This window comes from Thermostichus vulcanus str. 'Rupite', assembly GCF_022848905.1.
GTDB lineage: Bacteria > Cyanobacteriota > Cyanobacteriia > Thermostichales > Thermostichaceae > Thermostichus > Thermostichus vulcanus_A.
The window spans coordinates 56,851-114,521 of sequence record NZ_JAFIRA010000002.1; the positions used below are offsets into that span (position 1 = coordinate 56,851).

Genomic DNA, 57,671 nt, shown 5'->3' on the forward strand with positions numbered 1-57,671 from the left:
GCCCCATCTCGATCCGGATCCCGGTTAGCATCGGGCCGGTATGGGTAAATGTTCCATCACTGATCCGCAGCACTTGTGCGGTTATGGGCAAGGGATCCCCGTGTAAGCGATCCACTTTTCCACCCAATGTTGTTTTGAGGGTAGCGCCAACGCCAGCCGCAATCGCCTGCTGAACCACTTCTGGGTCTGCCATAACTGCCACAGCAACCTTTTGAGCCCCCAATCGCAGCAGTGCCTCCAACAGCACGGTGCCATCACAAGGAGTACCGGCCCCAGGATTATCACCGCTATCCGCCAAAACAACCGGCCCTTGTGCAGCCTGAATCGCCATTTGTACCGCCGCATCCACAGGAACAGGCTGAGGAACAAACTGATCGCGTTGCTGCCAAACGTACTGGGCCAGCTCTTGGGCTTTATGGCGTGCCAAGGTGGGATCCCGGTCGCTGGTGACCATCACGGTAAAACAGGTGGCGGCGATGTCGGCGTAGGGAAATCCAGGTAAATAGCTAACATTCAAAATACTGGGTTCCTGTTCAATCTGGTGGGCCAGGTGCTTCAGCCCCAACATCGGCTCTGCATGGGTGTATTGCCGCTGCATTCCTGCCAACAGCGGTAGGTGAATGGCCGCAACGGTGGGGTGAATTTCCCCGCGAACTTGGCGAGCCATCAGACAACCGGCTTCGTAGGCTCGTTCGTAGGTATCGGTATGGGGATACTCGTCGTAAGCGACACAAAGAGTAGCCAGTTTAACCATCTCTGGGGTGATGTTACCGTGGAGATCCAGCTCGACGAAGATCGGCAGATCGGCTCCTACGACAGCCCGTATTGCTCGCAGAATATAGCTTTCACCATCGGGATCCAGTTCCGAAACCATGGCTCCATGCAGTGCCAGCAGGATCCCGTCTAGGGGGTTAAAGTGCTGTTGATGTGCCAACCGAGTGGTGAGGCGAGCAACCAAAGTGGAGAGGGCTTCTGCTGTCACCAAGCCGCCGGGGGTAGCCACAGCCATCAGAGTCGGCACAACCTGAAATTCAAAGTCACGGGCCGCATCCAGAAAGCCCCCGATGCTGGTTTTGGTACCTTGATACTGGGTGAAGAGCTGCTCATCCTCGGCATAGTGGCAGCACAAAAAATCCGATAGGGTTGTTGGGACAATGGAAAAGGTATTGGTTTCGTGAGAAATACCGCCGATGGCAATGCGCATGGGATCCACCTAAGCAAGGCTAGGCCCAGTTTAGGGATCCCTGGGGGTTCTTACGAAGAGCAGCGTAAAGCCCCCGGTTTCTAACTGGGGGATATAAGCGCACAGGCTGAATTTATTCAGCCGTGATGGGGGTCGTTGATGTATTCCAACACCTTCTGAGTACTAATCTTCCCGGTAGTGTCGAACCCATACGAATGCGTCCACAGGCTGGGTAACCTAAGCAATTCTGGAAACTCTTGTCTAAGAACACGGGATGACCGCCCCTTAAATGCCTTCACCACCTGGGAAATGGAGTGATGGGGGTCGTATTCCACCAAGAGATGGACATGGTCAGACGCGATCTCAAGCACCTTGATAAACCATTTTTTCTCGGCAGCGACTTCCTGGAACACCGCCGCGCAACGGGACTTGAGGTCTTCGCGTTTGTAGAACACCTTTTTCCGCCTGCACGGGATCCAAATCAAGTGAACCGTTGCCAATCCAACCGAATGCCGATAATGCTTGTATTCCGTCATGTAGACAATGGCGAAGTATCTACAGGGATAGTACAATAGTCTGCATGAGACGGGTCACCACGACACTCAAGCTCAAGTTTCTTGACCTCAATGCGGTCAAAGCAGAGATGTTTAACCAGACGGTTTGTGCGACAACCGAACTGGCAAACGAACTGCTCCGCATCAGTCCGAAGGAACGAAAAGCATTAACAACCGCCAAAGTGGTAACCCCACTCAAGTCGGCACTTTCCAACCAGGTGATTCGTGTCCTGAAGGGGAAAGCCGGCCAGCGGGTCAAACACTTCAAAGTGTTCTGGCCAGAGGTCAACAACCAAAACTGGAAGCTGCACAAAGTAGGCAGCACCTACTCGGTGAGTTTTCCCACGATTCAGGGTGACAAGCGGGTTCCCCTTGAGGTTGGCAGTTCCTACTATGCCGAGCGTCTTGAGCGCATCCTGGCCGAGCAGGATTGTGAACGGGGAACCTTGAAACTCATGAAGCTACGGGGCTGTTGGTACGCGGTTGTATCTATCACTTGGGAAGTTCCCGAAGTGAAGAGTACGGAGCGGCTGGGTGTTGACCGGGGGCAGAACCGTTTGGCAGTGGCGGCCACCCGTTGGGGTCGGGCGGTGTTTTTTGGGGGTGGAGAGGTAGCCTATCGTCGTCGTCGTTTCCAGAAGCGTCGTGCCCAGTTGCAGCAGGCGGGTAAATACCGAGCACTCAAGCGACTGGAGCGCAAAGAAGCCCGGTGGATGAGGGCGGTCAACCACACCGTTAGCCGCCGCATTGTACGGTTTGCCAAGGCGGTGAATGCGGATGTGTGGATGGAAGACCTCTCAGGTATCCGCCAATCCAGACAGAGCCAGAAGGCGCGTTCGGATGCCGGGAAATCGCGCCATACCTGGTCGTACTACGACCTGGAGTGGAAGGTTGCCTACAAGCTGGAGATGGCAGGTAGAACTCTACACAAGCGCCCTGCTGCCTACACATCCAAAACCGACCACAGGACAGGATTGATCTGCTCCGCAGGGCCGGAGGCCATTGGGAAAAGGAGTGGGCATCTGTTCACCGGGCAGGACGGGTATTGCTGTGATGCCGACTGGAATGCCGCAATCTTGCTACGCAAGACGCGGAGCGTCATGAACATTGCCCAGTGGGACGGGTTTTCGTGTCCTTTGAGTCTAAAAGAAGCCCTGCCCGTAATAGGTAGGGTCGGCTCAGGGGATGGGGTAGTTGGCAATCCCCTGAACTCCATGAATCCCTCACAGCTTCAAGCTGTGGGGAGCTAGAAGGGAGAATCCCCCGGTTTCTAACCGGGGGAGTGTCAATTCCCGACTTAAAGCTTTCAATCCCGCTAAGATGGGGGCTAAATCAATATTCAGTACCAATCGATCCAATCTGGCTCATCTGGGGTGGGGGGGTAACGCTGAGGATGGTTGCAGGTCTAGCACTGACTCAGGAACAGCGAGAACTCCTGAAACAGAGACGGCAGCGGCTGGGGGAGTTGCTGCCGTTTCCAGTCTTGCTTTGGGCAGGGGGACGTAGCCCGCGTAATTTTCCCCACAATGGTTATCCCTATCGAGCCAGCAGTCATTTTCTCTACTTTGCCGGGATCCCGATTGAACAGGCGGTGATTCGCCTGCAGGCGGGTCGATTGGAACTGTTTGTTGACGATCCTCCCCCTGGGGCAGCCCTGTGGCATGGCCCTAGCCCGACACGAGAGGAATTGGCAGCCCAAATCGGAGCTGAGGCGGCTTATCCTTTGTCGGAACTGGGATCCTTCTCTGGTGAAGCTCTTACCCTGGGTGTCCAGGATGCAGCCACCCGAATCCAGCAAGCCCACATTTTAAACCGAGGGATCCCAGCCGCACCGGATCTTCATCCTCAGGATGAACCCCTAGCGGAGGCAGTGGTGCAGTTGCGCCTTTGTCAGGATGCCTTTGCCCTAGAACAGATGCGGACAGCAGCAGCGGTAACGGTGGAGGCTCACCGAGCGGGGATGGCGGCTAGCCGGCAGGCTAAGCGCGAGTCGGAAGTGCGAGCCGCAATGGAGCAGGCAATTTGCGCTCAGCAAATGACCGTTGCCTACACCAGCATCGTGACCGTCCACGGCGAGGTCTTACACAACGAAGCCTACCATCACCGGCTGCAACCGGGCGATCTGCTGTTGGCGGATGTGGGGGCAGAAAGCCCGCTGGGTTGGGCGGCGGATGTCACACGCACCTGGCCGGTTTCAGGACAATTTTCCCCCACTCAGCGGGAGCTCTACGAGGTGGTGCGACAAGCTCACGATGCTTGTATTGCCCAAGCGGCTCCAGGAGTGGAGTATCGAGAGTTGCATCTGTTGGCAGCTCAGGTGATTGCATCTGGATTGGTGGAGTTGGGCATTCTGCGTGGGGATCCCCACACGTTGGTGGAACGGGATGCCCATGCTCTGTTTTTCCCCCACGGGATCGGGCATTTGCTGGGGCTGGATGTGCACGATATGGAGGATCTTGGGGATCGAGCCGGCTATGCAGCAGGGCGGCAACGGAGCCAGCGCTTTGGGCTGGGCTATCTGCGGCTGGATCGACCTTTGCAGGCGGGCATGGTGGTGACGATTGAGCCAGGGTTTTACCAGGTGCCAGCCCTTTTGCAGGATCCGGTGCGGCGACAGCGCTATGACGATTGTGTGAATTGGGAACGGTTAGCCCAGTTTGCCGATGTGCGAGGCATTCGCATCGAGGATGATGTGCTCATTACCCCAACTGGCTGTGAGGTGCTGACGGCGGCTTTACCCTCTCATCCGGAGGAGATCGAAACTTGGGTCATGGGTTGAAGGGAGATGGGATCCGGATTGGGCAGGGTACCTCAGCGGATTTTGGTCTGCCCGGACAGTTTCAAGGGATCCCTGACGGCAACAGAAGCGGCCCAGAGCATCGCCAGAGGGATCCGCCGGGTTTTGCCCACCGCTGAGGTGGAGCCGATCCCGCTGGCAGATGGGGGAGAGGGCACCCTAGAGGTGCTATTGACGGTGTTGGGGGGCGAGAAAAAAGGGTTGTGGGTGACTGGTCCACTGGGGGATCCGGTATGGGCGGAGTATGGGGTGCTGGCCTCCGGTCAGTTGGCCCTGTTGGAACTGGCGCAGGTGGCGGGCCTGACGTTGGTTCCTCCAGAACAGCGGGATCCCACCCGTACCACCACCTATGGGTTGGGGGAGCTGTTGCGGGCTGTCTGCCAGGAACCGATCCCAGAGATTTGGCTGGGGCTTGGGGGATCCGCCACCGTGGATGGAGGATCCGGCATGGCACAGGCCCTGGGGTACCAATTGCTGGATGCAGCCGGGGATGCGATTGGCTGGGGTGGGGGAGAACTGGCCCGTCTGGACCGCATTCAGCCACCCGCCCACCGAATTTGGCAAGGAAAACGCATCCGGGGTTTGTGTGATGTTCAGAATCCCCTCACCGGGCCGTTGGGGGCCGCCGCCGTCTTTGGGCCCCAGAAAGGGGCAACCCCCCTGCAGGTGCAACAGTTGGATCAAGCCCTGGGGCACTGGGCCACTCGGGTGGAACGGGATCTGGGCCGAACCGTGGATCGGATCCCTGGCGCCGGAGCGGCGGGGGGAGTGGGGGCGGGGCTGGTTGCCTTTCTCGGAGCCACCCTAGAATCTGGGATCCACCTGCTGTGGCAGCAAGCCTCCCTACAGGAGCGTATTCAGCACTGCGACCTGATCGTGACCGGAGAAGGCCGCCTGGACGAACAAAGCTCCATGGGGAAAGTGGTTGGGGGCGTGCTGGCACAGGCAATTTTGGCCCAAAAACCTCTCTTGATTCTCTGTGGACAGGCAACCTCAGCCGCACGAGCCGAGTTGGCAACTTATCCCATCCCCATTCACATTGGCGTCATCTGTGGGGACCCTCTGAACCTGGCGGAGCAGGAGCGGATCCCGGATGAGGCAGAAGCACAGCGGCAGGCCAGCCTATATCTAGAGCAGTTGACAGCCCAGAAGTTCCAGGAACTTCTACAACCGGGACTGGAGAGCACCAAAGTATAATGGTTTGAATAACCCGTTTTTTAGGACATCATGGCCAGTATCGAGTTCTCCCCCGGAATCCAAGAGGTACCCACCAATGTGCGGGTGCTAAAGTCCAAAACAAGTAGCCGGGGATCTGCTATTTTTCGCTTTGAGGATGTGAACTCTGATACTCAAAATATCCTCGGCATGAGGATGATCGATGAGGAAGGGGAATTGACTACCCGCGACATCAAGGCCAAGTTCTTGAACGGAGAATTTAAGGCCCTAGAAGTGACCTACGACATGGAGAACGAAGCGGAGTGGGAGCGCTTCCTGCGCTTTATGGAGCGCTTTTCTGCAAGCAACCAAATGGGCATGGCCTAGTCCTGGGAGCGGGTAACAGCCCTTTCACTCGACAGTTCAAAGGGAGGTAGCTTACCCACCGCTTCCCGGATCCTGGCCGGGATCCGCTCATGGGCCAGGGGATAGTGATGGGTGAGCCGAGCAAGGAGCCGTTCCCATTGGGGGGCATTCAGGGTTCGAATCAAGGAGATGTGGGGTTCAGCCCCCAGTTCATGCCCCTGCTCCATCAGCTTCAGAGCAACATTGGCTGCTGCCATTTCCAGAACCGATTCGGCCAGTCCATAATCCAGCTCGGCTGAGACAATCAGGGCATAGTCTTGAGGGTTGGGGCTGAGCAGAATGTACTCCAGCAACGGCTCCAGTTCAGAAACTATTACTTCCGAATCCGGATCCCAGTCCGGGAAAAGAGCGAGGTTCATCTGCCGCAGATGGATCCCTGGGGTAGAGGGTTCTGAGTGTTCTGGAGAGAGTATCGGCAGATTTTCTTCCAGTGCTAGCCAAGTTCCTGTGTAATCGATGGTGTGAAGCCGAAAGAAAGCCCCTATCTCCTGTTCAAAGTCGTGAATGGCCTTCTTGCAGCCCTCCCAATGGCCATAGTCGTCCACTTGAATGAACCCCTTCGGATTCACTTGCCCATAGAGATTCCGGAAAATATCCATTGTGGAGCTATACCAATCTCCATCCGCATGGAGAAGAGCAATCTCGCCCATTTCCTCCCGGTAAGCGGGTAAGGTATTCTCAAACAACCCTGCCACAGGAATAACCCATTCCCAAACCCCCAAAGCCTCACACACTTGTTCTAGGTTTTCAGCAATGGGAGCGGGCAAAGTTCCCACCCCAAAGCCCGTATCATTTGCCGGGATCCCTTGGTGGCGATCCACTTCTGTTGGATCGGGCATGCCGGAAAACGTATCAAAAGAATAGACCTTGCGAGGACGGCGACTGAAGTTCTGGATCACCCAGGCCAATAGGGCAGAACTGCCGCCCTTATACACTCCACACTCAACAAAGTTACCTGGAATATCTGCTTGGCAAATCTTTTTGGCCAGTGAGTAAAGGGTTGATAGTCGCTCCAGGCTCAGCAAGGTATAAGGGCGGATCACGGGCAACAGAGATTGAAACTGCAGCCCACAGACTCGATAACCTCTAAGATGCTCAGGCAAAGTCCATTGCACAGCAGGATCCGGAATGTGTTCAACCGGCTGAACCTGACCTCGCCAAGCCACCCCCATGATTTGCATGGTTTGGTAGATCATCGTATTCCAGCCGCGATCCCTGAAGTAATGTAAGCCTTCAGCCACATCAGGAGAGGTGAGATCATGAAAGAGAATCAGCGCATCTTCGGCGGCATATTTCTCAGCGATCTGGGCATCTCGTAATGGGCCAGGATGATCATGATCCCCATCAATAAAGATCAGAGACCAACGGCGATTCTGCGTTTGGGCAATTTCCTCCACCTTTTCTGGGCTAGTGCCAGGGTAAAGGGTAACGTTGGAGCGGATCCCGGCCAGGGTAAGGGATTGATCCACACTTTCATACGCTTGGGGCTGATTTAGAATCGGATCCACAACATCCAGAATTACCCCTGCCGAGGCCAGATGAGCTGCAGACCACCCCATCCAGCAGCCAATTTCCAGGGCGGGCTGGCCTTTGAATTGCAGGGCGGTATTGTAGAGAATGTGGGCCTCATCCCGACTGACAAAGCCAACCGTCGGGTTACATTGATCCACATACCAAAGATGGGGAATTTCTCTGCGTAGGTAGGGCCAAGGGCATTGATCTACATTCCCTACCCGCATATTGGGGAAGCTGTGATCAAGGGAAATCTTATAGAATCCAGGAGACACATAATCATATTTTGATTGGATCCTATTAGATTTAGTTTGAGGAAATCGCAAGCTCAGCTCGATTTCTTCATCCTCTATAGTTCTCAAGACATGTTTTCCTTCCTTTTTGCTGCTGCTGGTTAAATGGAGAATAGAGATCGGAGTATGAGGCAAGTAAGGCTCAACCAATAAATTGCGCTTTGGATCCCATTTTGGTAGGCCATAGTGACAAGTCCAGTTGCAATAGGCCGGGAGAAGTTCTGTTTGCTCGAACAGTCCGTCTAAGTAAATCGCTACATTCAGAGCAAGTTGATCTGTGAGAATAGAAGGTCTTTTTCTCAGTGCTTGAGTGAGGCGTAAATCCCATGACTGCCAATGTTTAGTATCACGATGCAATGCAAATACACCTGCATTAAGAAGTGGATACGTGTATAAATTGTCAATATTCAATTCTGGAAAGTAGTATTTATAGGCTTGATCAAGATCAGCTAAGTAATCCTTTGGGCCATATAGCAACCTGTTTCCTCGATCCACTTCTGGAACAATGGCTAATCCTCGTTTTCTGCTACCCTGAATAAGTAGATCAATCGCAAACCAATCTTGCACCCAGGCATCGGCATCAATCCAGATATAGATCTCATAGCCCGGAAAATATTTGGGCAAAGAAGGCCGCGCCAGTAAGCCTCGCAAGTAGGAAGGTGCAGACTCAATTCCGGGAAAGTCATAATCCCAACCAGGCTCAAAGATATGATTCACTTGGCCGGATATCCACTCCAATTGCTCGGGGGTGCAGCCCAGATCGAAGAAGCCAAGATCAACCGATCTGCCTTGGGGTTTATCTCGAATGGAAAGGATTGTGCCTTGAAATAGGTCAAAAAACTTAGAGTCGGCGGCGGTGATAATAATCGCTGAGTTCATGAATGTTAGACCTCAAGGCTACTCATACCCATTCGAGCAGAGAGAAGCAGAATCGAACCAGTGTTTTTTCCATTTTGGATATCTCGATACACTTTAGAACTTATTGATTTCTTTAGGGCTCCTCCTCAGGGGGAAGTTGACGACGAATCAAGAAGCGAATTTCATCTAGCAGCACATTAAAGCGAGCATCTGTCTCAGCCTGTCTCTGGTGAAGGTCGGTAATTTCACTGGCTCTTTGCTCCTGTTGAATCTGAATTTGTGCATGATTGGCTTTTAGCTGGGCAACCTCAGCCCGGATCTCCAGGGCAACTTCTGAGAGCTGGCCACACAACTGCTGCAGAGCCAACTGGCCGGTGAGCAACCTATCCATTCCCCGCATACTTGCCGTGTTGATGGCTTCTATTCTTTCTGAGAGGCGTTCTATGCCTTGGGTGCTGGCTTCGGCAACTCGGGTTACAGCTTCTGCAAGCTGGGCAAAGCGCTGGTTCAATTCTTCATCTGTCATCGGGTGGCTTTCCTAAAGAGCTATTCATAGCTTTCAACTACGAGATCAAGGTTCGGCTTAAAGGCATCTCTTTGTTCCACCCCCTCAGGGTAGCAGATCTCTAACTTGTATAACCCCATCTGGGAGATAGATCCGCTAGAGATGTTGTTCGAGAACTGGGTTCGGCGGCAATACCTCTAGGATCCGCAAGTTGAGTCAAGATGCTAATCATTACTTGGTTGCAATCACGTTGAGGCTAATCAGTTCATTAAAAACAACCATCTCACTACAATCATTAAATAAGTTAAATCGATCCACTTTGCGGATGATTCTAAACCCTGCTTGACTCAGCAACATGAATAGGTGCTCCCAGGACAGCCCAACTTTGTGGTAGTCATACTCATCCACTTGTCCGCCAAACATCATGCGCATAATGGCAAAGCGCTGGGCAGGAGTCGCCTCTTCTTTCAAGTAGAGGCGGCAGAGGGTCGGCAAATCTGGAACGCTAATCATCAATTGTCCCCCGAAGCGTAAGGCTCGATACCACTCTTTGAGAACAACGGGTAGCTCTTGTGTATAGTTGAAGTGTTCGAGGGTATGGGAGGTATAGATGGCCTCCAGACTGTTATCGGGAAATTGGCTGAGATCAACTGCATTACCAACATAATCTACATTTGGCCCGGGCTGGATGTTGAAGATCTTCCAGTTAGGATGAGGCTCCTTACCGCCAATATGGAGTCGGATGCGTTCGGTGGGCTTAGGTTCAGGTTCGTAGTTTGGTAAATCAGGAATTTGATCAATAAGTTGGTGCCTGTAGGCAAGATCAAAATACGTTTTCTCCATCGCTCTGGCTAGCCGCTTCGGATCCCAGATCACCGACTTGTCATAGGAATCTCGAATGGTCTGCTTGGCTTTTGCCAATCGCTCCGGATCATTAGCCAGTTGGATCCCGCGTTGGATAAATTCTTCAATAGACCACGTGATGCAATCGTCAAGGCCAATATTTTTAAGTAAGCTATAACTCATACGACCAAAATAATGTTTACCGACCAAGGTTAACACAGGTAAACCCATATATAAAGATTCCATTGTGTGAGTAGCACCTGTGTAAGGAAATGTATCTAGCATTAAGTCAAACAATCCTAGTTGGCCACGATGTGAACTTACATAGTCTGTTCTTGCAAGAAAACGGATTCGATCCTCTATTCCTAAACTCTTGGCCTTACTCCGATACATTTCAACCAGTGATGGGGCTTCTCCTTTACCCTTTACAACCAATATAGAATTAGGAGCATTGAGTAGTATTTGGAGATGAGCCTCTACACATTGATCATTGCGTTTGTAAGCATGTGCAGCTGTGAATAGGATAACTTGCTGAGGCTTGGCATTCAGCTTTTTCAGAAAAACTTGATGATCTTGAGGCTCGACAGAAAGGTGACGGATGGCAGCATATGTGGGTAATTGAATCAACTCTTCACGATAGTCTTCCTTGGCTGAGTCGGGAAGGAGATATGGATCAACTAGAAAGTAGTCTAGAGTTGGCAAGCCAGAGGAGTCTCCGCCCAACCAACTACATTGAATAGGTGCACAGCGATACGCAATCACATAGTTGCTCATTCGATCTGTCAATGAATCCAGATGAATGAGAATATCAAGATTGTCATGTCTAATTATCTCTATAATTTCCTTTAAATGAGAATTCTTAGGAATGTGACGAAAATGAGCCTTATGGGAAAGAAAATCTTGATAGATTGGATCTGAAACAAGAAGCTCCTCAGTAGAGAGGCCCATAAGATAGTAGTAGTAGACTTCTACATTATTTTCAACATCATGAGAGGCAAGTGTCTGGTGAGACATGATGCCTACCGAGTGGCTCATGAAGCATATGCCTAGGTAGCCCACTCGAAGTTTTCGACGGTTCAGGCTCCGACGCTCAGCAGGTGCCTTTTCAGAACCATCTTCTGGATCTAAATTTTTTCTGTGTAAGTCGAGGATGTGATATAGTATATCTGCGGAAAGATTGGTTAGCTTGCGTATGATTTTCCTGTCATCACTAACATAATTGATAAAGAAGCTGACAGAAAACAAAAAAGCCATTGCAAGAGATTGAATGTTATTTCCTGGCAATTCTTTATTTGCTAGCTTATCCCTTAATTTTTCTAGTTCTTCTATCGGCCACAAGTTGAGAAACTCTTTGATTAGTTGCTCTACCTTATCCGTGAGTGATGCTTTAGCAAAAAAGGTCATCGCATTTTCTAATAAGTAGATATGGTGGGAAGATTTTCTCTCTTCCTTTTCTGCGATATAAAGTAGTTTTTTTGCAACTGCTGAATAGCCCAAGCTTGTTGATTCTTCTAGCAGTTTCGAAACCAGCTGTATGCCAAAACCACTCGTCCAGTCTTCTGAGGAGTATAAGCCTTTGTATGACTCGAACCTTTCTGGCAGATAAATCTCAGAGAGTAAGGACAGTGCAGCAATGATTGATCGATACTGGGGCTGCGGAGTTTTTTGAGCAAAAGTCTCTAAGAGATCAAAGAAAATGTCGAAATATCCTTGATCCAGCAGATTACGTGCAACCTCAAAGAAGGCGATATCTCCAGATGGATCCGTAATCTCTGATCCAGAACTTATACTCTCAGACAGTGCTGATGAATAGAACGAGACTGCTAGCTCATCTTCTCTCTTGATTGCGTTGAAGAGTAGGATTAAGGTGTTGTATTTTTCTAAGGGATCTAACTCAAAGATTAGCTCTCTTACTTTTAATGATTGCTCATATGTATTCCTTGACTCGCTATCAGGTTGTTTGCTAGCCGTTAGTGCTAGTTCTCGGGCTGTGTTTTTCATCATTAAGATGAGTCTCTCTTTATCAATGAGGGCGGACTCTTCATCATGATCTTTATGTGGGGTCAACAGAGCAGTGTAAAGAGAATAAGCCCTTCTAGGCTCCAGATAAAGGAGTTGGTAGAGTGCTGCTTCTGTGGCTTCTTGGTATGTTTTGGGAATATCCTTCCAAAGGGTAGTCTTTTCTGGATAAATTATTTTGGTCAATACTTGTCCCCACTCTAAAGGAGAAAGGACATTTGTACAGCCTTTGGCCCAGTTTCGGAATTCAACTTCAGAGCTGGCAAATATTGTTCGTCCTTGCGCAGCAATTTCTTCTAGGTTGTGAGGTTCAGAGGGCAACATTGGCTTTTGAGAGTAGGAAGGTTGTTGGGGTCTATCATGCCACACTCACAAAGGTGGACATTGGGATCAAGCCAATGTATAAGTCAGTTAACTCAGCAGCCCTTTGCACCCATGGTAGGCTAGTGCTTGCGACAGACTTTCCTTGCTCTAAGGGGCCGCTATGCCTACAGCACCCTGTTGCTCCACAACGCTGCTGGAGTCGATAGGGAGGCAGGGCATTCAGGTAGGGCGGTACTAGGGGCTGTGGCTCTACCCTTTTTGCTTTTGCATCTTGGTTCAGGAGGGGGGTATGGGTACTTGGACTGGGAAGTTGCCGCTACGCTGACAACCCTAAGGCTATGGAGGTAGCCCACAGAGGATGTCCTTGGAATCCTTGTCTGGAAGGGCTTTTAGGGATCTGCTCGTAGGATGTTATGAATCTGACTTGGAGTGGGTAGGTTAGTACAGGCAAGTTAAGGCCAGCTCAAATACTTCTTCTTTACAAAGAGGCGTTGGATCATGAGTGCAAAACTCCGTCATTCTCTATTTCGTGCGAAAGTCTCTCAATCGCTGCTTTCTCAGGCTAAGGGTTTTACCTTGATTGAGCTGCTGGTGGTGATTGTGATTGTGGGCGTGCTATCTGCAGTGGCGATTCCTCAGTTTCTCAACCAAATTCGTCGTTCTCGCGTGGCTGAGGCCCAAGCCGCTCTGACTGATGTCTCCCGAGGCTCTGAAGCTTATCGGTTGGATTGGACCAACTATCCCTCTGAGTACGCAGCAATTGGTCGGGGCTGTAGCTCTGATTGGTGTGGCCCTGCCAAAGACAAGTACCAGAATGATCCCTGGTCTGCGCCTAACTATGGTGCTCCTGCACTGCTTACAGATACCCCTGCTCAGCGGGGTTTGATCATTGCGGTTCTGGGCAATACGGACGTGAATCCGGCCTATGTGAACGTGGGTGGTTTCCCCCTTCTCTGTGAACTGGGCCTTGGGAAAGGGGAAAAAGCCGTATCCACGGGAGATTACTTTGTTGGAAAGTCTTGTAACGTGTTCGATGATCAGGATTCAGGGGTAACGATAACCTCAGGTGGTTTAACCCTGGATCCCTATGGTACAGGTGATGTAAATTACGACTTGACTGATGCAACCGGTACAACTGCATTCTAGTTTTGTCTGATTCATTTGTTAGAGTTTGATTGTCTCTAGGCCTCCTTCTGTTGGGGCCTTTTTTGTGTCTTTCAAATCACTCAGGGGATTACAGCGTGTTTGATCAAGATTTCTCCAAGGTACCCGGATCCACGCCCAGTTCCCGCAGCTTTTGGGCCAGCCGTTCCGCTCGTTGCTCGGCGCTTTCAGCCCGTTGCCGCTCCTGCTCGGCCCGTTGCCGCTCGATTTTTTCTGCTTCTTCCGGCAGAGGTACCAACTCCCCATTCGGGAAAAAATATCGCAGCTGACGGTTGTGAATGCCCAGGTACAACCCCAGCACCTTGCTCCACCGCCACCCTTGCTCTCTCGGCACAATCTCCTCGTATCGCTCTCCCCCTTCCCCCAGCCGCAAACCCATAAACTCCAGCGTCTCTGGCGAAAAATAAAAATACTCCGGGGTTCTAAAAATCGTCTGATACAGTTCTCGCTTCTCGGTGCGATCCACCTCAGCGGTGGACTCCGAGAGCAGCTCGATGATCAAATCGGGGTATTTGCCCCCTTCTTCCCAAACCACCCAGGAGCCGCGCGGGTGATTGGACACCCCCTTGACCAAAAACAGGTCCGGCCCACGAAAGTCTTTGGTCTTCAGTTGCTCGCGGCTGTAGTAGACAGTGAGGTTCCAGGCCAGGAAATAGTCGCTGCGGTCTTGCCAGAGGCGGTGGAGGCAGGTAACCAAGATGAGCAGCTGCAGGGCATGGAGGGAGTGTTCCATTTCCGGTTCATCGCTGAGGAGCCCCTGGGCGGAGGGCATGAGCTCTGCTAATTGCTGGCGGGTGAGGGAGTTGGGGTGGGTGGATTTGTCTTGAACCAGCATGGCTATACCAAGTCCGGTGCCTCCAGCCTAGCCCAAAGCACAGTCGAGTAGCGCCGCAAGGCTTTGGGGTTGGGCCTGGGTGAGATCCTGGATAAACGCTTTGTCGTGCACAGGAAGGGATCCGTGGCCTTTTCTCTAACTTAGAGTACCCGGATCCACCCCCAGTTCCCGCAGCTTTTGGGCCAGCCGTTCCGCCCGTTGCTCGGCGCTTTCAGCCCGTTGCCGCTCCTGCTCAGCTCGTTGCCGCTCTTGTTCCATCCGTTGCCGCTCGATTTTTTCTGCTTCTTCCGGCAGAGGTACCAACTCCCCATTCGGGAAAAAATACCGCAGCTGACGGTTGTGAATGCCCAGGTACAACCCCAGCACCTTGCTCCACCGCAACCCTTGCAAGGACTCCGTCCCGCTGACGCGATCTGTCGGCGCAATCTCCTCGTATCGCTCTCCCCCTTCCCCCAGCCGCAAACCCATAAACTCCAGCGTCTCTGGCGAAAAATAAAAATACTCTGGGGTTCTAAAAATGCTCTGATACAGTTCTCGTTTTTCGGTGCGATCCACATTAGCGGTGGACTCCGAGAGCAGCTCGATGATCAAATCCGGGTATTTCCCCCCTTCCTCCCAAACCACCCAGGAGCCGCGCGGGTGATTGGACACCCCCTTGACCAAAAACAGGTCTGGCCCACGAAAGTCTTTGGTCTTCAGTTGCTCGCGGCTGTAGTAGACAGTGAGGTTCCAGGCCAGGAAATAGTCGCTGCGGTCTTGCCAGAGGCGGTGGAGGCAGGTAACCAAGATGAGCAGCTGCAGGGCATGGAGGGAGTGTTCCATTTCCGGTTCATCGCTGAGGAGCCCCTGGGCGGAGGGTATGAGCTCTGCTAATTGCTGGCGGGTGAGGGAGTTGGGGTGGGTGGATTTGTCTTGAACCAGCATGGCTATACCAAGTCCGGTGCCTCCAGCCTAGCCCAAAGTACGGTCGAGTAGCTCCGCAAGGCTTTGGGGTTGGGCCTGGGTGGGATCCTGGATAAACGCTTTGTCGTGCACAGGAAGGGATCCGTGGCCTTTTCTCTAACTTAGAGTACCCGGATCCACGCCCAGTTCCCGCAGCTTTTGGGCCAGCCGTTCCGCTCGTTGCTCGGCGCTTTCAGCCCGTTGCTCGGCGCTTTCAGCTCGTTGCCGCTCCTGCTCAGCCCGTTGCCGCTCCTGCTCAGCCAATAGCCGTTCTTGTTCTGCTTCGGTGGGCAGCAATTCCCCCACTTCGGTGGCCCAGCGGATCCAGGTGGTATCAATCCCTCGGAAGGAGCCTGTCCACTTCACTAGGTACAGCCCCAGCGCCTCACTCTTCAGTCTTCCCTGAGCATCCGGCTCAATCGGCACATACTGACTACCCAGCAAGCGAAACCCGGCCCAGTCCTCCGGCGCAAACGGATCAAACCAAAAGTATTCCGGTACCCGAATGATTTGTTCGTAAAGCTGCTTTTTGTGGGTCTTATCCGCTTGAGCAGTGCTCTGAGAAAGCAGCTCAATCACCACATCCGGTCCTTTGCCTTGCTCCCAAATCACCCAGCTTTTCCGTTCCCCCTTGGGTACCCCCAGAACAACAAAATAATCGGGGCCTTTGAAATCGCGGCTGCGAGACTGTTCCAGGCTGTAGTAGAGGAACATATTGCCGCTGACAAAGCCATCCGGTCGTTTTTGCAGCCAGGTTTCCGTGATGCTGATCAGCAGATCCATTTGGCATTTGTGCCGCCAGGTTTCCATGGGAATGCCATCATCGTAAGGGAGTTCATCTTGGCCAGGGGGCCATTCAGGAAGGTAGGCCGCATCGGGTTCTTGTAGCAAGGGATCCGCTGACTCCACAACGGGGTTGGTCATGGTAGGGTCTCCGAAATCGTTTGAATTCACTTTTCTAGGCTGGCAGGATCCACCCCCAGTTCCCGCAATTTTTGCGCCAGGCGCTCTGCCCGTTGGCGTTCCTGTTCTGTACGCTGCCGCTCTTGTTCTGCCCGTTGGCGTTCCTGTTCTGCCCGCTGCCGCTCTTGTTCTGCCCGTTGGCGTTCCTGTTCTGCCCGCTGCCGCTCTTGTTCTGCCCGTTGGCGTTCGAGGCGCTCGGCTTCTTCCGGCAAGAGCGCCAATTCCCCTGTCGGCAAAAAGTATCTCAGTTGACGGTTGTGAATGCCTAGGTACAACCCCAGCACCTCACTCCAGCGCCACCCTTGCTCTGTGGCAGGGATCTCTTCGTAACGCAATCCCTCCTGTAACCGCAAACCCATAAACTCCAGCGTCTCTGGCGAAAAATAAAAATACTCCGGGGTTCTAAAAATCGTCTGATACAGTTCTCGTTTTTCGGTGCGATCCACCTCAGCGGTGGACTCCGAGAGCAGCTCGATGATCAAATCCGGGTATTTGCCCCCTTCTTCCCAAACCACCCAGGATCCCCGTGGGTGATTGGACACCCCCTTGACCAAAAATAGGTCCGGCCCACGAAAGTCTTTGGTCTTCAGTTGCTCGCGGCTGTAGTAGACAGTGAGGTTCCAGGCCAGGAAGTAGTCGCTGCGGTCTTGCCAGAGGCGGTGGAGGCAGGTAACCAAGATGAGCAGCTGCAGGGCATGGAGGGAGTGTTCCATTTCCGGTTCATCGCTGAGAAGCCCCTGGGCGGAGGGCATGAGCTCTGCTAATTGCTGGCGGGTGAGGGAGTTGGGGTGGGTGGATTTGTCTTGAACCAGCATGGCTATACCAAGTCCGGTGCCTCCAGGCTAGCCCAAAGGGTGGACCAAAGCACGGTCGAGTAGCGCCGCAAGGCTTTGGGGTTGGGCCTGGGTGAGATCCTGGATAAACGCTTTATCGTGCACAGGAAGGGATCCCTGGCCTTTTCTCTAGCTTAGGGTACCTGGATCCACCCCCAGTTCCCGCAGCTTTTGGGCCAGGCGTTCTGCTCTTTTAGCGTAGCTACAGAAGATTGACAGGAGATTTACGGGATCAGAATTTGCCGTAGGGCCTCTTTTAATTGTGGGTATTGAAACGTAAAGCCTGCCTGTAAAGCGGCCTGAGGGATCACCTTTTGCCCCGTGAGCACCACCTGAGCTGCTTCCCCTAACAGCAGTTCTAGGGCCAGTTCCGGTACGGGTAGCCAAGAGGGGCGGGCTAAAATCTGGCCTAAAGTGCGGCAGAACTCTTCCATTTGTACCGGGTTGGGAGCGGTGGCATTAAAGATGCCGGATCCCTGTTTGAGCAGGAAGCAAACCAAACTAACCCAATCCTCACGGTGGATCCAGGAGAGCCATTGTTTGCCGGAGCCAATCGTTCCGCCGATAAAAAACTGAAAAGGGGCTAACATCTGCCCCAGTGCTCCCCCATCCGGCCCCAAGACAATCCCCGTGCGCACAATGGCCAGACGGATCCCAAGATCTTGCACAGGCCGGGCGGCGGCCTCCCAGGCTTGGCAAACTTCCCCCAGAAAATCCTGGGCAGGGGGGGCGGTTTCCGGCAAGGGATCCCCTTCGGGATGGGATCCGTAATAGCCCACAGCTGAGCCGCTGATCATCACCTGCGGTTTCTGGCTCAGGGTACTGATCGCTTGTACCAGGGCTTGGGTGGTTTCCACACGGCTGCGGCGGATTTCTTTTTTCTTGGTTTTTGTCCAGCGGGAGGAGGCTAAGGGTTCGCCCGCTAAGTTGATCAGGCCTTCGTACCCTTCTAGAGCAGTGGCCCAGGTTTGCGGTTGGTAGGGATCGTACTGCAGGAGCTTAAGGTTGGCGGGATCCCCTAATACCTTGCGGGTTTGCTCAAGGTTGCGGGTTAAGACCAAGACGTGATCCCCTTGCTCCAGGAGACGAGCGACCAAGCGACGCCCGATAAAACCACTCCCGCCCGTAATGGCAATGCGCATGATGTGGATCCCTTTTCGCAACCAATGTGTACCCAGTCTGAGTGGGCCAGAGTTCTAGCCTAACTTGTTTCCGTATCTTGTATCGATCTTGTGTCTGTATGCCTTTGCAGGCGTCCTTTATTTAGACCATTATTTAGATCGTCAAATGAATAAGATTATGAGTGTTGGTGAAACTCAATAGAAAGATTGAGACTAAGAACTTTATTAAGCCTTCAAAACCTCATTCTGATCTTTATTTATGTATTTCTTTATGTATTATGTGTGTATGTTATGGTGTATATTATGAAAATCTCCTGGAAAGATTGCAGACATTCTACATCAAAATATCTCTAATTCTGATGGCTTACATGGTTTTGCATGATGGGTCACATGTCCTGCTCTTTGCCACTGTAAAACATTCACCAGAAGTAGAGATGCTACATTTCAGATGATGCAAATAAATCTTTTGTCCCGATTGGGTAGGGCTTGACTCGGTACAGAGCTTCTCTCTCAGGATTAAGATTGATCATAACCGACATTGCAGATTATCCTTCCAGCTCAGTGTTGTGACCGAAGTTGCCGCATCTGCCCCTACGGATCAGTATCCCTCTTCTGAGAGGGGTGGCTTAGAGACCCTCAGGGGAACCTCAAGGCAGGCGGAACCGGTGGATCTAAAACGGCTGAATCGGGCCCTATCGGTGGAGGCGGAGTCTGGCTTTGGGGATTTGCAAGGACGAGAACAAACCTTCTCCCAATTTTTTTGCGGGGTCTTCGGGCAGGATCCCCCCGCCGATTGGCTGCTGGATGGGGATGACCGGCGGAAATGGCAAGAACTGGGATCCCGTTATACCCTTTACCCGGAGCTAGATCTGCCGGAACGACAGCATCTGGTGGCGGAAACCCGCCGCTGGCTGGATCAAATCCGTCGTCAGCAAGAACCGCCCCCGCCCGCCCGCCCTGCCCCTCTGCCCAAGCCCAATGGCCTCAGCCTGGAGCAACCGCTGCAATTTCTAAAAGGAATAGGCCCGAAATCGGCAGAAAAACTGGCGCAACTGGGTTTACTCACGGTGCGGGATGCCCTCTACTACTTCCCCCGCGACCATGTGAACTACTCGGAGCAGGTGCTGATCCGGCAGGCGAAAGTGGGGGAAACCGTTACCTTGGTGGGCACGATCAAAAGCTGTACCTGCTTCACCAGTCCCAAGAACAAAGCCCTGACCATTTTCAACCTGAAGATGGCCGATAGCAGCGGCACAATGACCTTGAGTCGCTTTTACAACGGGCGGCAATTCACCCAGCGGGGTTGGCAGGAATCCATACAGCGGCAATATCCAAAGGGGGCGAGGGTGGCCGCCAGTGGCCTGGTGAAAAGGAGCAAGTTTGGCCTAACGCTGGACAACCCGCAAATTGAGGTTTTATCGCCAGATTTACCTGAGGAGAGTCCGGTTCATGGCCGTGGGGGGGATCCCGTGCTTCGCTCCCTCAAGATTGGCAAAATTTTACCCATTTACCCCCTCACCGAAGGGATTACCGCCGACCTGGTGCGTAAAGCTGTGCAACTGGCGCTGCCGGCAGTGGCGTTGATAGGGGATCCCTTGCCCCAAGACATAAAACGCACCTTGCAACTGTTGGATTTGCCTGTGGCTCTCCAGCAAATTCATTTTCCAGACACAGCAGAACACCTGGCCCAAGCCCGACGACGGCTGGTGTTTGATGAGTTTTTTTATCTGCAACTGGGCCTTTTGCAACGGCGGCAACGGTATCGGGAGCAAGCCCAAGCGGTACCCCGGTACCAACCAATCCAGGGTGAACTGGTGGATCGCTTCTACCAACTCCTGCCTTTTCAACTCACCGCCGCGCAACAACGGGTGATTAGCGAAATTCTGGCGGATCTACGGGATCCCTTGCCGATGAACCGCCTGGTTCAAGGGGATGTCGGCTCCGGGAAAACCGTTGTCGCTGTGGTGGCCCTTCTGGCGGCTATCCAATCCGGTTGGCAAACGGCTCTGATGGCCCCGACCGAGGTTTTGGCGGAGCAACACTACCGCAAATTGGTGGATTGGTTTAGCCAACTGCACTTGCCTGTAGAACTCCTAACTGGTTCCACTCCAGCCGCCAAACGCCGACAGATCCTACGGCAACTGCAAACAGGGGAACTGCCCCTAGTGGTGGGTACCCACGCCCTGATCCAGCCGGCGGTACAGTTTCGCAACCTCGGCCTGGTGATCATCGATGAGCAACACCGCTTTGGGGTAGAACAACGGGCCGCTCTGCAACAGAAAGGGGATCATCCCGATGTCCTGACCATGACCGCCACCCCGATCCCGCGCACTCTAACTCTGGCCCTTCACGGTGACCTGGATGTCAGCCAAATTGATGAGCTGCCGCCTGGGCGTAAGCCGGTTCATACCGTTGTTGTCCGGCCTGGGGATCGTTTGCAGGTGGTGCGGTTGATGGAGCGGGAGATTGCCCAAGGGCGACAGGTGTACGTGGTGTTGCCGCTGATTGAAGAGTCAGAAAAGCTGGATCTGAAATCGGCCATTGAGGAGCACCAGCGCCTGCAGGAAAAGGTTTTTCCCCAGTTCAAGGTGGGCTTATTACACGGGCGCATGAGTAGCAACGACAAGGATGCCGTTATCCAAGCTTTTCGCCAGCGGGAACTGGATATTCTTGTGTCCACCACGGTGGTGGAGGTGGGGGTGGATGTACCCAATGCTTCGGTGATGGTGATCGAGCACGCGGAACGGTTTGGATTGTCTCAACTGCACCAGCTGCGGGGACGGGTGGGGCGGGGATCCGAGCAATCCTACTGTTTGTTGATGACAGGATCCAAGGGGGAGGATGCGCTGCGGCGGCTGAAGGTGCTGGAGCAGTCCCACGATGGATTTTTTATTGCGGAAATGGATCTGCGCTTCCGTGGCCCAGGGGAGGTGATGGGCACGCGCCAGTCGGGGTTGCCGGATTTTGCCCTGGCCAGCCTGATGGACGATCAAGAGGTGCTGGAATTGGCTCGCCAAGCGGCAGAACAGCTCATCGCAGCGGATCCCCATCTCACACAGTATCCTGAACTACAAGCTGTTTTGAAGACGAAAGTCAGTTACACCAATCGATTACACTAAGAAATCGCTAGCGGTTGAGTGGTCAAGTGAATCTGCAACGAAAATGGGCGGGTAAGTTGCAGCTTCAACTTCACTGGGATTAGAGTGGCTGTCTGAATACTTATAGCTGAGATAATTGCGATGGAAAAACCTCAACTTCGTTACCACCCCAGGGTTCTCTTAAGCTGGGAGGTGGATCCAGGTCATGTACCACCTATAATTTTCTCGAATAACCAGTTAACTCTATGCACAGCTTACCAAAAAAGGTATGACTTTAACTATTTTACTGAACCGCATCTTCTTACTCCTGTGGGATCCTATGATATTTACGAGTTTGTAAATCAGAATGAAGAAATTGAAGACAAAAGCTTTGACTTGGTAGTAGTCTGGAGTTCAGCCGTAACAGAAGCGAATATGCCCTACAACACGAAGAAGTTTGGCTGCCCTACAGTTTTGTTGGTGGGAGATACCCATCACTTAAGTTATCCGATTAGCAATTTGTTAACCTATGCTCTTCTTGAAGGTTTTGACTACATTGTTAGCTCATATAACCGTCAGCATCTACATTGGTTTTTGTCAGCTGGGCTTCGCAATATAGCTTGGCTGCCTCTCATTTCCATGTACACTGTTACTCACGAGTGGGTAGAAGATAGAGCTGAAGCAGTTGCATTTGTGGGTCAATTACGGGGGTTTCACCCAAGGCGTAGTAGGCTAATTAAGTCAATGAGGGAGCATCATGTTCCTCTTATCGCCAAAACAGCAGATCGTTTTGAATCAGCCAAGCTGTATGCAGAGTCACTGGTATCCTTTAATTGTAGTCTAAATGGAGATTTTAATTTAAGGAATCTTGAGATCATCTCTGCAGGAGGCTTTTTATTAACAGATCGCCTGTCTCCTTTTTCTGGACTTGACGAGTACTTATCTCCGGGTTTTTATTGCGATACTTACACATCAGAATCGGAGCTTCTCGAGAAGATATCTTACTATCTTAGCAACCCAAGATCAGCGATAGACATCGCAAAGAAGGCGTATGAAAAGTTTCACAAAGACTGGCACCCAGTACATCGAATAAATGATTTATTGAATTGGATATACAATGGATTTTTACCTGATGTTTACTCTCTCAACTCTGATGCAAGAACCTCTCTTAGCTTATCTCAGTCTGGCTTGGCAGAAACTCGACTTGCAATCTATGAGCCTATCCAGGAAATTCATCGGGTTGAGGAAAGGGTTAAAGTTTTTATCTCTGGCGACTGTCCAGAAGTAATTTTGGCTGATCTACTTGATTTACCGAGACTTGATCTATATCTCCCAAAGGATTTTACCTTCTTGAAGGACGTAAATCTACCATCTTTTAACTTTAATTTAGCGAATAATGAAACAGACGACAGCTGGGATGTATTGATAACTGACTCTAATTTTTTAGAACAAAACAAACATTTAGCTTTAAAGTTTAAGTTTTTATTTGTTCTAGGAGATGAAGGTCAACTTCTCTACTCTAATGCAGAAAGGTTGATGAAAGTTAGATTGTTAAGACTGAGCGACAAGCCAGGGCTCTTATTGAGAATCTATGATGAAGATTCCATGAACTATGTTGTCGAAGAGATATTTAATAGGAAGTGCTATCCAATTCTAGATTTTGTCCCAGATGTACAAGTGATCGTTGATATAGGTGCAAACATCGGACTTGCCAGTGCTTACTTTCGAATGTATTACCCAGATGCCTCAATTCACTGCTTTGAGTGTGACCCTTCGGCAATACACTTGCTAAAACAAAATGCCCTTGAAATAGGGAATTGCCAGGTACATCCCGTTGGATTGTATAGTGATGATGTCGATAAGGTCTTCTACACTGGTTTACAAACAACTACTCATGGCTCAATTCACAAAAGCTTGTATAGTGGTTTTCCTCGACTTATTGAGCTTAAGAAGGCAAGTTCTTATTTGGATGGCTTAGATCTCAATCGAATTGACATCCTGAAGATAGATACCGAAGGCTGTGAACTTCAAATATTGAAAACTTTGTTTGATCGATTAAACAGAATAAAACTGATCTATCTAGAATTTCACTCAGAGGAAGATAGGAGACTAATTGATCAACTTCTTGGTTCAACCCACATTCTGTGGAGAGGAAACATTCTTGATGGACATCGTGGTGAGGTTTGTTATTTGAATAGAAACTACGTGCCTTGCAATTCGCCAATCCAGCCGCTTGGTCGATAAAATAAGCTCTTCTAAGTAAAGTTCATGGCCGATTTGTTTATAAACCCTTATGCCTTACACCTCTACCGAGCTGAAAACCCATGGCCTCTCCCCCGATGAGTATCAGATGATTCTGGAGCAGTTGGGACGGGATCCCAACCCCAATGAACTGGCCATGTTCGGGGTGATGTGGTCGGAGCACTGTTGCTACAAGAACTCCCGCCCGCTGCTCAAAGGCTTTCCCACCACAGGGGAGCGGATCCTGGTGGGGCCGGGAGAAAACGCCGGGGTGGTGGATCTGGGGGATGGGGATCGGCTGGCCTTCAAAATTGAATCCCACAACCATCCTTCTGCAGTTGAGCCGTTTCAGGGGGCAGCCACCGGGGTAGGGGGTATTCTACGGGATATTTTCACCATGGGGGCCCGCCCGATTGCTCTGCTGAATTCGCTGCGCTTTGGGCCACTTTCGGATCCCCACAATCGGCGACTGTTGGCAGGGGTAGTGGAGGGGATTGCCCATTATGGCAACTGCTCCGGGGTACCGACGGTAGGGGGAGAGCTGGCGGTGGATCTCTGTTATGCCGGCAATCCGCTGGTGAATGTGATGGCCTTGGGGTTGATGGAAACGGCTACTGTGGTCAAGTCGGGCGCTCAGGGGGTGGGCAACCCGGTGTTGTACGTTGGTTCTACCACAGGGCGGGACGGGATCCGCGGCGCCAGCTTTGCCAGTGCTGAACTCAGCGAACACTCGCAACAGGACCGACCGGCAGTGCAAGTGGGGGATCCCTTTTTGGGCAAATGCTTGATCGAAGCCTGTTTGGAAGCCTTTCAAACAGGAGCGGTGGTGGCAGCCCAGGATATGGGAGCAGCGGGCATCACCTGTTCCACCTCAGAAATGGCGGCCAAGGGGGGTGTGGGCATCCGCTTCCACTTGGATCAGGTGCCGGTGCGGGAGAGCGGGATGCAGGCTTGGGAGTATTTGCTTTCCGAGTCACAGGAGCGCATGTTGTTTGTGGCACAACAAGGCCGCGAACAGGAGCTAATCGAGATTTTTCACCGTTGGGGCCTGCAGGCCAGCGTGGCTGGGGAAGTTTTGGCGGAACCCGTCGTCGAGATTTGGCATCAGGGATCCCAGGTGGTGAACCTGCCCGCTCGCTCTTTGGCGGAAGATACCCCCCTTTACCCACGCCCAATTCTGTCTGAACCCCCAGACTATGCCCAGGTAGCTTGGCAATGGGATCCCAACACCTTGCCCAGCTGTGATCATCGGGGGATCCGGCTGGGGAGCAAACAGATGGACTGGGGGCAGGTGCTCCTGAAGCTTTTGGCCAGCCCCAACATCGCCAGCAAAGCCTGGGTCTACCGCCAATATGATCACCAAGTGCAGAACAATACCCGGCTCTGGCCCGGCCAGGGGGATGCAGCTGTCATTCGCATCCGTCCACAAGCGTTTGGCCCAGGAGAAGTCCCCCCCCTGCCCAGTTCCCGCAAAGGGGTGGCTGCCACCGTCGATGGCAATGGTCGCTGGGTGTATCTGGATCCCTATGAGGGTGCCAAAGCTGCCGTAGCGGAAGCGGCTCGCAATCTCTCCTGTGTTGGGGCAGAGCCCTTGGCCGTTACTGACAACCTCAACTTTGGTAACCCGGAAAACCCGGTCGTGTACTGGCAACTGGCGCTCGCTTGTCGGGGCATTGCTGAGGCCTGTCGAGCCTTGGGTACACCCGTTACGGGGGGCAATGTTTCTCTCTACAACGAGACCCGGACTGCAGCAGGTTCCCAGGCCATTTACCCCACCCCGGTGATTGGCATGGTGGGCTTGGTTGCGGATCTCAGGTACATCTGTGGACAGGGCTGGCAACAGGCAGGGGATCCGATTTATCTGCTGGGATCCACTGCCCAAACCACGTTGGGGGGGAGCGAATATCTAGCAGTTCTGTACGAGAAGGTAACGGGTCGCCCTGCTGCTGTGGATCTGGAGCTGGAGAAACAGGTGCAGGCTAGCTGTCGATTTGGGATTCGGCAAGGCTGGGTGCGCTCGGCTCACGATTGCAGTGATGGCGGACTGGCGGTGGCCCTGGCGGAGGCTTGCATCAGTGGGGGGCGAGGAGCCACGATCCAGATGCCGAACATCCCCTGCCAGCGCTGGGATCACCTTCTCTTCGGGGAGGGATCCAGTCGCATCCTTGTGGCCATAGATCCTCTCTTTCAAGAGGCTTGGGAAACTTACCTGGACTCTTCACTTCCCGGCGGTTGGCTTCGGCTGGGACAGGTGGGTACTGAAACGGATCCCCTCTCGCTCCACTGGAATGGCGGGGATCCCCTATTCAGCCTGTCTTTGCAGGAGATGCATTCCGCGTTTCAAGGGCTATTCCTCACTCCCGTAGGCCCTTGAATCAAAAGATAAACCGAGACACAAACAAACCCCCCAGTCCAGTTGCAGGGGGGATCCCAGTTCAAAAATCTGAGGGCTGCGAGGGAATCCAGAAGCGGATGACGCGATTCGAACGCGCGACCGTCTCGTTGGCAACGAGAAGCTCTACCACTGAGCTACATCCGCATTAGGTAGTTAAGGCTAGCAATTTCTCAAGAGGCTTGTCAAGAGTGGGTCAAAGGGGAGCAAGACACCGGAACCCATACATACGCAATGCTTACGCGACTGAGAAAGGATGGGCGGTACTGGATTTGAACCAGTGACATCCTGCTTGTAAGGCAGGCGCTCTACCGCTGAGCTAACCGCCCGTGCTAGGGATCCCAGCCCATTGAGTTTAGCATCCGTCGTGAGGTTATTTACCCATACCCAGGCTTTGGGCTTTCTGATAAACCTTGCCCTCCGTGAGCAGGGAGGGGGCAATGCAGATATCCACCTGCTGCATTTCCCTGAGATTGGCTGCACCCAGGGTTGCCATGCTGGTGCGTAGTGCGCCCAGGAGGTTATGGGTGCCATCATCCAGACGGGCGGGGCCACGCAGGATCTCTTCTAGAGTGCCGGTGCATCCCACCTGAATGCGGGTACCACGGGGCAAGACGGGGCTGGGAGTGGCCATTCCCCAGTGAAAACCGCGACCGGGTGCTTCTCTAGCACGGGCCAAGGGGGATCCAATCATCACTGCATCGGCACCACAGGCAATCGCTTTGCAAATATCCCCACCGGTCACCAATCCGCCATCGGCAATCACGGGAACATAGGTACCCGTCTGGGCCAAGAACTGCTCCCGCGCCGCCGCACAATCGGCTACAGCAGTGGCTTGAGGCACCCCTACCCCCAAAACGCCACGGGAAGTACAGGCAGCACCAGGGCCAATCCCTACCAATACCCCTGCTGCTCCCGCTTGCATCAGCTCTAGGGTGACATCGTAGGTCACGCAATTGCCCACCACTACCGGAATGGGCATCGAGTGACAAAACTGGGCCAGATCCAGCAGCTCCATCCCCTCGGGGGCCTTGTGGTGGGTGGATACCACGGTGGCTTGCACAAAAAACAGATCTCCGCCGGCCTCAGCAACCAAGGGGCCATATTGAGCCGCATTGGCGGGCACACTGCTGGCAGCCGCAATTCCGCCACCGGCTTTGATCTGCTGGATGCGCTCTTGAATCAGGTCTGGTTTGACCGGTTCACTGTAGAGGCGCTGCATCAGGGGCACAAATTCGTCTTTGCCCACAGCGGCAATCTTGTCCAACACCTCGTCGGGATCCCTGTAGCGGGTTTGGATCCCGTCTAGGTTCAAGACCCCAAACGCGCCCAGTTCCGAGAGCAGGATGGCCATTTTGACATCCACCACTCCATCCATGGCGCTGGCGATAATCGGGATTTGTCGCTGGATCCCTCCGAGAGTGAAGTGAGTATCCACCAAACTGGGATCCAACGTGCGTCTGCCCGGAGCTAGGGCAATCTCATCCAGCCCATAAGCCCGCCTGACCTGCCGATTACGGCCCAGTTGAATGTCCATTCTTGCCCTGTTCTGTGGATCCCTTATGTTTATGATGCCGCGAAGGGGTGATCCAACGCCAGTAGCAAGCCTGATTCAGTTACAAACAACACAGTCTGAAACCTACCGCTGATTCCGCACTGGTTTGGCTGCCAGAAGAACCGCCTTTTACGAAAAGCAGCGTAAAGCCCCCGGTTTCTAACCGGGGGATATAAGCGCACAGGCTGAATTTATTCAGCAACAGAAATAGTACATACAATAGTCCCCATGAAACGGGTCACCACCACACTCAAGCTCAAGTTTCTTGACCTCAATGCGGTCAAAGCAGAGATGTTCGACCAGACGGTTTGTGCGACAACCGAACTGGCAAACGAACTGCTCCGCATCAGTCCGAAGGAACGAAAAGCATTGACAACCGCCAAAGTGGTGACACCACTCAAGTCGGCCCTCTCCAACCAGGTGATTCGTGTCCTGAAGGGGAAAGCCGGCCAGCGGGTCAAACACTTCAAAGTGTTCTGGCCAGAGGTCAACAACCAAAACTGGAAGCTGCACAAAGTAGGTAGCACCTACTCGGTGAGTTTTCCCACGATTCAGGGTGACAAGCGGGTTCCCCTTGAGGTTAGCAGTTCCTACTATGCCGAGCGTCTTGAGCGCATCCTGGCCGAACAGGATTGTGAACGGGGAACCTTGAAACTCATGAAGCTACGGGGCTGTTGGTACGCGGTTGTATCTATCACTTGGGAAGTTCCCGAAGTGAAGAGTACGGAGCGACTGGGTGTTGACCGTGGGCAGAACCGTTTGGCAGTGGCGGCCACCCGTTGGGGTCGGGCGGTGTTTTTTGGGGGTGGAGAGGTAGCCTATCGTCGTCGTCGTTTCCAGAAGCGTCGTGCCCAGTTGCAACAGGCGGGTAAATACCGAGCACTCAAGCGACTGGAGCGCAAAGAAGCCCGTTGGATGAGGGCGGTCAACCACACCGTGAGCCGCCGCATTGTACGGTTTGCCAAGGCGGTGAATGCAGATGTGTGGATGGAAGACCTCTCGGGTATCCGCCAATCCAGACAGAGCCAGAAGGCGCGTTCGGATGCCGGGAAATCGCGCCATACCTGGTCGTACTACGACCTGGAGTGGAAGGTTGCCTACAAGCTGGAAATGGCGGGCAGGACGCTGCATAAACGTCCTGCTGCCTACACATCCAAAACCGACCACAGGACAGGATTGATTGGGAAAAGGAGTGGGCATTTGTTCACCGGGCAGGACGGGTATTGCTGTGATGCCGACTGGAATGCCGCAATGAACCTAGCCCAGTGGGACGGGTTTTCGTGTCCTTTGAGTCTAAAAGAAGCCCTGCCCGTAATAGGTAGGGTCGGCTCAGGGGATGGGGTAGTTGGCAATCCCCTGAACTCCATGAATCCCTCACAGCTTCAAGCTGTGGGGAGCTAGAAGGGAGAATCCCCCGGTTAGAAACCGGGGGAGTGTCAACCTAGATTCTTTCTGGAAGTGGTGTTCATCTGCTCCCGTAATCCTATAGGTAGGGGAGTGAAAATGTGCCCTTCTTGCAGACTGCCAAAACTGTGGCAGCGTTCGGATCCCCAGCGGAAGCCGTAGAGAGCAATATAGGCACACATGAGGGCATCCACTTGATCTTCGTAGTTTTTCAGGGAGCGACCTTTGAGGGATCCCACCTCCACTTGTAATAACCCCTCATGGCCTGATAGCGCTGGATCCGCCGTGGTCAGGGACTGCAAATGTTGCCGGTAGAGCTGCCACGCTTGCTGTCGTTCCTGCCAGGTGCGCTTGGGGCGAGCTTTGTACTTGAGGGTGCAGTGGAGGCCAAACAGGCTGACCATGGCACTGTGGGGAAAGACTTCGGTAATTTGTCGGGCAAAGCTCCCCTGCTGGATCTCCGCTTGTTCTTGAAAGCCACAGCTGGATAAGGCTTGAACCAACTCTTCTCCCCGTACCTGACCGTTTTTTTCCAATAACTGTCGATTGGCAGGGTGGGCTCCTGCTTCGTAAGCCCGAAATACCCGGTTCAGCTCGGCTTCGGCTCGCCGTTGTCCGGTTCTATTGGGAACCCGCAAGGGGGCATCCACGGCAAGCAAACAGGGATCCCTTCCCGCCTGGGTTTGAATGTAGTCGAGAATCTCAGTGTTGGTTTGCAGAATACGACAGTCGATGAGGATCCCTGTCAATCGCGCCAGATCAGGATCCCCAATGACTTGTAACGTCGCAATACCGGAGGGGTTGCGGGGTGACCAGGCCAGATCTAAACCAATGCAAATCAAGGGATTTTCCCTTTCATCTATCTTTCATCTATATGTAAAACGGGGACGAATGTTGTCATTTGACTCCCAAAACACAGGATCCCCACAAAGCTTTTGCAGGGATCCCATCAGGCTCATTCAGGATGACATTCAGGATGAACTGGCTACAGACTAGACCACTAGCAGATGGCCAACCCGCTTAGCCATTAGTAGTCGTAGTCACCCATGCCGCCGCCACCGCCTGCCGGAGCCGGGGTCTTGGGCTCGGGCTTATCCACCACGATGGCTTCGGTGGTCAGCACCATGCCCGCGATAGAAGCCGCATTTTGTAGCGCCGAACGGGTCACTTTGGCCGGATCGACGATGCCCGCCTCAAACATATCCACGTAGACATCGTTCTGGGCATCGTAGCCAGTATCAAAGGGCTTCTCTTTGACACGCTCCAGCACGATTGAACCGTTTTGACCGGCATTTTCAGCGATGCGGCGCAGGGGAGCTCCCAGAGCACGGGAAACCAAGTTGGCACCGATCAGCTCATCCCCAGATAGGTTGGCATTGGACCACTCGGTTACCGCAGGAATCAGGTGCGCCAGAGTGGTACCACCGCCCGGAACGATCCCTTCTTCCACAGCCGCTTTGGTGGCGTTGATGGCATCTTCCAGACGCAACTTGCGATCTTTCATTTCGGTTTCGGTGGCCGCACCAACTTTGATCACGGCCACACCGCCGGAGAGTTTGGCCAAGCGCTCCTGCAGCTTTTCTTTGTCGTAGCTGGATTCGGTTTCATCGATTTGACGACGAATTTGCTCGCAACGGGCCTTGACAGCCGCTTCATTGCCTTCCGCCACAATGGTGGTGGTGTCTTTGGTGATGGTGACACGACGGGCCGAACCGAAGGAATCCACACGGGCGTTTTCTAGCTTCAGACCGCGATCTTCGGTGATTACCTCACCGCCGGTCAGCACAGCGATGTCCTCTAGCATGGCCTTGCGGCGATCCCCAAAACCAGGCGCTTTCACCGCCGCCACATTCAACACACCCCGCAGCTTGTTCACCACCAGGGTGGCTAGAGCTTCTTTTTCAATGTCTTCAGCGATGATCAACAGCGGACGACCTGAGCGGGCCACTTGCTCCAGCACCGGCACCAGATCTTGTACCAGGGTGATCTTCTTGTCGGTGATTAAAACGTAGGGGTTTTCCAGGACGGCCTCCATCCGCTCCATGTCTGTAGCGAAATAGGGGGAAATGTAGCCCTTGTCGAAGCGCATCCCTTCGGTGACTTCCAGCTCGGTGGTCATGGACTTGCCTTCCTCCAGGGAGATCACCCCTTCGCGGCCTACCTTGTCCATGGCTTCGGCAATCATTTGGCCGACTTCATCGTCGTTACCAGCAGAAATAGCCGCCACTTGAGCAATGGCTTTAGAATCTTCCACTGGGCGAGCATGCTCGGCGATTTTCTCCACCAAGAACTTCACCGCTTTGTCGATGCCCCGCTTCAGGGCAATCGGATTCGCGCCTGCCGCCACGTTTTTCAGGCCCTCTTTCACCATGGCGTGGGCCAAGACAGTGGCAGTGGTGGTGCCATCCCCAGCCGCATCGTTGGTTTTGGAAGCTGCCTGACGGATTAAGGATACGCCAGTATTTTCAATATGGTCTTCCAGTTCAATTTCTTTGGCAATGGTGACGCCATCGTTGATGATCTGCGGGGCGCCAAATTTCTTCTCTAGCACCACGTTACGACCTTTGGGGCCAAGGGTAACGGCTACGGCTTCCGCCAACACATCCATGCCGTGTTCCAGGGCACGACGGGCTTCTTCGCTAAAAATGATCGATTTCGCCATGATCAACCTCTCAAAGTTGAAAGTGATTCAGTGATGAAAAGTAACGAATAAGTCAGGAAACAAGGACTGAGATCCGGAGATCCACCCGAGATCCGAATTACTGAACAATGGCGAGAATGTCACGCTCCGCCAGCAGCACGTACTCATCGCTGCCCAGCTTGACTTCGGTTCCGGCGTACTTGGAGTAGAGCACTTTGTCGCCCGCTTTCACTTCCATCGCCACCAGCTTGCCGTCATCGTTGCGCTTGCCGGGGCCAACAGCGGCCACTTCTCCCACTTGGGGCTTTTCTTTGGCAGTGTCGGGCAAGAAGATCCCACCCGCGGTTTTTTCGTCCTGCTGAGCGATTTTGACCAACACACGGTCGCCCAGAGGCTTCAGTGTAGAAACATTAAGAGCTACTGCAGCCATGACAAAGATCCTCCGTGATGCCTAAAGCACGAAGCTGAAGGTTTTGAGTTGTAAATCAAACTTGCGCAAATCGGAGCTTTAGCACTCTCGACTTACGAGTGCTAGTTTACCAGTCTGGTTTTCTCGCTGACAATAGTCCCTCCCCAGCGGTAGCCCCCTTTTGTCAGTACGGTTAGGTACGGATCCCCCTACATCACGGGTTCATTAGGTTGGTTCATTGGGTTACAGCCCTTCAATGCCCCGCAGTCGTGTGTCGCGTAGCATTAGCGTTGCGTAGCAACAATGCCTACGGCAGGCTGCGCCACCCCTAAAATGAATGCGGGTTTGCGACAACAACAAACAGCAGTTGTGTCCCTAACCGATTTCAAAAGGACTAGAGTACTCTGCACCGCTGTCGGAAAGGGGATTGACCCCGGTGCTAAGTGACTGGTGTTGGGGCCGCTATGACCCTCCGGGTCGTCCGTAGGACGAGAGGCTAAAGACCTTACTGAATATCTTCATTCTCCTCTTCGGGGGGTTCGAGGTTGGGATCCCGTTGGCGGATGGATTTGGCTTTGCGCTGTAAGTTCTTAAAGAAATCACTTTCCACAATTTCCGACACTTCTTTGGCCTTGCGGCTTTGATCAATCTCAATTGTGAGCTGACGAATTTGCTGCCGTAATTTTTGTTCTCGCTCGATAATCTTGTTAATCATAGTTTGGAAAATGCGACTGAGCTGACCCAGTTCATCCTCCTGTTTCATCACATTGGATAATCTGCGGAACTCCATATTATCCACATCTTCTTCGGTCTTGATTTTGCCAGCCCCCATCAATTGAGAAGCTTGAGCTAAGATTTGAATAGGCTTGATCACTGTAGAATTAAGAACTCGGTTCAAGGCGATCAAGGCGATGGCAAACATCACCAAGAAAATAGCCATAATCACCAAGAAAGATTGCCGTGCTTGTGAGAAGATTTGTTGGGCAGGGATATACACCATCTGTGCGCCAATGGTGGATCCCAGTTGCCAGTTAAACCCATTGTTCGGCCCGTATACTTCTACCATTCCGCGCGGGGCAACATCTGGGGTGCTATGACAAATTAGGCAGCTTTCTCTGCGGATACGAATGGGATACGCGATGTAGAAAATGGAACCAATATTGCGCACTTGCCGAAAGCCTGAGATTTCCTCTAAAGATTCATCAGCAGCAAACCGGGCTGTCAGTTCTGTTTCAAATTCATCCGCTCTATCGTCTGGATTGGTGGGATCCAGTACAGCCTCTTTGTAGATCTTCTGCTTAAATTCGAAGCCCAATCTCTGTAAATTCTCAAAGACCCGGCGGGCACCATAAGAAGGAACCGTTTCTGCGATGAACTGATCCGTACCAAAAGCATTTTCCAAAAGGGGACGTACCTGCTGATCCGTATAGAGTCTTTGGGCATTGATCGTGTTGATCATCACCAAGGCTTCCGATACTACTTTGGCTTCCGATTTCTCTTGAAGAACCTGGGAGAGGACGAAGCCCCCCGTCAAGCTGCCCAGCAGATAGACACTCACGAGGAGCAGATTAAATTTCGCGCCCAGTTTGAGTTGATTCAGCATCGGATCCTTCTTTGATTAAGAGCTGAGGCAGCGGGAAAAACGACTTTAATCCTAAACCGATTCTTTTGCCCCCTATCGGATATACGGAGGAGTCTTAACAATTGGATCGGTTCGGGTGTCTTCTCAGCTTGAGGTTACCTGTCTTTACTGAGAAAACTCTTAAAGGAAGCTTGTCCTAAAATCAGTTGCTCAAGCGAGTCTGAAAGGCTTGGTAGGCTTCTGCGTAGGGATCCACCCATGCCGCCTGCGGTTGGATGTAGCGTTTGACTTGCACCAATCGTTCTGCAGCTTGCTGTACGGAACAACACCAATGGGCGGAGGCAGCCAAAATGGCAGCACCCACAGCCGGTTCTGGGTGCTTGACCAAAGCAAGGGGGCGATTGAGCATACTGGCGCGAATGCTAAGCCAAAGCGGGCTTTTACTGCCTCCCCCTGTCGTCCAAATCGGCTCTTGGACAGGGATCCCTTGTGCCGACAATGTTTCTAGGCCCAGCCGTTCCACCATTGCCACCCCTTCTAGCAAGGCAGCGTAAAACCGGGGGGATCCCTGCTCAGCTGCGGGCAAGAACCCAGCAAAGCTCGGATCCACGATGGGAAAACGCTCCCCCGGTTGCACAAGCGGGTAGCTGATTAGCCCGGTGGGGATATAGGCTTGGGCCTGTTGATCCAGCGTTTGAAAGTGGCCACCTGGGAAGTAGCGGGGCAAGATTCCGCCCCCACAAAAAGAGGCTGCCCCTGGCCACCAGCAGGTTTTATCGGGGTGCAAATGGGAGTAGAGGCTTTGGGTTTGGATGATCTCGGTGCTATTGGCTTTGAAAATGAGGGTTGTCCCCAAACTGGTGGAGACCTGACCGATTTGACTGGCCCCTGCTGCCAATTGTCCAGCGCACCCGTCTGTCATCCCGGCGGTGATCAGCACCTCTTGTCCCAAGCCCCACTCGGATCCCACCGTTCCCAAAACGGTTCCCGGTGCAACTACCTCTGGAAAACGTTTCGGATTTAAGCCCTGCTGAGATAGCCATTCTTTGGGCCAACTATAAGATTCCAAGTCAAAGCCACTTTTCAAAGCATGGGTGTGATCCGTAACCTGCTTACGCCCCCCCAACTGACTCAGCAAAAAATCGGCTGGATGGGCTAAATAACTCTCTTGATACCGCTCAGGATAGGATTCGGCCCACCACAACCAGCGACTGAGCCCCCAACTGCTCGGGATCCCCAATTGCTGAGCCTGGGCTTGTCCCCGCTTATCCGAATAGAGCCACGCCGATTCCATCGGGATCCCACGCCCATCCACAGCCAGCACAGTTCCCGAAGTACTGCAGGCACTCAGGGCTACTATCCCATAGGCTTGGCCCAGTTCTGTTTTCAGTTGCCCCAATAGAGCCTTCAAGGTGCGTAACCAGCGACCGGGGTTGGTCTCAGGGGGATCCCATGAGCGTTCGGCTTTGCCTACGACCTCCCCCTGTTCTGAGAGGGCCACCACCCGCATCCCGGAAGTGCCCAGATCAATGCCCAAAAAAACCGCCTGCATCCGCATCCCGTCTGTGCTCCTTCGGTTTATCCTAATTGGGGCAAAAGCAGAGGCACGCTCTCTTCAATTAAAATAGGAAATTTGCAGGCCATGGCGGGGGCGATTTAACCCACCAGGCGCCGTTCAGGAAAGGACATCTGGGGAGCAAACATGGGACGGGAACAGCGGGTCGCTATTTTGGGGGCCACAGGGGCAGTAGGAGCAGAATTGCTCACTTTGCTAGAAGAGCGTAGCTTTCCCTTGGCCAGTCTCAAGCTGTTGGCTTCCCCACGCTCCGCAGGCACTTACTTAACTTTCAAGGGGGAACGGATCCCAGTGGAACCGGTCTCGGAAACGGCTTTTCGGGGAGTGGATTGGGTCCTGGCCTCAGCAGGTGCCACGGTCTCCAAAACCTGGGCCAAGGCAGTGGTTGAGGCTGGAGCGGTGATGGTGGATAACTCCAGCGCCTTTCGGATGGATCCGGAAGTCCCCTTGGTGGTGCCGGAAGTGAACCCACAGGATGCCCTTCGCCATCAGGGCATTATTGCCAACCCCAACTGCACCACGATTTTGATGTGTGTGGTCATCTATCCTCTGCACAAGCGGATCCCGATTCGTCGAGTGGTGGCTGCCACCTATCAATCTGCCAGTGGAGCGGGTGCCCGTGCCATGCAGGAGCTACGGGATCAATCCCGTGCCTATCTGGAGGGTAAGCCTTTAGAACCGCGGGTCTTCCCCTATCCGATTGCGTTTAACCTTTTCCCCCACAACAGCCCCCTGCAGGAGAACGGCTATTGCCAAGAAGAAATGAAGATGGTGAATGAATCCCGCAAAATTATGGGATCCCCAAATCTACGCCTGACCGCCACCTGTGTGCGGGTACCGCTGATGCGTGCCCATGCTGAAGCCCTGAACTTGGAGTTTGAGCAGCCCTTCCCGGTGGAACAAGCCCGTCAAATTTTGGCCGAGGCACCGGGGGTGGTTCTCCTGGAAGACTGGCAGCAGAACCGCTTTCCGATGCCGATTGATGTCAGTGGCAAAGACGATGTGGCGGTAGGTCGCATCCGGCAGGATATTTCAGAGCCCAAGGCCCTTGAGCTATGGCTTTGTGGGGATCAGATCCGCAAAGGGGCAGCCTTGAATGCCATTCAAATTGTGGAGCTATTGTCAGTGCCTCAACCGGTCACTGCCTAGACCATCTCAACCCGTCCTGTTGGGGTTAGGATCCCTTGAGAATCCCGGGAGAGGGCAAAACCATGAGCTGCATCGTGATCCGGAATGTGGTGCTCTTCACCATTGATGGGCAGGATCGGGTTTATCGGGACGGTACAGTGGTGGTGCGAGGGGATCGCATTGCCGTCGTTGGCCCTTCTGACCAGGTGGGGATCCCTGCCGATGCCGGTCGGGTGATCGAGGGTGGACACAAAATGGCCTTGATCCCTGGCTTGATCGATACCCACAGCCACTCCAGCCTGCTGCGAGGGGTCACCGAAAATTATCAGCTCCTGGATTGGTTGCCCCGTTACCAACTGGAACATCGTGCTCTCACGGAAGCGGATGCCTATTATGCTGCTCTCCTCAGCTACTTGGAAGCTTTGAAAGGGGGTACCACCTGTGTCATGGATATGTACCGCTTTATGCACCGTTGTGCGGAGGCGGCGGGAGATTTGGGCCTACGAGTCAATTTGGTGCCCTACACTGCCGATGCTCCTGGTAAGGACTTTTTTGAAACGATGGAGAGTACGCGTCAGCTGATCGAAAGTCAGCATGGAACTCAAGGGGGACGGGTACGGGTTTGGGTAGGACTAGAGCATTTATTTTATTGCTCGCCTCAGGCCTATCAAACGGCGATCGAGTATTCGCGTCACTACGGAGTTGGCATTCACACCCACAGCAGCGAACAAAAAGAAGAGGTGGAAGCTGTGGAGCAGCACTTTGGCCACAAACCGATCCACTTGTTCCAGCAGTACGGCATCTTGGGGCCACAAACTGCCATTGCCCACTGTGTTTGGTTGGATGAATCGGAAATTCAACTGCTCAGAGATACGGGGACTGCGGTTTGTCACTGCCCGATCAGCAACGCCAAACTGGCTGGGGGGATCGCTCCCATTCCAGAGCTGCTGCAGGCCGGGATCCGCATTGGCCTGGGCACCGATGGCAATATCTCCAACAACAACTTGGATATGTTTGAGGAGATGAAGTTTGCCTCTCTGCTGCAGAAAGTCAAACACTACGATGCTGCTGCTCTGCCCGCCTCCACCATGCTGCGGATGGCGACGATAGAAGGGGCCAAGGTATTGGGATTGGAGCAGGAGATTGGTTCCATCGAAACCGGGAAAAAAGCCGATTTGGTACTGGTGGATCTGTCGGGGCCGAACTTGATGCCCCTTGTGTGGGAGCGTAACCCCAATGGCATTGAAGAAACCAATATTCTGTGGAATCTGGTCTATGCAGCACGGGCCAGTAATGTTCACTCTGTATGGGTAGACGGGATCCCGGTTATTGAAGCTGGACAAAGCACCCAACTTTCAGAAGCCAAAGCCCTGGCAGAAATTCAGGCCCAAACCGAGGATCTGCTGCGCCGCCGGGATCCCTTCAAAGCCACCCTAACTCCAGTCGTCGGTTAAAGAGCGCTCTTGTTAGGTCGATTTCTCGATCACCAGCACCCCCATCATGCCCGCCATCAAGGGGAAGAAAGTAACCTGCTCAAAACCTGCTGCCAAGGCCAGTTGCTTTTGTTCTTCTCCGCTCGGAAATCGTTCCAGGCTGGGATCAATGTAGGCGTAGTCCTCTCCTAAGCCCAAAGCCTTGGCCTGAGCAACCACCTGGGTATTCAAGTACCAGCGTTGGAACTGTTCCAGCAAAGGGATCCCGGTAGGCCGATGAAAGTCCAAAATCGCCGCCCGACCACCTGGCTTAAGAACCCGCTTGATCTCCTGGAGTGCCCGTGGGATATCCGTAACATTGCGCAAACCATAGCCCATGGTGATCCCATCAAAGCAGTGATCGGCAAAAGGCAGGGCCAAGGCATCCCCCAAGACCCACTCTAGAGAATACCCCGGCAGCACCCGCCGAGAACGCGATCCGGCAATCGACAACATTGCGGGAGAAAAATCCAGGCCAACGACATGCCCCCGCCGACCCACTCGACGCGCCAAAAGTAAAGCCAAATCTCCACTCCCACAGCAGAGATCCAGTGCTTGCCCCCCCAGTGGCACATTGGCCCAGCGCACCGTCATTTGCTTCCAAACCCGATGCAGCCCGAGGCTGAGTTTTTGATTGAGGTCGTCATAATGGGGAGCAATTCGGTTAAACAGTTCCCGGATTTGCTCCGGCTGTTCAGCAGTTGGACTGGGCACAGGCTATTCAGCTCCCTGAAGATTTTGCGCTATGTACCGCTCTTTTGCTAGTCACCCTGTATAGGATAAGTCACCAGAGTCCTCTTGCAAACTTATAGACCCCCGACAGACCGACTTAGCAGGCAGTTGGAGCATCGGCAACCGACAGACTATCGCTACGCGACGCTGACGCGAACGATTCAAAACGATTCAATCGTGACAACGACCTAGCATCTATCTAGCATCTATTGTGTACCCTGTACCTTGGGCAGCACCCGCACCTGCTTCATTCCCCTTGAAGCACGGGAATCCATGTCCCTGTTTTGAAGTGCGTCCCAGGTATCGTGTAGCTTGCGAATCGTAATCTGCAACACCTGAGAATGCACCTTGCCCAAATGCGGGAACTGCTTCTTGGCGTTGGGCAGGTTGTTTTACTGAGGGAGGAGAATGCCGCCTTCACCGTCGATGTACCAACGTAGTACTGGCCTGATCGGTGGGGAGGAGCAAGACCTCGCTGATATTCACATGAGGAGGGCGGCTTGTTGCAAACAATACCACTTCTGCCACATCCATCGCCGTCAGGGGAGTCAGACCTTGGTATACAGCAGCAGCTCGGGATGAGTCGCCATGAAACCGCACTTCGCTAAACTCGGTTTCTACCATGCCCGGCTGGATCTCGGTGACACGAATCGGAGTGCCCAACAAGTCCAGTTTTAATCCTTCCGAAATGGCCCGTACCGCCGCTTTGGAGGCACAGTAGACATTGCCCCCAGGATAGGGTTGCCGACCGGCAATGGAGCCAATGTTCACCACATGACCCCGGCCCCGTTCTACCATGCCCGGCAACACAGCGCGGGTCACGTAGAGCAGTCCCTTCAGGTTGGTGTCAATCATCTCTTCCCAATCTTGCACCACCCCTGTGTGCAACTTATCCAGTCCACGACTCAAGCCGGCATTGTTGATCAGAATGTCGATGGCAGCCCATTCCGGTGGCAACGCTTGTAAAACCCGACTCACCTCAGCTCTATCCCGCACATCCAACGCCAATAGGTAGGGTTGGATCCCGAAGGCTTGCTCCAAATCCAAAGCCAGCTCCTTCAGCCGATCTTGACGACGAGCGGCCAGGATGAGTTTGGCTCCAGAACGGGCAAAAAGGGTGGCACAGGCAGCCCCGATACCACTGCTGGCCCCAGTAATCAGGACGATAGGGGTTGAACTCATGAGTCCTCGCAAAGCACACACATCGCCAATCTTACGAGACAGGATCCGATTGCCGCCGAGAACAACGTTCCAGCAGTTTCACACAGGCATACAACGTATCCAAATGGGGGGTGGGCACCGCCACCAAACGGCCCAACTCCGTGATCGCCCCCACAATCGTCTCGATCTCCGTGGGTCGCCCCAGCTCGATATCCTGCAGCATAGAGGTGCGATGGGATCCCACTCGGGTGGCGTTCTCCAAGCGTTCATCCAAAGACATGGGCAAGTGGATCCCGAGGGCATGGGCGACAGCCTCCGTCTCCTGCATCACGGCTCGGATCAGGTTGCGGGTGGGGGGGTAGTGGGCCATCTCATCCTGGGCAGCCCGGGTGAGGGCGCTGATCGGGTTGAAGGCGGAGTTTCCCCACAGTTTCTGCCAGATCTCGGTGCGAATCTGCGAAGTCAAGGTGGTGTGCAGCTGCGCTTGTTCAAAGATTTGGCCTAGGGCCTTCAGGCGCCCCGACAGGGATCCATCTGGTTCTCCGAGAATGTAGCGTCCACCACCCGTGTGCAAAAGCACGCCCGGCTCTACCAACTGCACAGCAATGTAAACCACACAACCAATGATCCGTTCGATCGGCAGATGGGCAGCAATCACCCCCCCCGGATCCACAGCTTCCAGCGAATGCCCTTCGAACTCGCCCCCATGTCGGCGGAAATACCACCAGGGAATGCCATTCTGGGCGATCACAATTGGGGTATCCGGGCCACACAGGGATCCCAACTGAGGAGCAAGCTGCGGCAAACTATGAGCCTTAACAGTGACAAACACCCAATCTTGCGGGCCGAGGCTTGTCAGATCGTCTGTGGCTGTAAGACCTACGGCCCGCTGACGCGACAGGTGTTCAACCCTAGTTTGTGGGGATCCCTCTTGGCTAGGGCTGCTCATCAATTTCAATCCTTGGGTGCAGATTGCCTGGAGATGGGATCCCCGTGCCACCACACTGACGTCCAACCCTGCTTGAGCCAAACGAATGGCCAGGTAGCCACCCACTGCTCCAGCACCCACAATGCAAATCTTCATGGAGTCATTATCTCCTCAGGGGAGACATGGGGCTAACAGGAAAACGACGGATTCCATCCACCCTGTTGATTCCTCTTATTCCTCGGCCCCGCCTTGGGTCACCCGCAGGATCCCATATCCCAGCGCCAATCCAACCAGGGTGAGCACGATGCAAAGTCCGGCAATGGTGAAGATCTCGCTGGCCATAGCTTCCTTAGACTTCCTTAAATGCACTGAGCAATCATACGATGTCTTCTCAGGATATCGGATCTTGAGACTGGCGTATGCGGGCCCTCTGCAATAGCCGCCAACTCAGTTCGCCAGAAGATCTCCAGAAGAAACGCTCCTCTGATCCCAGAGTTGCTGGAATCCGGCAGATGCCCCCTATAATGAAAGCAATTTACAAGACTTTACTGGTGCAGGCTAAATTGTAATGCCCAAACCTGTAGAGCCCGCCTAGTAACTTCAAGGTGGCCGATTCGGCCATTGCGAGTTCTGGATCCTTAGTTGGGTAGGAGCTGCACAAATCGGGATCCTTATCCAAGGCCCTCCTGCACAGTCCTTTCCCAAACTGGAGTTCAGAGCACTAAGGCAAAAGACCTTTGAACTGAGTCTTTATACTTAGCTCGGGTCTTGCTTTGATGAAACAAACTTTGTAGTTTCATTAACGTCCTCATCATTTAGATGTCTTTAGGAGTAGTCCAGATGACCATAGCGGTAGGACGCGTGCGTCAGGAGCGAGGATGGTTCGACATCGTCGACGACTGGCTCAAGCGCGACAGATTTGTGTTTATCGGCTGGTCCGGGCTGTTGCTGTTTCCCTGTGCCTACTTGGCCTTGGGGGGCTGGCTGACCGGCACCACCTTTGTGACCTCCTGGTACACCCACGGGTTGGCCAGTTCCTACTTGGAGGGGGCCAACTTTCTGACGGTGGCAGTTTCCACGCCTGCCGACAGCATGGGCCACAGCCTGTTGCTGTTGTGGGGCCCGGAAGCGCAAGGGGACTTCACCCGTTGGTGCCAAATCGGGGGTCTGTGGACCTTTGTGGCTTTGCACGGAGCCTTTGGCCTGATTGGCTTCATGCTGCGGCAATTTGAGATTGCCCGCTTGGTGGGGGTACGGCCCTACAACGCCATCGCCTTCAGCGCGCCGATTGCGGTGTTTGTGAGCGTGTTTTTGATTTATCCCTTGGGGCAGAGCAGCTGGTTTTTTGCCCCCAGCTTTGGGGTTGCGGGGATTTTCCGGTTTCTGCTGTTTTTCCAAGGGTTCCACAACTGGACCTTGAACCCGTTCCACATGATGGGAGTAGCGGGTGTGCTGGGAGGAGCGCTGCTGTGTGCCATTCATGGGGCGACGGTGGAGAACACGTTGTTCCGGGATGGGGAAGGGGCGAGCACCTTCCGGGCGTTTGAACCGACGCAAGCGGAAGAGACCTATTCGATGGTGACGGCGAACCGGTTTTGGAGCCAGATATTTGGGATTGCGTTTTCCAACAAGCGGTGGCTGCACTTTTTCATGTTGTTTGTGCCGGTGACGGGTCTGTGGATGGCCAGCATTGGGGTTGTGGGGTTGGCGTTGAACCTGCGGGCGTATGACTTTATCAGTCAGGAGACGCGGGCGGCGGAGGACCCTGAGTTTGAGACGTTCTACACGAAGAACATCTTGTTGAACGAGGGGATCCGGGCCTGGATGGCGCCGCAGGACCAGCCGCATGAGCGCTTTGAGTTCCCTGAAGAGGTGCTCCCCCGCGGCAATGCTCTGTAAGTGGAGTGTGCTTCTTGTGTAAACGCTTGGGTTTTTCTGGATCCCTTGCATGAGTGTTGAAGATCGGGCGCTTGCCTGTTTTGGGTGGGCGCTCGACGATAAACAAAACCCTTTTTTCTATCAACTGTTGCAGTTTTTGGGAGGCTGGCCTCAGTGACCTCAACGACGTTTAGTTCTGCAGCGATGCAAGACCGCACCCAGGGTGGATTTGCCTGGTGGGCGGGTAATGCACGCTTGATCAACCTTTCTGGTCGGCTTTTGGGTGCCCATGTAGCCCATGCTGGCTTGATCGTCTTCTGGGCGGGGGCGATGCTGCTTTTCGAAGTGGCTCACTTCACCCCGGATCGGCCCATGTATGAGCAGGGTCTGATCCTGATGCCCCACGTGGCAACCTTGGGTTGGGGCGTTGGCCCTGGCGGCGAAGTTGTCGATACGTTTCCTTACTTTGTGATCGGTGTGCTGCACCTGATTTCCAGCGCAGTGCTGGGTCTGGGTGGCATTTACCACGCAGTGCGTGGCCCGGAAACCTTGGAGCAATCCTATCCGTTTTTTGGCTACGACTGGAAAGATAAAAACAAGATGACCACCATCATCGGCATTCACCTGATCCTGCTGGGCTTGGGTGCTTTCCTGTTGGTGGCGAAGGCCGTTTGGTTCGGTGGTGTCTACGATACCTGGGCTCCTGGTGGTGGCGATGTGCGGGTGATCACCAACCCGACCTTGAACCCCGCAGTGATTTTCGGCTATTTGGTGAAGTCTCCCTTTGGTGGTGAAGGCTGGATTGTCAGCGTTGACAACATGGAAGACGTGATCGGTGGCCACATTTACATCGGCATCATCTGCATTGCCGGTGGAATTTGGCACATTCTCACAAAGCCCTTTGGCTGGGCTCGCCGCGCCTTCATCTGGTCCGGGGAGGCCTACCTCTCCTACAGCCTGGCGGCGGTTTCCTTGATGAGCTTCATCGCCACCTGCTTCATCTGGTTCAACAACACCGTTTACCCAAGCGAGTTCTACGGCCCAACTGGCCCGGAAGCCTCTCAAGCACAGGCCCTTACTTTCATTGTTCGTGACCAACGCTTAGGGGCCAACATCAGCCAGGCCCAAGGTCCCACCGGTTTGGGTAAATACCTGATGCGCTCGCCCACGGGTGAGATCATCTTCGGGGGTGAAACCATGCGCTTCTGGGATGTACGTGCACCTTGGAAAGAGCCCCTCTTAGGCCCGAATGGCTTGGACTTGGATAAGCTCAAGAACGACATTCAACCCTGGCAAGCTCGCCGTGCTGTGGAATACATGACCCATGCGCCGCTGGGATCCCTGAACTCCGTGGGCGGTGTGGCTACCGAGATCAACACGGTGAACTTCACCAGTCCCCGCACTTGGTTGGCGGCTCACAACTTCATTCTGGGCTTCTTGTTCTTTGTCGGGCACCTCTGGCATGCCGGTCGGGCTCGGGCGGCGGCGGCTGGTTTTGAGAAAGGCTTGGATCGCGAAAGCGAACCGGTCTACAAGATGAAGCCGTTGCGTTAATTGGCCTCACGGCTTTGAATTTGAAGAGTATCTGAGTCTCTTCGATCTTTGAAAAAGATCCTTCTGGCCCCTACGGGGGCTTTTTTTTATGGGCTGCTGCCGACAAGAGGATCCCTGGCTGGGGCATTTCGGAGGGGAAGGGGGTGCAGTAGACTGAGGAGCGCTACATTCTGCAATGGCTCATGCACAAGATCCCCGTGACTGTGATCACCGGATTTTTGGGATCCGGCAAAACCACCCTGATCCGTCACCTCTTACAAAACCCGGAAGGCCGTCGCATCGCTGTGATTGTCAATGAGTTTGGCGAGATCGGGATTGATGGTGAGCTGCTCCAGGATTGCCAAATCTGCGAAGAAGCGGGATCCCCAACTGCTCCTGCCCCAATTTTGGAATTGGCCAATGGCTGTCTCTGCTGCACGGTGCAAGAAGAGTTTTTGCCTACCATGGAAACCCTGCTGCAACGACGGGAAGACTTGGACTGTATCGTGATCGAAACCTCTGGATTGGCACTGCCCAAACCCTTGGTGCAAGCCTTCCGCTGGCCTACGCTTCGCACCGGAGCAACTGTAGATGGAGTCATTACGGTGGTGGATTGCCAAGGCCTGGCCTCTGGACACTGGGTGGGGGATCTGGCGGCGTTGGAAGCCCAACGGCAAGCGGATGAAAGTTTGGATCATGACACCCCGATTGAGGAACTCTTTGAGGATCAGCTGGCTTGTGCGGATTTGGTGTTGTTGACCAAGGTGGATCAGGTGAGTGACTCAGAACGCGCCCAAGTGGAACGGTGGCTGCGCCAAGAGCTGCCCGCCGGGATCCAGGTGATTCCCTGCCAACAGGGCCAGATCGCGGCGGAGGTGCTGCTGGGCTTTGGTGCAGGTGTAGAAGACCAGATAGACCAACGCCCCAGCCATCACGACCACGAAGCCGATCACGACCACGAAGCCTTCGACTCCCTGCATCTCACCCTGCCGCCCGTCTCGGAGCCAGACGCTTTAATCGCCCAATTGCGGCAACTGACCAAAACAGAATGTCTGTACCGCGTCAAGGGCTTTGTGGCAGTGACTGCTAAACCCATGCGGATGGTACTCCAGGGGGTGGGATCCCGATTGGAAACCTACTACGATCGCCCCTGGCGCACAGACGAGCTGCGGCAAACTCGCTTGGTATTGATCGGACAACATCTTGACCGGGAGCGGATTCAAGCTCAGCTTCAGCCCCTACCCATGGGTTGAAAGATTCAGCATCCCCCCCTCCAACCGATATCGCTCCTAGAGGTACGCCTCCAGTAACGTAGCCACCGTCGGAAACTGGGAAACCATGCCCAAACTTTCCGGAGAAACTGCCGGATAGACAAAATGTCGATGCTGCAAGCAATACTCATCCCATTCCGAAAGCTGTACCCGAAACAAAAAGGCCAACGACCGAAACAACCGCACCGGCAGAGGCAGGCGAAAATAGATGGGTTTTTTGTAGTAGGCACACACCTGCTCTACACACTGGTTAAGGGACAAAGGGGGATTACCGAGCACCCAATCGCCACCCCCAGGCGGATGAGCGACCCAATGGGCCACCATCTGGGCAATATCGGCAGCATGGATAAAGTGAAAGCTGGCATCGACCCTCAAAAAGCGGATGAGATCCAACCAGCGGAACACATCCTTGAGGCCGCCAGTGATATGAGAGTAGGGATGATAGGGGCTACCGCCAAACAACAGGGTGGGATAAAGGGTGAGCATGCGTTCCGGCCAAAAGCAGCTTTCCTGCCGGCGCATTAACATGTCGTACTTGCTGCGGATGTAGTCGGTGCCTGCCCGTCCCGCTACGGCCAACGGTTCGAGGGCATGGTTCAGGAGGCTGGCGGTGGAAAAGTAGATCACCTGCTGACAGCGATCCGGATCCAGTAAACTCAGCAACTCCAACGTATGGGTGACGTTGACCCCCCAAGCCGCCGTGGGATCCCCCCAAGCCGCAGCCATGTGAATCAACCCATCCATCTGCCGAAGTAAGGCCGCCTGTTCCCTGATGCGCATTAAATCTCCAGGCACCAGGGTGATCGGGGCAGGAAAACGGTCTAGGGGCAGCCGTAGACGGTTGGGTTCACGGATCAGAGCATACAAATGATAGGCCGGTCGGTCGGGATGGGCGGGATCCATCTCCTGGGCCAAGCGTTCCAAAACGTAGTGCCCCAAGCAACCGCTAGCGCCAGTAAGAAACAGGTTCCGCAAAAGGTCTCCGGCCCGCCATCACCAACGGGAACTTGATCCAAAAAAGCTTCTGACTAGTGTATCGCTTTGGCTCCCGTTTGCTGGGCTTGAGCAGACAGGGATCCCTAAGGGAATGCGGGAAGGCCCGTTCAGGCGATGCACAGACAAGGCTGGCAATGAATGAGCCAGGATGTAAGCATGGGTGTAACCTTGATTCTCTACACAGTCTATTGTGACGATCACCTCCTCCCGCCCCCGCACTCTGAACCTCTGGCCACCCCTGGCCTTGGTTGTCGAACGGCTGACCCAAGCCTTGCCGGTGCTGCTGTTGATTACGGTGCTCAGCTTTTTGTTGTTGCAGTTGGCCCCAGGAGACTTTCTGGATCAGCTACGGGCGGATCCCAGTGTTAGCCAAGAGTTTATTGCCCAAGAGGAGGCTCGCCTGGGGTTGGATCAGCCTTTGGTCTGGCAATACCTGATCTGGTTGGGGAACCTGCTCCGGGGAGATTTTGGCATCAGTTATACCTATCGGATCCCGGTTTTGGGGTTGATTGCCTCGCGGGCTGGGGCCACCTTGCTGTTGGCGGCTGCCTCGATTGTGCTGACCTGGATGATCGCTGTTCCGCTGGGGATCCTGGGGGCGCTGCAACAAAATACCGCCCTGGATCGAGCCTTACAGTTGCTGAGCTACCTGGGACAGGCCATGCCCAGTTTTGTCTTGGCGATTTTGCTGCTGATTTTGGCCCAAAATGTCGGTTGGCTACCGGTGGGGGGAATGACCAGTGTGTACTTCGCTGAGCTGAACCCAGGGGAAAAATTGCTGGATTTGGGCCGCCACCTCCTGTTGCCAACTTTGGTGCTCAGCATCACCAGCTTTGCCGGACTGCAACGGATCACACGCGGTAACTTCTTGGATGTGCTGCGACAGGAATACATTCAGGCGGCACGGGCACGGGGCATTCCCGAATGGCGGGTCATTGGTTTACACGCTCTGCGCAATGCCATTAACCCTTTGGTGACGATTTTGGGCTTTGAGTTTGCCAATCTGCTCAGTGGTTCCTTTATTGCCGAGTTTTTCTTTAATTGGCCAGGGTTGGGCAAGCTGCTCTTGGAAGCGGTGCAGAGCTTCGATATCAATGTGGTGATGGCGGGGTTATTGCTGGGGGCAGTGATGCTGATTCTGGGCAATTTGTTGGCGGATCTGTTGCTGCAATGGGTGGATCCCCGGATTCGGCGGGATTCTCTGTTCTAATTCTTCTCCAATTCCGGTTCCATATAGCAGTCGGGCGAGGCTTGTTTCCCCATTCCAGAAGTGCTCATCAAGCTCAGCCCTGGAAAGGCTTTCAAAGCCAAGGGATCCCTACCCTAAGCCCTAGGCGGCTGGAAACGCAGCGAGCGCATCCGCCACTGAGAGATAAGATTCAAAAATCGAATCCAGACGGGTAACGGCAAAAATCAGCTTGGCTTGTTCCTGTAGGCCGGCCAGTTTCAGTTGGTAGCCTGCCGAGCGACAGTTCCGTTGGGCTGAGACCAAGACCGATAGCCCCATGCTGTCGATGAGGGTGACCTCACTCAGGTCTAGCAGCAGGTGACTGGGTTGCTCCGTTAAAATGCGGCTCAGTTCTCCCCGTATGGCAGGCGCATTGACAGCGCTGAGGCTGCCTTTGGGGAAACGGACGATGGTGACTGGGGATCCCTTGGGGCTGATCTGGGTGGAAACATCTATAGATTGAGATTGATTCATTTCGCTACAGGCAAAGGTACGGTGAACCACATTGATTTTGAATCAATCTGGGTTCGTTGGGTTACCCACTGTGAGCACTTTTCGCTCGCCGATCGGGTGTTACCTTGAGGAGTCCTGGGTGCTGGAGGGTATGAGTCGGTCGGGAAAAACCCTGGTAGAAAGCCCAGGGCAGAAAACCTGTGTAAGGGCTGTAGGACGGAATCGAGATGAACGGGATCCCTGGTTGGACAATCGATGCGCTGGCCCTGAGTGTGTTGGCGTTGCAGGTGCCGATGGCGTTGATTTTGCTGGCTCGCTTGTTACCCTCCTTGCGTCGGCCTGCCCCTTTGCCACCCGGTATACCCGATTCTCCCCCTCTGCCCGGCTCGGTCAGCGTGATCGTGCCTACCTTGAATGAAGCGGAGCGGATCGATCCCTGTTTACAGGGTCTGCATGCTCAGGGATCCGCCCTACGGGAAGTATTGGTGGTGGATAGCCGCTCTCAAGATGGCACCCCGGAAAAGGTTTGGGCGATGGCCACACGGGATCCCCGCTTTCGGCTGGTTACGGATGATCCTTTGCCTGCGGGATGGGTGGGTCGCCCCTGGGCCTTGCACTACGGATTTCTCAAATCGGATCCTGCTTCTGAGTGGATCTTGGGCATCGATGCCGATACACGCCCGCAGCCAGGGTTGGTGGAGCGCTTGCTGGAAACTGCCCAGAATCAGGGGTTTGATCTGATCACCTTGGCACCGCAGTTTATCTTGCAGCACTGGGGAGAAGGCTGGCTGCAACCGGCTCTTTTGGTCACCTTAATTTATCGCTATGGGGCGGCAGGGGATCCCGCGGCTTTTCCGGAACGGACGATGGCCAATGGGCAATGTATGCTGGTGCGGCGGTCAGTGCTGGAATGCATGGACGGCTACACAGTGGCACGGGCCTCGTTTTGTGATGATGTGACTTTGGTCCGACAGATTGCGGCAGCAGGCTTCAAAGTGGGCTTTTGGGATGGTCGGCATCTGCTCAAGGTGCGCATGTATACTTCTTTCGGGGAGACCTGGCGGGAATGGGGTCGTTCGCTGGATTTGAAAGATGCCACCCCAACGCCGCAGTTGTGGGGGGATGTGGCCCTGTTGGTGCTTACCCAAGGGATCCCTTGGATAACAGTTGTCGGGTTATTCGCCAGCGCCGGGATGGGGGTTGCCTTCTCCCTAACAGAGCAGTTGTTGTTGGGGTTGAACCTGGGGCTGATTGCCTTCCGGTTTGGTTTGCTCGCCGGCATTCGGGGCTCTTACCAGGATCCCCCTTGGACGTTCTGGCTTTCCCCTTTGGCGGATCCCTTGGCCGTTTTAAGGATTGTTCTGTCTGCGCTCAGTCGGCCCCGCGCTTGGCGAGGACGCACCTATTAGTTAAGCGATCCAGATAGGAATTATTAAGATTGTAAGAATTACCATTGAATAATTTTTTTCTGGACAGCCGTCATACACATGGCAACGCGGGCATTGATCTCATCCTCCGACTCAAAGATATCCAGCTTCTCTTTCAACCTTTGAATACAGTTTTGTACGGTCTTTTTGCTGGTGTGAATGCGGTCAGCAATGGCCTGATCCGTGAGGGCTTCTTTACAGAGTAAGTTCAAGACTTCGATTTCCCGTTCTGTCAACTTGGTCAGACCCCGCAACTCACGCGGCATCCGCAACTCCCCATTGAGGGCACTTTTGGCCCCCTCTAGGAACACGGTGCGCCGTTCCATCTTGTTGACAGCCGCAAATCCACCCTGGTGCTTACTGATCAGGCCCACCAAGGGGGTTAGGAGCAACGGCTCACTGGAATAGGCCATCACATTCAAAGTGGGATAGGTCTCGAAAATATGGCGCAAAAACTCTAGCCCCGGTTCGGCAGACTGTTCCCCGCTGGTTTGGCCATAGAGCAAGTCACACACCACCAAATCCGGTTGTTCCCGTTGCAAGCGCAGGATCCCGTCCATCGGATTGGTTACCGTAATGCACTGGGCATCCGCCGCAATCCGTTGTAGCCACTCGCAATTGTTTTGGGCTACTTCTGGGTGATCTTCAACGATCAAAAACTTGAGCGGGGCAGTTGGGCTTTCAACCTCAGACATCAATCCACTCCTCGATGGGTTGTGCTGGCATGGACAAGACTCTTCACCGACAAGGGATCCAGCCCCTTATCAGTGACCCAGCAGGCTATCCCAGTGTAACCCCTGACCGGGATCCTGAGTTGTGCAAAGCGAGACCCAAAAGAACGGGTTAGGCTAGAGGGGATGTCAAGGGGATCCCATCTGTGGTACCACTGCGAGACCGTAACCCAACCACCCGCACGGCCTATGTTACCTATGCAATCTTGATTCTCAACATCGTGGTGTTTATCTATGAGTTAACCCTTTCACCACAGGAGTTGGCAGCCTTTTTCCGCGAGTGGGCGGTAGTACCTGCCGAGCTAACGGCCAGTTTTCAAGGGGAAGTCACGTCTTCCGTGCGTCCGGAATGGGTGACCCTGTTCACCTCACAGTTTTTGCATGGCGGTTTTTTACACATTGCCGGAAACATGCTCTTTTTGTGGGTATTTGGCAACAATGTCGAAGATCGCTTGGGCCATGTACGCTACCTGATTTTTTATCTCACCTGTGGGGCCTTAGCAGCCCTAACCCAATGGTTTTTTGACATGGGATCCACTATCCCTTCACTGGGGGCAAGTGGTGCAATTGCTGGGGTGCTGGGAGCTTACATTTTGCGTTTTCCACGGGCTGAGGTGTTGACTCTGGTGCCTCTGGGTATTTTTATTACGACCATTTATGTCCCGGCCTGGGTATTTTTGGGTTTTTGGTTTGTGCAGCAGGCCTTTTATGGCATTGCCAGCCTACAGATGACCACCAATATTGGGATGCAAGGGGGAGGAATTGCCTACTGGGCCCATGCGGGTGGATTTGTGTTTGGGGCGATTTTGGGGCCGTTGATGGGATTGTTTTCGGGCAAAAGTCCCTACGATCGCCAAGCGGCTTTGCGACAACGGGAGGAGGAACTATTTTGAGACTTCTTCTCTTCTCAATTGCTCTTCCATCAGTCTTTGCTAGATGAGAATCTGTACATTAATCCCTACATCTTGTGGATACCTTAAACTGACTTAAACTTTTAAACGAATCCTACCTTGATAAGGAGCAAGTGATGGTTAGCCTATCTACCAAGCCCTTGACCTTAGAAGAGTTTCTGCAACAGCCAGAAACCCAACCCGCCAGCGAATTTATTGAGGGAGAGATTATTCAAAAGCCCATGCCACAAGGGAAACATAGCCGTATCCAGCTCAAACTAGGCAGCTTTATTAATGAGGCTTTGGAGCCTCCGCGGGTGGCAATGGCCCTCCCAGAGTTGTGTTGCACCTTTGCTGGGCGAGCTATTGTACCGGATATTTCTGTGATCACTTGGGATCGGATCCCTGTGGATGAAGATGGGACAATTCAAAATCTAATCCCCTTTTGCCCTGATTGGGTGATTGAGGTTTTATCTCCTGATCAAAACCAAACGAAACTCATTAAAAAAGTCTTGAGTTGCTTAGCTCACGGATGTCAGATGGGGTGGATCGTAGATCCTGAAGAAAAAATGGTTTTGACCTATCCTGCTCAGCAGCAACCAACTTTGCATGAGGATCCCCAAGACATGATTCAAACACCTGCATTTGCTCAAGGGATCCAACTCACGGTTGAGACTTTGTTTGGATGGATGCAAGTGAACCAGTAAAGAGCATCAAAATAGGGCACAGAGAAGCCCTCGACTATCTCCACTATCGGCAGTCCTCTACCCAAGCCGGGATCCGATTCAGCAGGGTTTTGAGTTGAGATTTGAGCTGGCGATAGTGAGGTTCATGGCGCTCCACCAGTTGCCAAAAAGCGGCGGAGTGATTGAGATGAACGGTGTGGCACAACTCATGAATTAGCACATAGCGCACCACCGCTGTGGGTAGAAACAAAAGCTTGTCATTCAGGCTGATATGCCCTTGTCGGGAACAACTGCCCCAGCGGGTTCGTTGGCTACGCAGGGTGAGACGAGCAAAGGGCAAACTCAAGTCCCGACTGAGCTGATGGATCCAGGGATCCAAACAGGCTTTGGCCTGACTGCGTAACCACCTCCGCAAAAGGGCACAACATAGATCGGGGCTATCCTGTCCACGGTTTAGCCGTAGGATCCCATCCCGCTCCTGCCAGGTAGGTGGGCCGCCGCTGGGTTGGTAGAGGACAGACCATTCGGTACGGGTGTTTGGGGTGGGGTGGGCGGGCAGGCAAATGCGCTCCGGCAAAAGTGGAGTGGGTTGAACGGGCCTTTGTAGCTGGTGTTGGACCCAGGCGGTAGAGTTGCGCAGGATATCCGGGATCCGCCTGCGGTCAAACCCGGTTGGGATCACCAGTTCCAAACCTCGGCGGGGGGAATACTTTAGGATCACCCGGCGGGCCCGTGCACTTTCTCGGATGCAGGGATTCGGCCAAGGCTCCTCCCAATTCGCCTCCGCCCGCTCTGGGAATAAGTCAAATAAGTTCAGTTGTTCAGCGCTCATGCCCGATCAAGATTTGAGAAAATCCACCAACTGCTGCAACCGCGCCCAGGCGGCTCCACTGGCCAGAATGTCTTGGGCCTGAGCAATACCGGCTCCCCAATCTGGGGCGGCTCCTGCCACCTGCAACGCCAAAGCAGCATTCAGGGCCACCACATCCCGCTGGGCCGGTTCCCCGGATCCCTGCAGGACTTGGGTGAGGATAGCGGTGTTTTCGGCCAATTCCCCACCTTTCAGAGCTTGGGTGGGAGCTGAGGTCAGCCCATAGTCTCGCGGATCGAGAACTTCTGCCTGTACCGTTCCCCCCGCCAATACCCCCAAATCGGTCGGTTGATCCAGTCCTGCCTCATCCAGTCCCTCCCGGCTGTGCAACACAATCGCCCCTTCGCGTCCCAACAGCTGTAAGGCTTCCGCCAGAATCGGCACCAAGTCTTGAGCGTAAACGCCGATCACCTGCCGATTGGGATAAAAAGGGTTCACCAACGGGCCTAGCAAATTGAAAATGGTGCGTATCTTCAAGGCCCGCCGATAGGGTACCACCGCTCGCATGGCCGGATGCCAGTTGGGGGCAAACAAAAACGTAATCCCCACTTCGCTAGCAGCAGCCCGAACCCGCTCCGGCTCAGCTGCCAAATTTACCCCCAGCGCCTCCAGCACATCCGCCGATCCCACTTTGCTTGAAGCCGAACGATTGCCATGCTTCACCACTGGGATCCCTGCCGCGCTGACCACAAAGGCCACCGCAGTGGAGATATTAAAGGTGCCTGCCCCATCGCCACCCGTGCCACAGGTATCCACCAGTAGGGGTAAATCCAGAGGGGATCCGATCGAAGCCCGCTGCAGCACCCGTGCCATTCCGGCCAATTCGCTGGCACTGACTCCCTTCGCCTGGAGAGCAGCCAGGATCGCCCCCGACACCACATCCGGCACCTGATGATCCAGCCAGCCATTCATAAGTTGCTCGGCTTGAGCTTCGCTCAGGGACTGTCGATCCAGCAGTTGCGCCAAAAGCTGGGGCCAGAGGTCGGCAGCGTCCGTCATACGGGAGGTTCCTAGGGGGAGCGTAAAGGGTTTATAGGTACTGTACCAGCCCTCCCCTTACGAAAAGTAGCGTAAAGCCCCCGGTTTCTAACCGGGGGATATAAGCGCACAGGCTGAATTTATTCAGCAACAGAAATAGTACATACAATAGTCCCCATGAAACGGGTCACCACCACACTCAAGCTCAAGTTTCTTGACCTCAATGCGGTCAAAGCAGAGATGTTTGCCCAGACGGTTTGTGCGACAACCGCACTGGCAAACGAACTGCTCCGCATCAGTCCAAAGGAACGAAAAGCATTAACAACCGCCAAAGTGGTGACACCACTCAAGTCGGCCCTCTCCAACCAAGTGATTCGTGTCCTGAAGGGGAAAGCCGGCCAGCGGGTCAAGCACTTCAAAGTGTTCTGGCCAGAGGTCAACAACCAAAACTGGAAGCTGCACAAAGTAGGTAGCACCTACTCGGTGAGTTTTCCCACAATTCAGGGTGACAAGCGGGTTCCCCTTGAGGTTGGCAGTTCCTACTATGCCGAGCGTCTTGAGCGCATCCTGGCTGAGCAGGATTGTGAACGGGGAACCTTGAAACTCATGAAGCTACGGGGCTGTTGGTACGCGGTTGTATCTATCACTTGGGAAGTTCCCGAGGTGAAGAGTACGGAACGGTTAGGTGTTGACCGGGGGCAGAACCGTTTGGCAGTGGCGGCCACCCGTTGGGGTCGGGCGGTGTTTTTTGGGGGTGGAGAGGTAGCCTATCGTCGTCGTCGTTTCCAGAAGCGTCGTGCCCAGTTGCAACAGGCGGGTAAATACCGAGCACTCAAGCGACTGGAGCGCAAAGAAGCCCGTTGGATGAGGGCAGTCAACCACACCGTTAGCCGTCGCATTGTGCGGTTTGCCAAGGCGGTGAATGCGGATGTGTGGATGGAAGACCTCTCAGGTATCCGCCAATCCAGACAGAGCCAGAAGGCGCGTTCGGATGCCGGGAAATCGCGCCATACCTGGTCGTACTACGACTTGGAGTGGAAGGTTGCCTACAAACTGGAAATGGCAGGTAGAACTCTACACAAGCGCCCTGCTGCCTACACATCCAAAACCGACCACAGGACAGGATTGATTGGGAAAAGGAGTGGGCATTTGTTCACCGGGCAGGACGGGTATTGCTGTGATGCCGACTGGAATGCCGCAATGAACCTAGCCCAGTGGGACGGGTTTTCGTGTCCTTTGAGTCTAAAAGAAGCCGTATCTGTAATGGGTACGGTCGGCTCAGGGGATGGGGTATTTGGCAATCCCCTGAACTCCATGAATCCCTCACAGCTTCAAGCTGTGGGGAGCTAGAAGGGAGAATCCCCCGGTTTCTAACCGGGGGAGTGTCAAAAATCTCGAATCCAAGGGATCCGCGAAAGGGGCAAACGTCTCCAGATTCCTTCGCTCCCTTCTGGATCCGCCAAACGCCAAGCCAGTAACCCTGCCGCCGAGAGGAGTATCAATGCCAGAAGCAGGGTGATGCCGTTTTGTAGGGTTTTCAAAATCTGCCAGAGCTGCGCCCCCGTTGAGTTTTCTTGAGCAGGAGCCGATTTCGCCTGCCGCGGTTGAGATGGCGGCTTTGAAGCCTCAGGAGAGGGTGTCAAGGGGCGGGCCGGGGCGGAGTTCGCGGGCCCCTGAGCAGGGGCAGAGGCAGAACCCAGGGTGGAGGCGGGAATGGCGGGCCCTGGCAACCGATTCAGAGCCGTTACCACTGCTTGCGGGCGCTGAGAGGCGCGCATCCATTGGTTCAGCTCCGCGAGGGAGATGGCGCAGAGATTGGCATGGCCCAGCGCTTGAATTCGCCCCACCAGAGGCCGATCGTTGCTCACCAACACCACCAAGGTTCCCGGTTGTTGCTGGGCCAAGGCATAGGCACACTCGGCAACTGCCTCTTCCAAACGGGCCCGCTGGCTCATGGACTGTCCGGCAGGGTTGATCCCGCCCACCAGCGCACTGGCTTCGGAGACTTGAAACCCCAAGCTGGGCCACTGGCGCAAAAACTCGCGGGCGACGGCTTCTTCTTGAGGCTCAATCGCCTGTCGGGTGAGGCGCTCCAGCTCCGTCATCACGGCACGGGGCAGCACGCAAACCCCAAAACGTCCCCATTCTTGCCACAGGGCTAGGCGACCGGCCAAAATCACCGGGCTATCGAAAATCAGGAGGGGTGGGATCTCGGCCATAAGGTGTGCTAAGGGTTTCCTCAATTGTGCGGGTTTCCCGTCAGCTTGGGTAGCTGGGATCCCTCGGCGGGCGCAATGCAGAGGCGAATCGCTTGCGGGTACAGCCGGTGTTCTTGGACTTGAATGCGTTGGTAAAGGGACGCCACGGTGTCGTCTGGCAAAACCGGCACGGCTGCCTGGGCGACAATCGGGCCGCTATCCATCTCCAAGGTGACCAGATGCACAGTGCAACCGGTAATTTTTACCCCGTACTCTAGGGCTTGCTCAACGGCGTGTAACCCCTTAAAGCTGGGCAACAGACTGGGATGCAGGTTCAAAATCCGCCCCGGATAAGCTGCAATCAGCACTTCGGTCACCAAACGCATCCACCCGGCCATGATCACCCATTCCACCCGATACTGCTTGAGCACCTCAATCATGGCCGCATCCAAGGCTTCCCGTTGCGGATATTCACGGTGGTTGAGGAGAACGCACGGGATCCCCCATTGTTCTGCCCGCTGGCGCACATAGGCAGTGGGGTTATTGGTGATGACAACGGCAATTTGGGCTTTCAAGTCTCCCGACTGGATGGCTTGGGCAATCGCGGCAAAGTTGCTGCCGTTGCCGGAAGCCAAAATCCCCAAACGGACGGGATCCGATGGGGCTGGGATCTCAACAGGATCTGGCCAGAGCAGACTGGGTTGGCCCATAGGGGTTGCTATTGCAGAATCGGAAGTCTCGCTATTTTAGATCCCTGAGGGGTCTAGGCGGATTGGATCCCTGCGGGTACTGTGAAAGGACAAAATGGGTAAAGTACGCTGGTGAAGTCATGACACCTGAGCAAGAAACCCTATTGGTTAATGCTGTAGGCAGCCTAACGAGTACTACGGAAACCCTAAGTCAAACTGTTGCAACCCTGAGTCGTACTGTCCAGAATCATGAGGTGTTGATCGCTGAAATCCGAGAGGGGCAAGCGATGCTAGCTCAGTATTTCCGAGAGGCGCTTGACCGGTTTGATGAACGAACCCGTGCCATTGAGCGCCGTACCGACGAGATGAGTGCAGAGATGCAAGAGATGAGATCAGAAATGCGGGAGATGCAGCAGGAAATTCGGGACTTACGTCGAGATTTCCTGGAGTTTTTGCAAAAATAAACCCCAGGGGTCGGGGTTGTATCTTTCAGCATCTGGTTTAGATTGGGGAAACATTGTCACAAGTCTTGCCACTAGGTGTGAGAAAATGCCTCACTTCCGGGGACAACGCAGACGGGTTTGGATCTGGGGGATGATCGCGGTTCTGGCCGGGTTGACGGGATCCCTGCTGACGGGAGTGGGGCAGAACCCGGTAGCACAAGCACAGCAGGGCTTGAGTCAAACCCAACTGGAGCAGGCTCAGTATGTCCGCAGTTGCGGCAGTTGCCATGTGGCCCTGCCCGCCCAAGTGTTGCCCACCGAAACCTGGCGACGGTTACTCCAGGATCCCAACCACTACGGCCAGCAGATTCAACCCTTGACGGGTGTGCCCCTACAGTTGGCCTGGGGGTATCTACGGTCCAATTCCCGCCCCTTGAGGCAACGGGAACCGGTGCCCTATCGCTTGGCGGATTCTCGCTATTTCCGGGCTTTGCATTTACAAGTTGAGTTTCCCAGTCCGGTGCGGGTGAGCAGCTGTGTGGATTGTCACCCCCGGGTGGATTTCGGGGACTTTGCCAGCCTCTCGCCAGATTGGCAGTCTTAAGTAGGGCGCGATGGGGAAGGTGAGTCACTCCATTGATATTGCAGCCATTTTAGAAGGCTATGCGCAGGGCTACTTCCTGATGGCGGATGAAGAGACGGGATCCCTGGATTGGTATGGCACGGAGCGGCATACGGTGATCCCCCTGGATGAGCGATTTCATTGTCCCCGTT

The 57,671-nt window shown here is 53.9% G+C and carries 49 protein-coding genes and 2 tRNA genes (2 of these 51 only partly in view); 22 read left to right on the forward strand and 29 right to left on the reverse strand.

Features of this window, described 5'->3' with window-relative positions; translation table 11 throughout:
* Positions 1-1,204, reverse strand: the 5' portion of a protein-coding gene (locus tag JX360_RS01480; protein WP_244348705.1) for a M81 family metallopeptidase. It extends 308 nt beyond the left edge of the window; the window shows 1,204 of its 1,512 coding nt (coding positions 1-1,204); its start codon is at positions 1,202-1,204; the stop codon falls past the left edge of the window.
* A gap of 116 nt (positions 1,205-1,320) precedes the next feature.
* Positions 1,321-1,719, reverse strand: a complete 399-nt coding sequence (gene tnpA / locus JX360_RS01485) for an IS200/IS605 family transposase (RefSeq protein ID WP_244348707.1) — start codon at positions 1,717-1,719, stop codon at positions 1,321-1,323.
* A gap of 44 nt (positions 1,720-1,763) precedes the next feature.
* Here tnpA and JX360_RS01490 point away from each other — a divergent pair, with 44 nt between their 5' ends.
* The 4 genes from JX360_RS01490 to psb28 all read left to right on the forward strand — a co-directional run bounded on the left by JX360_RS01490 (position 1,764) and on the right by psb28 (position 6,076).
* Positions 1,764-2,987, forward strand: a complete 1,224-nt coding sequence (locus tag JX360_RS01490; RefSeq protein WP_244348709.1) for an RNA-guided endonuclease TnpB family protein — start codon at positions 1,764-1,766, stop codon at positions 2,985-2,987.
* Between the two features lie 143 nt (positions 2,988-3,130).
* Positions 3,131-4,516 carry an aminopeptidase P family protein gene (locus tag JX360_RS01495; protein ID WP_244348711.1) on the forward strand — a complete coding sequence of 462 codons (1,386 nt, stop codon included), beginning with the start codon at positions 3,131-3,133 and terminating at the stop codon, positions 4,514-4,516.
* A gap of 18 nt (positions 4,517-4,534) precedes the next feature.
* Positions 4,535-5,731 carry a glycerate kinase family protein gene (locus tag JX360_RS01500; protein WP_244348712.1) on the forward strand — a complete coding sequence of 399 codons (1,197 nt, stop codon included), beginning with the start codon at positions 4,535-4,537 and terminating at the stop codon, positions 5,729-5,731.
* 30 nt (positions 5,732-5,761) lie between these two features.
* Positions 5,762-6,076: a photosystem II reaction center protein Psb28 gene (gene psb28 / locus JX360_RS01505; protein WP_244348713.1), complete on the forward strand. Its 315-nt coding sequence runs from the start codon at positions 5,762-5,764 to the stop codon at positions 6,074-6,076.
* Here the strand turns inward: psb28 and JX360_RS01510 are convergent.
* The 3 genes from JX360_RS01510 to JX360_RS01520 form a co-directional block, all read right to left on the reverse strand.
* Positions 6,073-7,854, reverse strand: a complete 1,782-nt coding sequence (locus tag JX360_RS01510) for a class I SAM-dependent methyltransferase (protein WP_244348714.1) — start codon at positions 7,852-7,854, stop codon at positions 6,073-6,075. The two genes, psb28 and JX360_RS01510, sit on opposite strands and share 4 nt — an antisense overlap.
* A gap of 1,057 nt (positions 7,855-8,911) precedes the next feature.
* On the reverse strand, positions 8,912-9,304 hold the full coding sequence (locus JX360_RS01515) for a hypothetical protein (protein WP_244348716.1): 393 nt from the start codon (positions 9,302-9,304) through the stop codon (positions 8,912-8,914).
* 210 nt (positions 9,305-9,514) lie between these two features.
* Positions 9,515-12,469 (reverse strand): O-linked N-acetylglucosamine transferase family protein, encoded by a 2,955-nt coding sequence (locus JX360_RS01520; RefSeq protein ID WP_244348719.1) that lies wholly within the window; start codon positions 12,467-12,469, stop codon positions 9,515-9,517.
* A 498-nt stretch (positions 12,470-12,967) separates the two neighbouring features.
* Between JX360_RS01520 and JX360_RS01525 the strand changes: the two genes are divergently transcribed.
* Entirely contained in the window at positions 12,968-13,615 is a 648-nt protein-coding gene (locus tag JX360_RS01525) for a type IV pilin protein (protein ID WP_244348721.1), read from the forward strand.
* A 103-nt stretch (positions 13,616-13,718) separates the two neighbouring features.
* Here the strand turns inward: JX360_RS01525 and JX360_RS01530 are convergent, their stop codons facing one another.
* The 5 genes from JX360_RS01530 to thyD form a co-directional block, all read right to left on the reverse strand.
* The gene (locus tag JX360_RS01530) at positions 13,719-14,468 is read right to left on the reverse strand and encodes a Uma2 family endonuclease (protein WP_244348723.1); all 750 of its coding nucleotides are present in this window, start codon (positions 14,466-14,468) and stop codon (positions 13,719-13,721) included.
* Positions 14,469-14,603: 135 nt separating this feature from the next.
* Positions 14,604-15,392 (reverse strand): Uma2 family endonuclease, encoded by a 789-nt coding sequence (locus tag JX360_RS01535; RefSeq protein WP_244348724.1) that lies wholly within the window; start codon positions 15,390-15,392, stop codon positions 14,604-14,606.
* A 135-nt stretch (positions 15,393-15,527) separates the two neighbouring features.
* Positions 15,528-16,334 (reverse strand): Uma2 family endonuclease, encoded by an 807-nt coding sequence (locus JX360_RS01540; RefSeq protein ID WP_244348725.1) that lies wholly within the window; start codon positions 16,332-16,334, stop codon positions 15,528-15,530.
* A gap of 26 nt (positions 16,335-16,360) precedes the next feature.
* Positions 16,361-17,188 carry a Uma2 family endonuclease gene (locus JX360_RS01545; RefSeq protein ID WP_244348726.1) on the reverse strand — a complete coding sequence of 276 codons (828 nt, stop codon included), beginning with the start codon at positions 17,186-17,188 and terminating at the stop codon, positions 16,361-16,363.
* A gap of 242 nt (positions 17,189-17,430) precedes the next feature.
* Positions 17,431-18,348 (reverse strand): thylakoid membrane protein ThyD, encoded by a 918-nt coding sequence (gene thyD / locus JX360_RS01550; protein ID WP_244348727.1) that lies wholly within the window; start codon positions 18,346-18,348, stop codon positions 17,431-17,433.
* A 644-nt stretch (positions 18,349-18,992) separates the two neighbouring features.
* On the opposite strand from thyD, the gene recG reads away from it, so the two are divergent.
* From recG to purL, 3 genes are all read left to right on the forward strand, one after another.
* Positions 18,993-21,446 carry an ATP-dependent DNA helicase RecG gene (gene recG, locus JX360_RS01555; RefSeq protein ID WP_244348823.1) on the forward strand — a complete coding sequence of 818 codons (2,454 nt, stop codon included), beginning with the start codon at positions 18,993-18,995 and terminating at the stop codon, positions 21,444-21,446.
* A gap of 120 nt (positions 21,447-21,566) precedes the next feature.
* Positions 21,567-23,648, forward strand: coding sequence for an FkbM family methyltransferase (locus tag JX360_RS01560; RefSeq protein WP_244348728.1), 2,082 nt, complete (start codon positions 21,567-21,569; stop codon positions 23,646-23,648).
* 49 nt (positions 23,649-23,697) lie between these two features.
* Positions 23,698-26,019, forward strand: coding sequence for a phosphoribosylformylglycinamidine synthase subunit PurL (purL, locus tag JX360_RS01565; RefSeq protein ID WP_244348729.1), 2,322 nt, complete (start codon positions 23,698-23,700; stop codon positions 26,017-26,019).
* Between the two features lie 93 nt (positions 26,020-26,112).
* On the opposite strand, the gene JX360_RS01570 is transcribed toward purL, so the two are convergent.
* From JX360_RS01570 to JX360_RS01580, 3 genes are all read right to left on the reverse strand, one after another.
* Positions 26,113-26,184: transfer RNA gene (locus JX360_RS01570), tRNA-Gly, on the reverse strand.
* Positions 26,185-26,294: 110 nt separating this feature from the next.
* A tRNA-Val gene (locus JX360_RS01575) sits at positions 26,295-26,366 on the reverse strand.
* Positions 26,367-26,410: 44 nt separating this feature from the next.
* Complete coding sequence (locus JX360_RS01580) at positions 26,411-27,574, reverse strand: GuaB3 family IMP dehydrogenase-related protein (RefSeq protein WP_244348730.1); 1,164 nt, start codon at positions 27,572-27,574, stop codon at positions 26,411-26,413.
* A 246-nt stretch (positions 27,575-27,820) separates the two neighbouring features.
* On the opposite strand from JX360_RS01580, the gene JX360_RS01585 reads away from it, so the two are divergent.
* Positions 27,821-28,993, forward strand: a complete 1,173-nt coding sequence (locus tag JX360_RS01585; RefSeq protein WP_244348731.1) for an RNA-guided endonuclease TnpB family protein — start codon at positions 27,821-27,823, stop codon at positions 28,991-28,993.
* Positions 28,994-29,028: 35 nt separating this feature from the next.
* Here JX360_RS01585 and JX360_RS01590 read toward each other — a convergent pair whose 3' ends face one another.
* The 5 genes from JX360_RS01590 to JX360_RS01610 all read right to left on the reverse strand — a co-directional run bounded on the left by JX360_RS01590 (position 29,029) and on the right by JX360_RS01610 (position 35,180).
* Complete coding sequence (locus JX360_RS01590; protein WP_244348732.1) at positions 29,029-29,838, reverse strand: DUF429 domain-containing protein; 810 nt, start codon at positions 29,836-29,838, stop codon at positions 29,029-29,031.
* Positions 29,839-30,023: 185 nt separating this feature from the next.
* On the reverse strand, positions 30,024-31,658 hold the full coding sequence (groL, locus tag JX360_RS01595) for a chaperonin GroEL (RefSeq protein WP_244348733.1): 1,635 nt from the start codon (positions 31,656-31,658) through the stop codon (positions 30,024-30,026).
* A gap of 97 nt (positions 31,659-31,755) precedes the next feature.
* Positions 31,756-32,067: a co-chaperone GroES gene (gene groES, locus JX360_RS01600; protein ID WP_235280157.1), complete on the reverse strand. Its 312-nt coding sequence runs from the start codon at positions 32,065-32,067 to the stop codon at positions 31,756-31,758.
* 484 nt (positions 32,068-32,551) lie between these two features.
* Positions 32,552-33,649: a Tll0287-like domain-containing protein gene (locus JX360_RS01605; RefSeq protein ID WP_244348734.1), complete on the reverse strand. Its 1,098-nt coding sequence runs from the start codon at positions 33,647-33,649 to the stop codon at positions 32,552-32,554.
* A gap of 181 nt (positions 33,650-33,830) precedes the next feature.
* Positions 33,831-35,180 (reverse strand): FGGY-family carbohydrate kinase, encoded by a 1,350-nt coding sequence (locus JX360_RS01610; protein WP_244348735.1) that lies wholly within the window; start codon positions 35,178-35,180, stop codon positions 33,831-33,833.
* A gap of 150 nt (positions 35,181-35,330) precedes the next feature.
* On the opposite strand from JX360_RS01610, the gene JX360_RS01615 reads away from it, so the two are divergent.
* Positions 35,331-36,353 (forward strand): aspartate-semialdehyde dehydrogenase, encoded by a 1,023-nt coding sequence (locus tag JX360_RS01615; RefSeq protein ID WP_244348736.1) that lies wholly within the window; start codon positions 35,331-35,333, stop codon positions 36,351-36,353.
* 62 nt (positions 36,354-36,415) lie between these two features.
* Positions 36,416-37,786, forward strand: a complete 1,371-nt coding sequence (locus tag JX360_RS01620) for an amidohydrolase family protein (protein ID WP_244348737.1) — start codon at positions 36,416-36,418, stop codon at positions 37,784-37,786.
* A gap of 12 nt (positions 37,787-37,798) precedes the next feature.
* On the opposite strand, the gene ubiE is transcribed toward JX360_RS01620, so the two are convergent.
* The 4 genes from ubiE to petM form a co-directional block, all read right to left on the reverse strand.
* Entirely contained in the window at positions 37,799-38,518 is a 720-nt protein-coding gene (ubiE, locus tag JX360_RS01625; RefSeq protein WP_244348738.1) for a bifunctional demethylmenaquinone methyltransferase/2-methoxy-6-polyprenyl-1,4-benzoquinol methylase UbiE, read from the reverse strand.
* Positions 38,519-38,953: 435 nt separating this feature from the next.
* On the reverse strand, positions 38,954-39,718 hold the full coding sequence (locus JX360_RS01630; protein WP_244348739.1) for an SDR family oxidoreductase: 765 nt from the start codon (positions 39,716-39,718) through the stop codon (positions 38,954-38,956).
* 31 nt (positions 39,719-39,749) lie between these two features.
* Positions 39,750-40,781: a ketopantoate reductase family protein gene (locus tag JX360_RS01635; protein WP_244348740.1), complete on the reverse strand. Its 1,032-nt coding sequence runs from the start codon at positions 40,779-40,781 to the stop codon at positions 39,750-39,752.
* Positions 40,782-40,856: 75 nt separating this feature from the next.
* On the reverse strand, positions 40,857-40,967 hold the full coding sequence (gene petM / locus JX360_RS01640; protein WP_244348741.1) for a cytochrome b6-f complex subunit PetM: 111 nt from the start codon (positions 40,965-40,967) through the stop codon (positions 40,857-40,859).
* Positions 40,968-41,465: 498 nt separating this feature from the next.
* Between petM and psbD the strand changes: the two genes are divergently transcribed.
* The 3 genes from psbD to cobW all read left to right on the forward strand — a co-directional run bounded on the left by psbD (position 41,466) and on the right by cobW (position 45,289).
* Complete coding sequence (psbD, locus tag JX360_RS01645) at positions 41,466-42,524, forward strand: photosystem II D2 protein (photosystem q(a) protein) (RefSeq protein WP_244348742.1); 1,059 nt, start codon at positions 41,466-41,468, stop codon at positions 42,522-42,524.
* 183 nt (positions 42,525-42,707) lie between these two features.
* Positions 42,708-44,057 carry a photosystem II reaction center protein CP43 gene (gene psbC, locus JX360_RS01650; RefSeq protein ID WP_244348824.1) on the forward strand — a complete coding sequence of 450 codons (1,350 nt, stop codon included), beginning with the start codon at positions 42,708-42,710 and terminating at the stop codon, positions 44,055-44,057.
* A 182-nt stretch (positions 44,058-44,239) separates the two neighbouring features.
* Entirely contained in the window at positions 44,240-45,289 is a 1,050-nt protein-coding gene (gene cobW, locus JX360_RS01655) for a cobalamin biosynthesis protein CobW (protein WP_244348743.1), read from the forward strand.
* A 36-nt stretch (positions 45,290-45,325) separates the two neighbouring features.
* Here cobW and JX360_RS01660 read toward each other — a convergent pair whose 3' ends face one another.
* Complete coding sequence (locus JX360_RS01660) at positions 45,326-46,282, reverse strand: NAD-dependent epimerase/dehydratase family protein (protein WP_244348744.1); 957 nt, start codon at positions 46,280-46,282, stop codon at positions 45,326-45,328.
* A 211-nt stretch (positions 46,283-46,493) separates the two neighbouring features.
* Here JX360_RS01660 and JX360_RS01665 point away from each other — a divergent pair, with 211 nt between their 5' ends.
* Entirely contained in the window at positions 46,494-47,513 is a 1,020-nt protein-coding gene (locus JX360_RS01665; protein ID WP_244348745.1) for an ABC transporter permease, read from the forward strand.
* A gap of 120 nt (positions 47,514-47,633) precedes the next feature.
* On the opposite strand, the gene JX360_RS01670 is transcribed toward JX360_RS01665, so the two are convergent.
* On the reverse strand, positions 47,634-48,035 hold the full coding sequence (locus tag JX360_RS01670) for an STAS domain-containing protein (protein WP_244348746.1): 402 nt from the start codon (positions 48,033-48,035) through the stop codon (positions 47,634-47,636).
* Positions 48,036-48,211: 176 nt separating this feature from the next.
* Here JX360_RS01670 and JX360_RS01675 point away from each other — a divergent pair, with 176 nt between their 5' ends.
* Complete coding sequence (locus JX360_RS01675; protein ID WP_244348747.1) at positions 48,212-49,393, forward strand: glycosyltransferase family 2 protein; 1,182 nt, start codon at positions 48,212-48,214, stop codon at positions 49,391-49,393.
* Between the two features lie 38 nt (positions 49,394-49,431).
* On the opposite strand, the gene JX360_RS01680 is transcribed toward JX360_RS01675, so the two are convergent.
* Entirely contained in the window at positions 49,432-50,106 is a 675-nt protein-coding gene (locus JX360_RS01680; protein WP_244348748.1) for a LuxR C-terminal-related transcriptional regulator, read from the reverse strand.
* A 182-nt stretch (positions 50,107-50,288) separates the two neighbouring features.
* Between JX360_RS01680 and JX360_RS01685 the strand changes: the two genes are divergently transcribed.
* Together JX360_RS01685 and JX360_RS01690 are read left to right on the forward strand one after the other, a co-directional pair.
* Entirely contained in the window at positions 50,289-51,035 is a 747-nt protein-coding gene (locus JX360_RS01685) for a rhomboid family intramembrane serine protease (protein WP_244348749.1), read from the forward strand.
* A 134-nt stretch (positions 51,036-51,169) separates the two neighbouring features.
* On the forward strand, positions 51,170-51,739 hold the full coding sequence (locus tag JX360_RS01690; RefSeq protein ID WP_244348750.1) for a Uma2 family endonuclease: 570 nt from the start codon (positions 51,170-51,172) through the stop codon (positions 51,737-51,739).
* 43 nt (positions 51,740-51,782) lie between these two features.
* On the opposite strand, the gene JX360_RS01695 is transcribed toward JX360_RS01690, so the two are convergent.
* Together JX360_RS01695 and trpD are read right to left on the reverse strand one after the other, a co-directional pair.
* Positions 51,783-52,550, reverse strand: a complete 768-nt coding sequence (locus JX360_RS01695) for a M48 family metallopeptidase (protein WP_244348751.1) — start codon at positions 52,548-52,550, stop codon at positions 51,783-51,785.
* Between the two features lie 6 nt (positions 52,551-52,556).
* Positions 52,557-53,588 carry an anthranilate phosphoribosyltransferase gene (gene trpD, locus JX360_RS01700; protein WP_244348752.1) on the reverse strand — a complete coding sequence of 344 codons (1,032 nt, stop codon included), beginning with the start codon at positions 53,586-53,588 and terminating at the stop codon, positions 52,557-52,559.
* Between the two features lie 156 nt (positions 53,589-53,744).
* Here trpD and JX360_RS01705 point away from each other — a divergent pair, with 156 nt between their 5' ends.
* The gene (locus JX360_RS01705) at positions 53,745-54,917 is read left to right on the forward strand and encodes an RNA-guided endonuclease TnpB family protein (RefSeq protein WP_244348753.1); all 1,173 of its coding nucleotides are present in this window, start codon (positions 53,745-53,747) and stop codon (positions 54,915-54,917) included.
* Positions 54,918-54,952: 35 nt separating this feature from the next.
* Here JX360_RS01705 and JX360_RS01710 read toward each other — a convergent pair whose 3' ends face one another.
* Positions 54,953-55,786, reverse strand: coding sequence for a PIN domain-containing protein (locus tag JX360_RS01710; RefSeq protein WP_244348754.1), 834 nt, complete (start codon positions 55,784-55,786; stop codon positions 54,953-54,955).
* Between the two features lie 20 nt (positions 55,787-55,806).
* The gene (gene purN, locus JX360_RS01715; protein WP_244348755.1) at positions 55,807-56,475 is read right to left on the reverse strand and encodes a phosphoribosylglycinamide formyltransferase; all 669 of its coding nucleotides are present in this window, start codon (positions 56,473-56,475) and stop codon (positions 55,807-55,809) included.
* 119 nt (positions 56,476-56,594) lie between these two features.
* Here purN and JX360_RS01720 point away from each other — a divergent pair, with 119 nt between their 5' ends.
* From JX360_RS01720 to aat, 3 genes are all read left to right on the forward strand, one after another.
* Entirely contained in the window at positions 56,595-56,918 is a 324-nt protein-coding gene (locus tag JX360_RS01720; RefSeq protein ID WP_244348756.1) for a hypothetical protein, read from the forward strand.
* A 130-nt stretch (positions 56,919-57,048) separates the two neighbouring features.
* A complete protein-coding gene (locus tag JX360_RS01725) occupies positions 57,049-57,501 on the forward strand; it encodes a diheme cytochrome c (protein ID WP_244348757.1) in 453 nt (150 codons plus the stop codon).
* A gap of 19 nt (positions 57,502-57,520) precedes the next feature.
* Positions 57,521-57,671, forward strand: the 5' portion of a protein-coding gene (aat, locus tag JX360_RS01730) for a leucyl/phenylalanyl-tRNA--protein transferase (protein WP_341830515.1). 434 nt of this gene lie beyond the right edge of the window; 151 of the gene's 585 nt are visible here — the first part of the coding sequence; it begins with the start codon at positions 57,521-57,523; its stop codon lies beyond the right edge, outside the window.

Excerpts from the sequence above, each read along its gene's own strand:
- JX360_RS01490 (WP_244348709.1), top strand. The coding sequence starts at position 1,764 with ATGAGACGGGTCACCACGACACTCAAGCTCAAGTTTCTTGACCTCAAT.
- JX360_RS01720 (WP_244348756.1), top strand. The coding sequence starts at position 56,595 with ATGACACCTGAGCAAGAAACCCTATTGGTTAATGCTGTAGGCAGCCTA.
- thyD (WP_244348727.1), bottom strand. The coding sequence starts at position 18,348 with ATGCGCATTGCCATTACGGGCGGGAGTGGTTTTATCGGGCGTCGCTTG.
- tnpA (WP_244348707.1), bottom strand. The coding sequence starts at position 1,719 with ATGACGGAATACAAGCATTATCGGCATTCGGTTGGATTGGCAACGGTT.
- JX360_RS01695 (WP_244348751.1), bottom strand. The coding sequence starts at position 52,550 with ATGAGCGCTGAACAACTGAACTTATTTGACTTATTCCCAGAGCGGGCG.
- JX360_RS01610 (WP_244348735.1), bottom strand. The coding sequence starts at position 35,180 with ATGCAGGCGGTTTTTTTGGGCATTGATCTGGGCACTTCCGGGATGCGG.
- JX360_RS01540 (WP_244348725.1), bottom strand. The coding sequence starts at position 16,334 with ATGACCAACCCCGTTGTGGAGTCAGCGGATCCCTTGCTACAAGAACCC.
- JX360_RS01690 (WP_244348750.1), top strand. The coding sequence starts at position 51,170 with ATGGTTAGCCTATCTACCAAGCCCTTGACCTTAGAAGAGTTTCTGCAA.
- purN (WP_244348755.1), bottom strand. The coding sequence starts at position 56,475 with ATGGGCCAACCCAGTCTGCTCTGGCCAGATCCTGTTGAGATCCCAGCC.
- groL (WP_244348733.1), bottom strand. The coding sequence starts at position 31,658 with ATGGCGAAATCGATCATTTTTAGCGAAGAAGCCCGTCGTGCCCTGGAA.
- JX360_RS01585 (WP_244348731.1), top strand. The coding sequence starts at position 27,821 with ATGAAACGGGTCACCACCACACTCAAGCTCAAGTTTCTTGACCTCAAT.
- JX360_RS01535 (WP_244348724.1), bottom strand. The coding sequence starts at position 15,392 with ATGCTGGTTCAAGACAAATCCACCCACCCCAACTCCCTCACCCGCCAG.
- JX360_RS01545 (WP_244348726.1), bottom strand. The coding sequence starts at position 17,188 with ATGCTGGTTCAAGACAAATCCACCCACCCCAACTCCCTCACCCGCCAG.
- JX360_RS01725 (WP_244348757.1), top strand. The coding sequence starts at position 57,049 with ATGATCGCGGTTCTGGCCGGGTTGACGGGATCCCTGCTGACGGGAGTG.
- trpD (WP_244348752.1), bottom strand. The coding sequence starts at position 53,588 with ATGACGGACGCTGCCGACCTCTGGCCCCAGCTTTTGGCGCAACTGCTG.
- JX360_RS01620 (WP_244348737.1), top strand. The coding sequence starts at position 36,416 with ATGAGCTGCATCGTGATCCGGAATGTGGTGCTCTTCACCATTGATGGG.
- psb28 (WP_244348713.1), top strand. The coding sequence starts at position 5,762 with ATGGCCAGTATCGAGTTCTCCCCCGGAATCCAAGAGGTACCCACCAAT.
- JX360_RS01635 (WP_244348740.1), bottom strand. The coding sequence starts at position 40,781 with ATGAAGATTTGCATTGTGGGTGCTGGAGCAGTGGGTGGCTACCTGGCC.
- JX360_RS01530 (WP_244348723.1), bottom strand. The coding sequence starts at position 14,468 with ATGCTGGTTCAAGACAAATCCACCCACCCCAACTCCCTCACCCGCCAG.
- JX360_RS01605 (WP_244348734.1), bottom strand. The coding sequence starts at position 33,649 with ATGCTGAATCAACTCAAACTGGGCGCGAAATTTAATCTGCTCCTCGTG.
- JX360_RS01510 (WP_244348714.1), bottom strand. The coding sequence starts at position 7,854 with ATGCGGGTAGGGAATGTAGATCAATGCCCTTGGCCCTACCTACGCAGA.
- petM (WP_244348741.1), bottom strand. The coding sequence starts at position 40,967 with ATGGCCAGCGAGATCTTCACCATTGCCGGACTTTGCATCGTGCTCACC.
- JX360_RS01520 (WP_244348719.1), bottom strand. The coding sequence starts at position 12,469 with ATGTTGCCCTCTGAACCTCACAACCTAGAAGAAATTGCTGCGCAAGGA.
- JX360_RS01525 (WP_244348721.1), top strand. The coding sequence starts at position 12,968 with ATGAGTGCAAAACTCCGTCATTCTCTATTTCGTGCGAAAGTCTCTCAA.
- purL (WP_244348729.1), top strand. The coding sequence starts at position 23,698 with ATGCCTTACACCTCTACCGAGCTGAAAACCCATGGCCTCTCCCCCGAT.
- JX360_RS01705 (WP_244348753.1), top strand. The coding sequence starts at position 53,745 with ATGAAACGGGTCACCACCACACTCAAGCTCAAGTTTCTTGACCTCAAT.
- JX360_RS01680 (WP_244348748.1), bottom strand. The coding sequence starts at position 50,106 with ATGTCTGAGGTTGAAAGCCCAACTGCCCCGCTCAAGTTTTTGATCGTT.
- JX360_RS01675 (WP_244348747.1), top strand. The coding sequence starts at position 48,212 with ATGAACGGGATCCCTGGTTGGACAATCGATGCGCTGGCCCTGAGTGTG.
- cobW (WP_244348743.1), top strand. The coding sequence starts at position 44,240 with ATGCACAAGATCCCCGTGACTGTGATCACCGGATTTTTGGGATCCGGC.
- psbD (WP_244348742.1), top strand. The coding sequence starts at position 41,466 with ATGACCATAGCGGTAGGACGCGTGCGTCAGGAGCGAGGATGGTTCGAC.
- psbC (WP_244348824.1), top strand. The coding sequence starts at position 42,708 with ATGCAAGACCGCACCCAGGGTGGATTTGCCTGGTGGGCGGGTAATGCA.
- groES (WP_235280157.1), bottom strand. The coding sequence starts at position 32,067 with ATGGCTGCAGTAGCTCTTAATGTTTCTACACTGAAGCCTCTGGGCGAC.
- JX360_RS01560 (WP_244348728.1), top strand. The coding sequence starts at position 21,567 with ATGGAAAAACCTCAACTTCGTTACCACCCCAGGGTTCTCTTAAGCTGG.
- JX360_RS01580 (WP_244348730.1), bottom strand. The coding sequence starts at position 27,574 with ATGGACATTCAACTGGGCCGTAATCGGCAGGTCAGGCGGGCTTATGGG.
- JX360_RS01515 (WP_244348716.1), bottom strand. The coding sequence starts at position 9,304 with ATGACAGATGAAGAATTGAACCAGCGCTTTGCCCAGCTTGCAGAAGCT.
- JX360_RS01630 (WP_244348739.1), bottom strand. The coding sequence starts at position 39,718 with ATGAGTTCAACCCCTATCGTCCTGATTACTGGGGCCAGCAGTGGTATC.
- JX360_RS01615 (WP_244348736.1), top strand. The coding sequence starts at position 35,331 with ATGGGACGGGAACAGCGGGTCGCTATTTTGGGGGCCACAGGGGCAGTA.
- JX360_RS01495 (WP_244348711.1), top strand. The coding sequence starts at position 3,131 with ATGGTTGCAGGTCTAGCACTGACTCAGGAACAGCGAGAACTCCTGAAA.
- JX360_RS01710 (WP_244348754.1), bottom strand. The coding sequence starts at position 55,786 with ATGGCCGAGATCCCACCCCTCCTGATTTTCGATAGCCCGGTGATTTTG.